The organism is Lacticaseibacillus jixianensis, assembly GCF_003946485.1.
GTDB classification, from domain to species: domain Bacteria; phylum Bacillota; class Bacilli; order Lactobacillales; family Lactobacillaceae; genus Lacticaseibacillus; species Lacticaseibacillus jixianensis.
In genome coordinates, this window is sequence record NZ_RHOJ01000005.1 from 1 (window position 1) to 57,331 (window position 57,331).

Here is a 57,331-nt window from a genome sequence, read left to right on the forward strand (position 1 = left end):
ATTATATCGGCGATGGCGGCTGTTTCATATCATGATTACGAGGGCAAAGCAGAGCGGCGCCCTCAGATAGTTTTTTGTGCGCCAATGAGTCTGTGGTCTATTTTGGCCCGGCGAACAATCAGGGCTCTGTTTCCTAGGTCAAAGAATTCTGTTTGTTCCTTCACAAAGGTTATGTTAAACTGACCTTGTGAACGCTTACACAGAATTCAGGGCGGAGGCAACACCATGCAGAACACGAAACCACGCGTCTCTAAAGCAACCATTAGCCGCATTCCCCTATACTACCGGGCCGTCGTTCAGCTTCAGCAGGAGGGCGTCGCGCGCATCCGTTCGGAGCGACTAAGTGAAATCATTCACATACCTTCTGCAACCATTCGCCGCGATTTTTCTAGCTTCGGTGAGCTGGGCAAAAGCGGCTACGGCTACAGTATCGCCACGCTAGTCGAGGAGTTCGGCCAGCTGTTAGACGTCGATTCGTCTGAGGCCATCATTCTGGTTGGCGTCGGTGGGCTTGGCCGGGCGCTGCTCATGAACAATTTTCGCCGCAATCCTGACCTTAATATCGTCATGGCCTTCGACGCGGATCCGGACAAGGTGAACACGCGCATCGGCGGGATCCCGGTCTACCCGTTTGCGACCCTGGCCGCGCACATGAATCCCAATATTCATACCGCAATCCTGGCGGTGCCCAGCAGCGCCCAGACGGGGGTGATCGGCACGCTGGAGGCATTCGGCATCAATGCCATCATGACGTTTGCGCCGCAGCCGGTCGCGTGCGCCCCGCAGACCACGATCCGCTACATTGATCTCACGTCGGAGTTGCAGACGCTGCTGTACACGGCGCACCAAAAGATGAAAGTGCGTTGACGCTGCCGCGCTGCTCGGCTTATAATAGCGTCAACGCGATGACCAAGAGGGTCGGCGGTCTCCTTTTCAGCGACAAGGCGGTGGGTGTGAGCCTTGAAGGAACAGTCGATTAGTAGCTTGCGAGCGGCCAGCCTGAATTGCAGTAGGGCCGGCCGGGACCACCCGTTACCAGGTTTAAGTGAAGGTCTTCGGGCCTTAATTTAGGTGGTACCGCGAGCCAACTCGTCCTAATTGTTAGGGCGAGTTTTTTTGTTCCCGCCTTGGATCGCAAAACCAACAGGAGGATCCTTATGACTGAAGAATTAGCACCAAAATTCGACCCCAAAGAGGTTGAAGAAGGCCGCTACCAGAAGTGGTTGGACCAAGGCGTGTTCAAGCCAAGCGGCGACCAGAAGGCCAAGCCTTACACGATCGTGATCCCGCCGCCAAACGTCACCGGCAAGCTGCACATGGGCCACGCCTGGGATACGACGCTGCAGGACATGATCATTCGGCAAAAGCGGATGCAGGGGTATGACACCCTGTATCTGCCAGGGATGGACCACGCCGGTATTGCGACACAGGCGAAGGTCGAGGCCAAGCTCCGCGAGCAGGGCATTTCTCGCTACGATTTGGGCCGCGACAAGTTCATCCAGCAGGTGTGGGACTGGAAGGACGAGTATGCCGCCATCATCAAGCAGCAGTGGGCCAAAATGGGCCTGTCGCTGGATTACTCCCGTGAGCGCTTCACGCTTGACGACGGCCTGTCCAAGGCCGTGCGCAAGGTTTTTGTCGACCTGTACAACAAGGGCCTGATTTACCGCGGCGAGTACATCGTGAACTGGGATCCGCAGGCGCGCACGGCGTTGTCTGACATCGAAGTCATCCACGAAGATGATCAGGGCGCGTTCTACCACCTGATCTATCCGTTCGCCGATGGCACCAAGGGCGGGATCGAGATCGCGACCACCCGGCCGGAGACCATGTTCGGCGATACCGCGGTCGCGGTCAACAGCAAGGATCCACGCTACAAGGACATGATCGGCAAGGACGTCATCGTGCCAGGTGTTGGCCGCAAGATCCCGATCATTGCCGACGAGCACGCGGACATGGACTTTGGGACCGGGGCCGTTAAGATCACGCCTGCGCACGACCCGAACGACTTCCAGGTTGGCCTGCGCCACGACCTGCCGCGCATCAACTGCATGAACGACGATGGCACCATGAACGAGAATGCTGGTAAGTACCAGGGGATGGACCGGTTCGAGTGCCGCAAAGCCCTCGTCAAGGACCTGCAAGACGCCGGCGACCTCATCAAGATCGTGCCGATCGTCCACAGTGTTGGCCACTCCGAACGCACGGGCGTCCAGGTGGAGGCGCGCCTGTCGACCCAGTGGTTCGTCAAGATGAAGCCACTGGCCGAGGCCGCGATCAAGAACCAACAAGGCGATGGCAAGATCGACTTTGTGCCGGATCGCTTTGAGCACACCTTCCTGAACTGGATGGAAAACATCCACGACTGGGTCATCTCCCGCCAGCTCTGGTGGGGCCACCGGATCCCGGCGTGGTACAACAAGCAAACCGGTGAGACCTACGTGGGCGAAGAAGACCCGCAGGACCCGGAAAACTGGGAGCAGGACCCGGACGTTCTGGACACCTGGTTCTCTAGTGCCCTGTGGCCGTTCTCGACACTGGGGTGGCCGGACGCAAATGCCGCTGACTACAAGCGCTACTACCCGACCAACACGCTGGTCACCGGCTACGACATCATTCCGTTCTGGGTTGCCCGCATGATTTTCCAAGGCCTGGAATTCACCGGTCAGCGGCCGTTTGAGCACACCCTGATCCACGGCCTGATGCGCGATGAGCAGGGCCGCAAGATGAGCAAGTCGCTGGGCAACGGGATCGACCCGATGGACGTCATCAAGAAGTACGGGGCCGATGCCCTCCGGTGGTTCCTGACGCAGGGCAACAAGCCCGGCCAGGACGCCCGGTTCTCCTACACCCAGATGGATGCGGCGTGGAACTTCATCAACAAGATCTGGAACATGAGCCGGTTCGTCCTGATGAACCTGGGCGACACCAAGGCCGACCAGCAGCCGGATCCCAGCACCTTTGACTTGTCGGACAAGTGGCTGTTCGCCCGCCTGAACGACACCGTCGCTCAGGTCACGACGCTGTTTGATAAGTTCGAGTTCGGGGAAGCGGACCGCGCGCTTTATAACTTCATCTGGAACGAGCTGGCCGACTGGTACATTGAAATGGCCAAGGAAGTGCTGTACGGCGACGACGAAACCGTCAAGGCCGCCAAGCGGGTCAACCTGCGCTACGTCTTGGATCAGACCCTGCGGCTGCTGCAGCCGATCATGCCGTTTGTCACGGAGAAAATCTGGCTGACGATGCCGCACGACGGGGAGTCCTTGGTCACCGCGGCCTACCCGACGACCCATCAGGAGTTCGTTAACCCTGCGGCCGTAGATCAAATGCAGGCCATCATTGAGCTGATCCGCGGCGTCCGCAACATTCGCGCCGAGGTCAACGCGCCGCTTTCCAGCCCGATCGACTTGATCGTGCGGCTCCAGGATCCGCGCCTGGAGGCGGTGTTCACCGCCAACCGCGACTTCATTGATCGCTTCGTGCACCTGAAGGACCTGACCGTCGGCGAAAATATCGAAGCCCCAGCGCTGGCCGCCAGTGCGGTCACCACGGGTGCGACGATTTACGTGCCGCTCAAAGAGCTGATCGATTTGGACGAGGAGATCGCCAAGCTGCAGAAGGACGCAAAGAAGCTTGAGCAAGAAATCACCCGGGCCGACAAGAAGCTGAGCAATCAGGGCTTCTTAGCGAAGGCCCCGGCGGCGGTCGTTGCTGAGCAGAAGAGCAAGCTGGCCGATTTTCAAACCAAGCTGACTGCGACCAACGCCCGCATCAAGGAGTTGGCAGACGCTAAGTAATTTTATTCAGAAGGAAGCCTTGGTGAAGGCTTCTTTTTTTGTATTAACCAATAAATTTAATGGAAAATTTAGCGGTTGGGCGCTACGCCGCTGATGGCAGCGCTTGCCCCAGGCCGCGCCGGTTGTCACTGCTTTTTTGCGCTGTATAATTGGGGTGACGCATCAATGGGCTAACTATTAGTTAGTGTGTTATAATATTAGCGCCAATCAGACGAGGTTTGTTAAGGAGCTCTTATGAAGAAAAGAAATTGGGTGATCGCGGGCGCAGTGGTCGTGCTCGCCGCGCTTGGGATCGGGTACGGGATCCGCAGCTCACATTACCAGGACCGGTTCTTGCCGAAAACGGAAGTCCTCGGCGTGAACGTTGCTGGCAAAACCGTGAAGCAGGCGGATCAGAAGTTGAAGGCCACCTTGGCCGACGTCGACTACCAGCTGAAGGATGGCGGCCAAACAGTGGCGACTGTTTCTGGTAAGACGCTGGGGCTGAAGCGCGACTACCAGGCGCTGCTCGGCAAGCTGTTAGCCAAGCAGAACCCGTGGGGCTTTTCTGCGGTCGTCTTGGCCAACAGCGACAAAAGCGCGCTGGCGTCCAGCGCCGACAGCAAGGAAATCACGACCTACGCGACCAGCGAAGCGGCGAGCCTGAACAAGACGCGCACCGCGCCGGTCGACGCGAAAGTCGTCCTCAAGGGTGACAGCTACAAGGTCGAAAAAGAGCAGGCCGGCAATCAGGTCGACCCCCACAAGCTTGCGGAGGCGCTGGCCAAGGCCATTCAAGACAACAAACACAGTGTTGCCCTGAAGCAGACCTTCTACCAGCCGAAAGCAAAGGCCACGGACAAGGCGCTGATCAACGCCGCGACCAAGCTGGAGAAAATCGGCCGCGTCAAGGCAGTCATCACGATCACCAACCACAAGGAGCAGATCCCGGCCAGCCGGTTGAAGTCGTGGCTCAGCTACAGCAACGGTGCGGTGCAGGTGGATGAAAAAGGCGTCGCGAAGTTCGTGACGGAGCTGGCGAACAAGTACAACACGTACGACAAGGCGCGTCAGTTCAAGTCCACTAAGCGCGGCACCGTGACGGTCCCGGCTGGCATCTACGGGTGGAGCATCATGCAGGATAAGGAAACGGCCGCCTTGATCGACTTGATCAAGAAGGGGCAGGACTTTGACCAGCAGGTCCTGCACCGCGGCACGGGCTACCACGCGGACGGCGCTGACATCGGCTCGACTTACCTTGAGATCGATAAGCAGAATCAGCACGAATGGCTTTACCAGAACGGCAAAGTGGTGCTTGATTCACCAGTGGTCACCGGTAAGCCGGCGACTCCGACCCCAAGTGGCGTCTTTGCGGTGTGGTCCAAGCAGCGCAACGCTACGCTGGTTGGCGAGGATTACCGCACGCCAGTCAGCTACTGGATGCCGATCGACAACACCGGGGTCGGGCTGCACGATGCCTCGTGGCAGCCGACGTTTGGCGGCACCTGGTACCAGAAGCACGGCTCGCACGGCTGCATCAATCAGCCGCCGTCATTCATTCCGAAGCTTTGGGCGGCCATGTCTGTTGGCACGCCGGTCATTGTTTTCTAAATTGCTTTAAACGCGTCCAATCCACCTCGTGGCTTGGGCGCGTTTTGCGGTAGAATGAAAGTCATTATTGGGGGCGGTTAACTTGAAGACATATGATGAAACGGTGGCGGCGATTCACGCGCTGCCCCGGCTGGCCAAAACTGGCGGGCACGAGCGGATCTTGGCGCTGCTGCACGCGCTGGGCGACCCGCAGCATGATCGCTACGTGCACGTCACCGGCACCAACGGAAAGGGCTCCACTGCCTCGGGCATCGCGCACATCCTGGTGGCCAGCGGGCTGAAGGTGGGGCTGTACACCTCGCCGTTTATCATGCGCTTTAATGAGCGCATCATGATCGACCACCAGCCGCTTCCCGATGCCGATCTGGTGGCGGCCAGTGCGGCGGCCGATGCGGCGCTGGCGCGGCTGCGGGCCACGAACCCAGATTTTGCCGTCACCGAATTCGAGTACGTGACGGCACTGGCGCTGTGGTACTTTCACCGCCAGCAGGTCGACATCGCGGTGATCGAAGTCGGGATCGGCGGCGACACGGATTCGACCAACGTGATCACGCCGCTGGTGTCCGTGATCACAAGCGTGGGGCTGGACCACGCCAAGCTGCTCGGCAATACGATCGCCAGCGTCGCCCGGCACAAGGCGGGTATTATTAAGCCTGGCCGGCCGGTGGTGACGGCGGCGCTCCCGCATGATGCGATGGTCGCGGTTCAGCGGCGCGTTGCGGCCACGAAGAGCCAGTGGCTGGTCCTCGGACAGGATTTTGGCACCGCACATGCGACACTTGACGGCTGGGGCCAGCGCTTTGACTATCAAGGCGCTGACGGGGCGCTGACGGGCGTGAGGATCCCGCTGGTCGGCCCGTACCAGGTCGCCAATGCGGCCTTGGCCATTACTGCCAGCCGCATTGCGGCGCAAGCGATGAACTGGCCCCTGCAGCCCAAGGAGATCCGCCAGGGCATGCTGGCCAATACCTGGCCCGCGCGCATGGAAAAGCTGAGCGACGACCCGCTGATCGTGATCGATGGCGCGCACAATCCGCAGGGCATTGCGGCGATGCTGAGCGCCGTGCAGCAGGCCCTGCCGCAGCAGCGGGTGACCCTGATCGTCGGGGTGCTGGGGGATAAGGACATCAAGGCCATGATCGCCGAGCTGGAGCAAAGCGGCGTGCGTCTGTGGCTGGTGCCAGTTCCTGACAACCCGCGGGCCGAAAAGCTGGCCGATTACCCGGACGCAGACCGGCTGCGCACCTTTGCCAGCTGGCAGGAAGCCCTGGCCGCCCACCTGGATGAGTACCCGGACGAGCCGGTGGTGCTGACGGGCTCGTTGTACTTGGCCAGTGCGGTGCGCCAGACGCTGCTCGCCGGCGCATAATGCCGCAAGCGCGTAATCTTTTCTTGCCAAGGAAGGAGGCGCGCGATGCGACCACGGGAGTTGATCCAAGCGCACGGCGCAGGGGCGCTGTCGGATAAGGAACTGCTGGAGGCGGTGATCGGCAGTGGCGGTGGCCACTGGCCGGTCGCGGCGGTGGCCGAACAGGTGCTGCAGGCGTACCCCACGCTTAGCGGGCTCAACATGGCGTCGGCCGGGGAGCTGACGGCGGTGCCAGGGCTGGGACCGAGCAAGGCGGCGCGGCTGGTGGCTAGCTTGGAGTTGGCCCGGCGCGTGCAGCAGCGCCAGACCCTGCGCTTCGGTGAGGTGCTGGATGCCCAGCAGATCGGTGAGGCCATGGTGCAACGGCTTGCGGGGGCGCCAGAAGAGCACCTGCTGGCGTTGATGCTCGACGTGCGCAACGCCATTATCCGGGAGGTCGAGCTGGCCCACGGCGGCGTCGATAAATCGATCGCCGATCCGCGCGTGGTGTTTCGCCTCGCCTTGAGTTTGAACGCGTCGCGCCTGATTTTAGTGCACAATCACCCCAGCGGCGATCACCTGCCGTCTGAAATGGATAGCGAGTTGACCGCGCGGCTGAGCGCGGCCGGCAACCTGATCGGCGTCTTAGTGATCGACCACATCATTGTCGGCGGCGGGCAGTTTTACTCCTTCAGGCAAGCCGGTCACCTCTAAGATTTATTAAATTATCACTCAGCGGCCGGTTTATTAGGCGGGCCCGAGGCGAGAGTCAGCCCGTTTATGCTATAATGCGAGGGACTAGAAAATCGGACTTGTAAGGAGAGAACGTCTTGCTTGGATTAGGCTCAAAAAACATCGGAATCGACCTTGGCACTGCAAACACCCTGGTGTACGTGGATGGTAAGGGGATCGTTACCAACGAACCATCAGTCGTTGCCAAGAACACTCAAAGCGGCGACATCATTGCGGTCGGCGAGGAAGCGCGCGCGATGATCGGCCGCACCCCGGCTGACATCAATGCCATTCGGCCCATGAAGGACGGTGTGATCGCGGATTACGACACCACCGCGGCCATGCTGAAGTATTTCATGAACAAGGCGCTGGGCGGCAAGAGTAACCATCCTGAAGTCATGATCTGTGTGCCAAGCGGCGTGACGGAAGTCGAAAAGCGCGCCGTCATCGACGCGGCGAAGGTCGCCGGCGCCAAAGAGGCGTTTGTGATCGAAGAGCCGTACGCCGCTGCGATCGGGGCCGGCCTGCCAGTCATGGATCCCACCGGCTCGATGGTCGTCGACATCGGCGGGGGGACCACTGACGTGGCCACCATTTCACTCGGCGGGATCGTCTCTAGCCGGTCGATCCGGATGGCCGGCGATAAGATCGATGAGGCCATCGTCACGTACATCCGCCAGAACTTCAACCTCCTGATCGGGGAGCGCACGGCCGAAGACATTAAGATCCAGCTCGGCTGCGCGTCGCTTGAAGACGCCAAGAGCTTAGACGGCATGACCATTCGCGGCCGTGATCTGTTGACCGGGCTGCCGAAGACTCAGGAGATCACCGCCTTGGACATCGCCAAGGCGATCCAGGAGATCGTTCAGGCCATCATCGACGCGATCAAGGACACCCTCGAAGAGACGTCGCCGGAAATCGCGGCGGACGTCATCGACCACGGCATTGTGCTGACCGGCGGCGGCGCGCTGCTGAAGAGCTTGGACTCCGTCATTTCCGATGCGGCCCAAGTGCCGGTCTTCGTTGCCCAGGACCCGCTGGAATGCGTGGCCATCGGCACCGGCGAATCGCTGAAGAACATCGATGTACTGAAGAAGCACTGATTCATGCAGGCAGCTGCAATCACCAGTGGCCGGTCCGCTAGTTTTATTGGGCCGGCTTTTTCATTGATAAGGGCCAAAGGAGCGACTCATGCAAAAGTTCTTTTCTAACAAAAAACTGATCGTCCTGATGGTCGCCTTGCTGGTCAGTTTCGGGTTGATGTTTGCCTCCATGGCGGTGCGCAATAACAAAAGCACCCCGCCGCTTATCCAGCAGATCGGCAACGACATCGTCGGCATCGGCGGCCGCATCGTGGCGGCGCCGGCCAACCTCGTCAAAGGGGGGCTGGACGACGTCAACGACATGCTCAACACCTACCAGGAGAACCGCCTGCTGAAAAGCAAGGTCACGGATCTCGCGCAAACTAAGGTGACCAACCAGACGCTGAAGGCGGAGAACCAGGCGCTGAAGAAGCAGCTCAAGCTCAACGCGACGCTGACCGACTACGATCAGATCCCCGCCACGGTGATGATGCGCAGCCCGAGTGACTGGCGGAACATCATCATCATCAACAAGGGCCAGGGGGCCGGCGTGGAGAAAGATATGCCTGTCATGGCCGGCTCCGGGCTGGTCGGGCGCGTGATCGAAACCGAAAAAACCACCGCCAAGGTCGAGATGATGACCACCGACAACAAGTCGGCGGACCGCTTTGCCGCGCAGATCACCACGAAGAACGGCACGATCATTAACGGCGTGATCACGAACTACAACGCCCGGAAGAACCAATTGGTGCTCGGCCAGATCGACACGGAAGAGCACATCAAAAAGGGCCAGAAGGTCATGACGTCCGGGCTCGGGGGCAGCACGCCGAAGGGGCTGTTTATCGGCACCGTCGTTTCGGTCGCCAAGGACGACTTTGGGTTGGCCAACACGGTGTACGTGAAGCCGGCCGCCAACTTCAACGACCTGTCCGTGGTCACGGTGATCAACCGCACCATCAAGGGTGAGTGAGATGCTGGAAGATAAGAAGTTCACGCGGCACGGCTGGGTCTTGCTGCTGCTGGCCGCGACGCTGCTGCTGGACGGGGTGATCGCGCAAGTCGGCGCGCAGTTCGTGATGGCGCCGACGTTTACCGGGGTGCCTCAGCTCACGTTGATCGCGCTGATCATGACGACGCTGCTGCTGCCGGAAGAGGAATACATTGTGCCCATCGCGGCGCTGTTTGGGCTGATTTTTGACAGCTACTACACGGGGATGCTTGGGGTCAACACGATGCTGTGGCCGCTTTTAGTTTACGTGGTGCGGCAGCTGTCACCGGTCGTGCCCAAGTCAGCTTTTTACATTGGCGCGGTGGTGGTGATCGTGCTCACGCTGTTTACCTTTGCCAACTACGCCGTGAGCCGGTTTTGGGGCTTTGCCCAGGTCGACGCGACGGTACTGATCGCCAGCCACGTTGGGCCCAGCCTGATCGTTAATCTCATTTTATTTGCCGCGGCGTATTTGCCTTTGCGTCGGATATTGATAAACTTAAGAATAGATTAACGTGGGGGTGAGTCTATGGAGGCCGTGACGCTTAAAGGGCGCAAGGATGGCTTTGAACTGAGGCTGGCGGCGGAGGCGTCGCTTGCAGAAATCGCGGCGGCGCTTGCGACGCTGCTGGCGCGGGTGGCCGGCGATACCAAGGGAACAGAGGAAGTGGCCTTTGTTCTCGAGACCGGCGACCGGCTGCTTAGCGAGGAGCAGGCCAAGGCGGTGCAGGAAGTGTTCGCGGCCTATCCTCACTTCAAGATTCAGACGATCCACGCCGACGTGGCCGCCACCGCGCCGCTGCGGGAGAAGTTCCGCGCCAAGGCGACGCACCTGGTGGGCGGCGTGCTGCGCTCCGGCCAGGAGGCAGATTATACGGGCGACGTGCTGTTTCTCGGCAATTTGCACCGCGGTGCGACGCTGCGGACCACCGGCAGCATCTTTGTGATGGGGACCGTCGAAGGGCTTTTGATCGCCGGGGCGATGGGTGATCAGGAGGCCGTGATCGTTGGTGACATCAGCTCGGCGGGGCAGATCCGCATCGCCGATACGCTGGAAATCATCGACAAAAATTCGTACACCGCGCAGACCACCTCCTACATCGATGATCTGCACGCGCTGGTCCACGGCAAGGTGCCTGATCTGGCCAAGCTGCGGCCAAAATTGTTCCGGAAGCTGGAGGAATTATGATGGGGATTTCATTGGTTGTCACCTCAGGCAAGGGCGGCGTCGGCAAGACGACCACCACGGCCAATATTGGCACGGCACTGGCGCTTCAGGGCAAGAAAGTCTGCCTGATGGATCTGGATATTGGGCTGCGCAACCTCGACGTGGTGCTCGGCCTCTCCAACCGTATCATTTACGATATCGTGGATGTGGCCAGCGGGCGCGCCAAGGTGCACCAGGCACTGATCAAGGACAAGCGGTTCGACGATCGCCTTTACGTGCTGCCAGCGGCGCAAAATGCGGAAAAGGATTCGCTGGAGCCGGATCAGGTGAAGGCCATCGTCGACGAGCTGCGGCCGGAGTTCGATTTTCTCATTCTGGATTCGCCGGCGGGCATCGAGCAGGGCTTCCGCAACGCGGCGGCCGGTGCGGATGGGGCGCTCGTCGTGACCACGCCTGAGATCTCGGCGGTGTCGGACGCCGACCGCATTGTCGGCCTGCTTGAACAGCGCGACATGATCTATCCGCCGCGGCTGATCATCAACCGTATCCGCCAGCACATGATGGCGGACGGCCGCTCGATGGACATCGACGAGATCACCCAGCACCTGGGGATCGATCTGCTTGGCATCGTGGTCGATGACGACGGGGTCATCGCCAGTTCTAACCAAGGGGAGACCATCGTGATGGATCCGGACGACCTGGCCAGCCAGGGTTATCGCAACATTGCTCGCCGCCTGTTAGGCGAGTCCGTGCCGCTGATGAACATCGAGCAAAAAAAAGTGGGCTTTTGGCACCGTCTTTTTCACCATTAGGGTTGACAACTATTTCTGAGCGCGTATTATAGCCTTAATTAATCAAAACGTTGAGTGGAAATGGCGGGGGCCAGATCAGCCAAGCGAGTCCGGAACGGTGCAAGCCGGACATGATCACCCTTGCCTCACATCCATGAGTGCCTGATTGAACTCAGTAGGTCAGGCCGGTTGGGCTCGTTATCGCCGTGGTTGAAAAACTACATGAGACTGCTTTGGTAACAAAGTAGTGAGCATGAGGTGGTACCGCGGCATTCAAGTCGCCCTCATTCAGACAGTCGTCTGAATGGGGGCGTTTTGTTTTTCCGCCCACCAGTTTTTCAACCACGTGAGGACCAGTCGGTGACGGCTGATCGAAATGAGGTGGCACCGCGCGGAAGCGTCCTCAAGCAATGCTTGAGGAAGTTTCTGGGCGGTGTTTTTTATTCAACGTTTAAGCAGAAGTGCGAGGGAGGAATAATGATGAGTTACATTAATTCGATTATGCCGGCGCTGCTGGCCGGGGTCAAAATGACGTTGGGGGTCTTCTTTCTGACCCTGATCGGGGCCATTCCGCTGGGGATGCTGGTGTCGGTGGGACTGATCCAGCGCGGGAAAAACCTTTTCGCGCAGGCAGGCAAGGCGCTGCTTGAGGCCTACATCTGGATCTTCCGGGGCACGCCGCTGCTCCTTCAGTTGATCTTCGTCTTCTACGGGCTGCCGCTGATCGGGATCGTGTTCGACCGCTTCTCGGCCGTCATCTTCACCTTCGTGCTGAACTACGCGGCGTACTTCGCCGAGATCTACCGCGGCGGCTTTGGGGCCGTTGAGGAAGGCCAGTTCGAGGCCGCGACCGTGCTGAACATGACCCGCTGGCAAACGCTGCGCTACGTGGTCATTCCGCAGGTCCTGAAGATCGTCCTGCCGTCCATGGGCAATGAAGTGATCAACCTGGTCAAGGATTCAAGTTTGGTGTACGTCATCGGCCTGGGCGATCTGCTGCGCGCCGGGGAGGTCGCCACATCGCGCGATGTCACACTGGTGCCACTCGTCCTGGTCGCGATCTTGTACCTGATCATGACGTTGCTGCTGACGTTGGCCCAGCGCCGCGTCGAAAAAGCATTCAGCTACTACAAATAGGCAGGGGGTAAGCACATGTTAGAACTCAAAAATATTACCAAGCGCTTCGGCGCCCAGACCGTTCTTGATGACCTGGACGTCACGATCGAAGACCAAAAGACGTTAGCCATCGTTGGCCCCAGCGGCGCCGGCAAGACCACGCTGCTGCGGATCATCGCCGGACTGACCCCCGCGGACAGCGGCACGATGGTGTACAACGGGGCGCCGACCACCGCGGCGGCACTGCGCAAGCAAGGCGTTATCGGCGTCGTCTTCCAGGGCTTCGAGCTTTTCCCGAACCTGACCGTGCTGAAAAACATCACGCTTGCCCCGACACTGCAAGGAGTCAGCGCGGCCGCGGCCGAGCGGCACGCCGAGCGCTTGCTGGCCCAATTGGACCTGATCGCGCAGGCGGACGCTTACCCTTACTCCCTGTCCGGCGGCCAAAAGCAGCGCGTGGCGATCGCCCGCGCCCTGGCGCTGGATCCGCAGGTGCTGCTGTACGACGAGCCGACCTCGGCCCTTGACCCCAACCTGCGCCAGTCGGTGGCAGAGCTGATCGACAGCGTCAAGCAGCAGGGGATGACGCAGGTGGTGGTCACCCACGACATGGAGTTCGCTAAGATGGTGGCAGACGCGACCTTGACCGTCGCTAAGCAGGGGAGTGAGTCGAATGAAGCGTAAATGGCTGACAATCTTTATGACGCTGCTTGCCGGCTTCGCGCTGGCCCTTTCCGGCTGTGCCCGGACCGAGCAGAAGAATGCTTGGCCCCGCATCAAACAGACCAAAAAGGTGGTCGTCGGCCTGGACGACAGCTTTGTGCCCATGGGCTTTCGGCAAAAGGACGGCTCCCTGGCGGGGTATGACATCGACTTGGCCCGGGCGCTGTTCAAGCTGTACGGCGTGAAGGTGAGCTTTCAGACCATTGACTGGTCGATGAAGGAAACCGAGCTGCGCAACCAGACGATCGACCTGATCTGGAACGGCTACACGGTCACGCCTGAGCGCGCTAAGCAGGTCGCGTTTTCCCAGGAGTACCTCAAGAATCACCAGGTGCTGGTCACCAAACGCGCGGATAACATCAAGTCGTTCGCGGACATGAAGGGCAAGGTCGTCGGCGCGCAAAGTGAAAGCAGCGGCTCTGCCGACATCGACGCGCAGCCAAAGAAGCTGAAGGACTTCATCAAAAATAAGGCCCCTGTCCTCTATGACACGTTTGATAACGCGTTTCTCGATCTGAATGCCGGGCGCATTCAGGGGATCGTGATCGATCAGGTCTACGCCAACTATTACGTCGCCCACCAGAAGGACCCTAGCGCCTACCGCGTGGTTCAGGGAACGTATCCAGCGGAGGACTTTGCGGTTGGCATGCGAAAGAGTGATAATGAGCTTAAAGATAAAATCAACACCGGCCTGGCAAAGCTCAAGGCAAACGGCACTCTGAAGAAACTGAACGAGAAGTGGTTTGGGGTGGCCTCGGTCGATTAATAGGGAGTCTCATCCATGTGGATCTCGACCATCATTTTGATCATCATCGGTTTGAATGCAGCCACGGCCATCGTCACCGTGTTCCGCCAGCCGCGGGACATTGCGGCGACATGGGCGTGGCTGTTGGTGTTGCTGCTGCTGCCGGTGATCGGCTTCATTTTGTACTGGTTTTTTGGCCGCAAACTGTCGACCCGCAAGCTGAACAGCATGGCCACCCAGCAGCGGCTGGGGATTGATCAGATGGTGGCCAGCCAGCAGGAGGCAGTGGCCGTCAGCCTCGCCAGTGGCGCAGCCTCGCCGTTTGCCGGCGCGCCTGAGCTGGTGCGCACCCTGCTGCAGGCCGACGGGGCGCTGATCACGACCATGAACCAGGTGCGCCTCCTTTTTGATCGCAAGGAGTTCACCAAGGCCCTGTTTGCCGACCTTCGTGGGGCCACGCACCACATTCACATCGAGGCCTACACGATCGAGCCCGACAGTGTGGGGAAGGCCCTGGTCCAGTTGTTGACCAAAAAGGCGGTGCAGGGCGTGCGGGTCCGGGTGATTTACGACACGTTTGGCTCGCACCGGCTGACGCGCACGTTTTGGCGGCCCCTGATCGACGCGGGCGGGCAGGTCGAGCCCTTCATTGCGACCCGCCTGGCGCGGGCTAACCTGCGGATCAACTTTCGCAACCACCGGAAGGTCACGGTGGTCGACGGGCGGGTCGCCTACATGGGCGGGTTTGACATCGGGAGCACTAGCCGCAAGCTGCCCATCTCGCGCGATACCCAGCTCCGCCTGACCGGCCAGGCGGTGGCGTCTTTGCAGGCCCGCTTTTTCATGGACTGGAACACCTCGGCGAAGATCAAGAAGGTGCATTTTCAAAACGCGTACTTTCCGCTCGCGGACGACACCGGGCGCACGACGATGCAGATCGTCTCGGGGGGGCCGGAGCAAAAGCTGGAAGCCATCAAGCTGGGCGATTTGCGGTTGATCGCCCTGGCCAAGCACCGGGTCTGGATCCAGTCGCCGTTCTTTGTGCCGGACGATTCGCTGCTTGACGCCTTGATCCTGGCCGCCCACTCCGGCATCGACGTGCGGATCATGGTGCCGGTCCACACTAACCAGCCGCTGATGGCCAAGGCCACGGAGTTCTACCTCAACCGCCTCGTCGCGGCCGGCGTGCGGGTCTACCGTTACCAGGCCGGTTTTCTGCACAGCAAGGCGATCATTGTCGATTCGCGCTACCTCATGACCGGCTCGCCGAACATGGACGTGCGCTCGTTCAAGCTCAACTTCGAAATTGCGGCCTTCATCTACGACCGGACCCTGGCCGAACTGTGTGAGCGCCAGTTCAAGCTCGACATGACAGACGCCACGGCCTACACCCTGACTGACCTGAAAAAGCGGCCGCGGCTGGCCCTTGTGGGGGCCGACTTGGCGCGGCTGTTTGCCCCGATCCTGTGAGTGTTTCCGTGCTAGCGGGCAGCGCTGGCCGCGGCCGCTTCGTGGGCGCGGCAGTCACAAATTTTTGACATCGGCGACCACCTTGCTATAATGGAGTGGTACAAGTTAAATTGTGCATCAATTAAATAAAGGTAGGACCACGCAAAGGGGAGCCATTGGCTGAGAGTGGGCAATTTTGCCCAGACCCTTCGAACCTGTTCGTTAATACGAGCGTAGGAATTGCGGTGTCGAGTAATCGACCTTCTTTGTGGCGGATCCTAACCCAAAGGAGGAATTTTTATGTCCAATAGTAATTCTCGGGTGCTGATCCTGGTCGAAATTGCGGTGATCGGTGCGTTGGCGATGGCCTTGGAGTATATCCCGCATTCCGTTGGCGTTTCTGGTATCAACCTGTCCTACGGGGTGGTGCCGATCACCGTGCTGGCGCTGCGGCGCGGGACTGGCGCCGGGATGGCTGCTGGCCTGGTGTGGGGACTGCTGGATCTCGTCTTGCGCGGCTTTGCCACTGGCGGTTTTCTCAACCCGCTGCAAGGGTTTATCGAATACGCGGTGGCGTTTGCGTTTGCCGGTTTGGCTGGGCTGCTTTACGCCAGCTTTCAGCGGGCCATCAAGGATGGCCGCAAACAAAAGGCCATCGCCTTGGGCTGGGGCGCAGGGCTGATCGCGGCGTTTGCCAAGTTCTTCTGGCACTTCATTGCCGGCTGGATCTACTGGGGGTCATACGCACCAAAAGGGACCCCGGCGTGGCTGTACTCACTGATCACCAATGGGGGATCGGCCGTGGTCACTGGCCTGTTGACGGTAATCGTGGTGTCCGTTCTGGTGGCGACGGTTCCCAAGCAACTGTTTGAACCGAAACCGACGACTCATCTGCAATCGCAAGCCTAAGGACCTAAGCGGATTGATCCAGGAAAGTCAAAAAGCGGGCCGACAAAATGTCGGCCCGCTTTTCTATCTTTAGAAGACGTTCATCGCGGACAGTGCCACGACTACGGCGCCAAGGATGGTGACGATCAGCATCGCCCAGGTGGCAATGTGGGTAACCCACCAGAATTTTGAGTGTTTCTCTTTCACCTTCATCACCACCTTTGGCCAATCTTGTACAACTTCGTATACTCGTGTAGTTTACCCGTTTTAAACCGCTGCTTCAACAGGAATTTGTCGGGCCGCGAGCGCTAAAATCGGGTATAGTCATACTTGGAGGATCATTTATGGACACGTTTATCGGCATTGTTATTCCCATACTCGGACTGGCGCTGTGGCTTGTCAGTCGCGCCTTACAGTTTCATTCCCGCCTGCTGCCATTCCTGGCCGCGGGGCTGGAACTGTGGGGCATGGCCACTTTAAGCGCGGCCAAAGCCCCCAACATGATCTGGGTGGCGCTGTTCACCGCCACGGCGATGGCGGTGCTGCTAGTCGGCGTCTTCCTGGCTCGCGACTACGATCTGCTTTATGCGAAATACTTCACAACCCTGGGTCGCCTGCTCATTTTGGCGACCACGGTGTGGTGGGTAAGTGCTGTTTTGAGCTCCTTTTAGGGCTTGCTCCCCACCTTGATCCCACCTGTCCCCACCTGCTGTAAACCGCGGCAGATGGGGATTTTTTGTACACTTAGGGAATCGTTGGTTACTTTTTCAAATTGTCAAGTGGATTTTGTGGGAGTTGGTGGTGAGGAGTGGGGGATTGTGGTAGACTGAATTTAACGTTGGAGAGGAGGGGTTGTCCATGCTGATGGGAGAATTTCATCACAGTATCGACGCGAAGGGCCGCTTGATCATTCCGGCCAAGTTCCGCGCCGATCTCGGCAGCGATTTTGTGCTGACCCGCGGCATGGACGGCTGCCTCTTCGGCTACCCAATGAGTCAGTGGCAGAAGCTGCAGACTCAGGTCGAGGCGCTGCCTTTGACCAAAAAGGACGCCCGGACCTTCACCCGGTTCCTCTATTCAGCCGCCACCGAGTGTGAGCTGGACAAGCAGGGCCGGGTGAATATCCCCAAGCCTTTGATCGATCACGCCGGCCTGACCAAGGCCTGTGTGCTGGTCGGGGTGTCCGACCGCATCGAAGTCTGGAGCGAGGCGCGCTGGCAGAAGTTTGCCGACGAAGCCGAGGCGAGCTTCGATGACATTTCCGAAAATCTGACCGATTTGGGGCTGTGAGCGATGACTGAATTCAAGCATGAAACCGTCTTACTCAAAGAGGCCACGGATCAATTGGCCGTTAAACCGGATGGCACCTATGTGGACGCAACGCTCGGCCGCGGCGGGCACACCCGCCGCATCCTCAGCCAGCTCACCTCAGGCCAGCTGTACGCCTTCGATCAAGACCAAGCCGCCATCGACGCGGTGTCGGCCCAGGGCGTACCAGCCAACCTGCACTTGCTTCACCGCAACTTTCGCGACCTGAAGGAAGCGCTCGGCGAGGAGGACGTCTTGACAGTGGACGGCATCCTTTATGATCTGGGCGTTTCCAGTCCTCAGTTCGACGATTCCAAGCGGGGGTTTTCTTACCGCTTCGACGCGCCGCTGGACATGCGCATGGACCAGAGCCAGGCCCTGTCCGCTAGGGTGATCGTCAATGAGTGGTCCTACCAGGACTTGGTCAGGATCTTCGCCCGTTACGGCGAGGAGCATTTCGCCAAGTCCATTGCCCGCAAGATCGAACAGGCCCGCGCCGATCACCCAATTGAGACCACGTTCGAGCTCGTTGAGCTGATCAAAGCCGGGATCCCGGCCAAGGCCCGGCGCACGGGCGGGCATCCGGCCAAGAAGGTGTTTCAGGCCATTCGCATCGCCGTTAACGACGAGCTGGGCGCCCTGGAACAATCCTTGGGTCAGGCCCTCGAGTTGGTCGCCCCGGGCGGGCGGATCAGCGTGATCACGTTCCAGTCCCTGGAAGACCGGCTGGTCAAAACCATGTTCAAGGAACAAACCACGGTCCAGGATCTGCCCCGCGATCTGCCGGTCATTCCGGATTCGGCCAAGCCGCATTTTAAACTCATCAATCGCAAACCGATCCTGCCGAGTGAGGCAGAATTAACCGCCAATCACCGGGCACACAGCGCCAAGCTGCGGGTGATCGAGCGCGTCTACTGAAGGAGTGCCGATTATGGTTGATAACACTGCAAGACAATTAGACCTACTGGAGCCGCGGCGAGAGGAGCCGCACGTCCAGCCGCAGACCGCCCCCAAACCGCAGCCCGAAAGTGCGCCCAAGGTGGCTTTTTCACCCCTTGAGCGGCTGCTTTCGGTGTTTCTTGGCCTGGTCGCGGTCGGCTTTTGCCTGTGTTATCTGACGGCCTCGATGCACCTGGCCAACTTGACCCGCAGCTACCAAAACGTGCAGGCGCAGGTCACTGCCCAAAAACGGATCATTGCCGACGACAAGCAAACCGTCGGGGAACTTTCCAATTCAGACCGACTCAATAGTTATGCGCAAGCACACGGCTTTGCCGTGATCGAGGGCAATATCAAACATGCGGTGAAGTAGACTAATGACAAAGATAGCGAAAAAACGACAAATGCGCGCCCGGCACCCCGAGCGCAACCGGAAGTGGTTTGGGATCATTCTTTTCTGCCTCACCGTGGTTGCGCTGCTGGCGTTCGTTTGTCGTTTTGCGTATGTGGCGATCGTTGGCTCCGTAGATTCCAAGAACCTGGCGGCCTACCGTGATTCACAGTACGCCCGGACAGTCCCGCTGCAGGCCAAGCGCGGCAGCATCATCGACCGCAATGGCCAGGCCATCGCCGAGGATGCGTCCACGTACACGATCTACGCGGTGATCGATAAGCATTACACCAAGGCCGGGAAGAAGCTGTACGTGACAAACAAGGCCAAAACAGCGGCGGTACTCGCCAAATACTTGCCACTGTCCAAAGAGAAGATCCTGGCCTACCTCTCTCCGAAGCAGGCGGCTTTTCAGGTGGAGTTCGGGGCGGCGGGCACCAGACTGTCCTTGGCGACGCGCAAGGAGATCGAAAAAGCGCACCTGCCTGGGATCAATTTCACTGACAGCCCGTCGCGCCTGTATCCCAACGGGGTATTTGCCAGCTACACCGTGGGTCTGACGCAGGCCAATGCCACGGACAAGAATCAGCCGCTGGTCGGCGTCATGGGCCTGGAAAAGGAGTTCAACGCTCAGCTTGCGGGCACCAATGGTTATCAAACCGCCCAGGTGGATAACTACGGCTACCGGCTGCCGCGCGCCAAGGTCAAGACGAAGGCGGCAAGGAACGGCGGGACCGTCAAGACGACGCTGGATTCTTCACTCCAGTCATACCTGGAGACGCTCCTGAGCGGCGTTCAAACCAAGTACAAGCAGCAATCTGTCACCGGCGTTGTCATGAACGCAAAAACAGGGGAGATCTTGGCGGCGGGGCAGCGGCCGACCTTTGATCCCGGGACCATGGAAGGGCTGGGGAAAGGCACTTCTTGGCAGAACATGCTGACGGAAGACACCTACGAACCCGGTTCGGTCATGAAGGTCTTCAACTTAGCAGGGGCGATCCAAAGCGGGACCTTTCAGCCCAACACCTACTACAACTCCAGTATGGTGCGGGTGGCTGGTACCACCATTCGGGATTGGAACCACGTCGGGTTCGGCGAGATCCCCTATTCCCAGGCGCTGCCGCGGTCCAGTAACGTCGGCATGGTGCACATCGTTCAGCAAATGGGCGCAGCCAATCAGGCCAAAACACTCAAGGACTTTGGCTTTGGCCAAAAGACCGGGATCACTTTGCCTAATGAAGCCAGCGGCAGTTACACACTGGCTAATCCCGTGACCCGCGCGGTCATGGCGTACGGCCAAAGTGTCAACGTGACGCAGATGCAGATCCTGCAGGCCGCTTCCGCGATCGCGAACAAGGGGACCATGGTGCAGCCGCGGATCGTGTCGCAGGTGACGGCCCCAAGCGGTAAGGTGACGACATACAAACGTCAGGTCGTGGGCCACCCAGTGTCAGCGGCCACGGCCAAGACGGTCATCGCCGAAATGCGCGACACCATCAACCAGCCATACGGCACCGGCGTCACCTACAAGATCGCTGGCGTGGATCTGGCGGCCAAGACCGGGACCGCCAACGTGCCGAACCCCAAGGGTGGGTATTTGCCAGGCGCGACCAACCAGCTGCACAGTCTGCTGGTGCTGGCGCCGGCAAGCGATCCGGAATTTATTGTTTATTTAACCTTGAAGCAAAATACGGCCATGACCGCGCCGGCGACCACGGCGTTGAATGACATTTTTCATCCCCTCATGACGCGCCTGCTGGCCCTGAACTCAGGAGCCGGTGCCAGTCCGGCTTCCCAAATGGTGACGGTCCCGGCCGTGACCAACGACGGCCTGACCAAGGCCTCCGCCCGGCTGACCGAAAAGATGCTGGCGCAGGCCTTGGTCGGAACGGGCAACCGGATCGTTCAACAGCTGCCGGCCGCGGGCACGCAGGCGCTGCGCGGCGCCCGGGTCATCCTGCTGACGAACGGAGCCATGACCATGCCGGACGTGTCTGGCTGGTCCAAGAGTGATGTGTTAAAATTGGCCCAGTTGACTGGCAGAAAGTTCAAGTTACAAGGGGAAGGATACGCGTCGGCACAGAGTCTTAAGGCTGGCAGTTTACTAGGCGATGACCCTGTCACCGTGACCTTTCAGAAAACCGATTAATTGACGAAGGTAGGAGACTAATGCAATTCACTGAAATGCTGATCCCGATGGTGGCGGCCTTTGCCATCACCGTGATCCTGATGCCATTGTTCATCGGCTACATGCGGATGAAAAAAGAGGGCCAGACCATTCGTGAGGTCGGCCCCAAGTGGCACGAGAAGAAAAACGGGACGCCGACCATGGGCGGCGTCGTCTTCATTTTCGCCATTTTCGTCGCCGCCATTGTCACCGGCTGGTGGCAGCATCAGCTGACGCTCAGCGTGTGGGCCGGACTGTTCATCCTCGTACTGTACGGCGCGTTAGGCTTTTGGGACGATTTTATCAGCGTCTCGTTGCACCGCAACATGGGGCTGCGCGCCTGGCAAAAATTGCTGGGCCAGATCATCGGCGGGGGCGTCTTCCTCGCCGTTTACTTCCACGAGGGGTTTCCCACCGTCCTGCCGCTGTTTGGTTACCAGCTGAACGCGGCGTGGCTGTTTGCGGCGTTTGCCTTGGTCTGGATGGTGGGCTTTTCCAACGCGGTCAACCTCTCAGACGGCCTTGACGGGTTAGTGGCGGGGCTGTCCACGATCGCTTTTGCCGCGTACGCGGTGCTGGCGGCGCACGACGGCCGCACCGATGTGCTGATTTTGTGCCTAGTGACGATCGGCGGGATGATCGGCTTTTTCCTGTTCAATCACAAGCCGGCCAAGATCTTCATGGGGGATGCCGGGAGCCTGGCGCTCGGCGGCTTGATCGCGGTGATCGCCTTGCTGCTGGACCGCCCGTGGTCGCTGCTTTTGATCGGGATCGTGTTTGTTTGTGAAACAGCCAGCGTGATCTTGCAGGTCGGGTCGTTCAAGCTGTTTCACCGGCGGATCTTCAAGATGGCCCCGATCCATCACCACTTCGAGCTGTTGGGGTGGTCCGAGTGGAAGGTCGACGTGGTGTTCTGGTTGGTCGGTTTGATCGGAGCGGCGGTGTACCTGGCCATCGCACTAGTTTAAAGCAAGTGAAAAATTCCCGGCGGCAGTCGGGCAATCTGGGGAGCGTTTGTGTTGCTGAATAATTCAGAGTATTCGAATCAGAAAGTGTTAGTTCTCGGTTTGGCCAAAAGCGGGGTCAGTGCCGCCAAGCTGCTGCACCGGCTCGGCGCGCTGGTGACGGTCAACGACAAAAAGAAGTTTGACGATAACAAGGATGCTCAGGCGCTCTTGGACGAGGGCGTGACGGTCATCACCGGCAGCCATCCAGTGGCGCTGCTTGACGAGGGGTTCACCCTGATGGTCAAAAACCCCGGGATCCCTTACAGCAATCCGATGGTGGTCCGGGCGCAGGAACTCGGGATCCCGGTGATCACGGAGCCGGAGCTGGCCTACTCGGTCTCCGATTCCAGCTGGGTCGGGATCACCGGCAGCAACGGCAAGACCACAACGACCACGCTCATCGGGCTCATGCTCAACGAACGGGAAGGCGCCGGCCGCGCGTTTGACGCCGGCAACATCGGCATTCCGGTTTCTGGCGTCGTGCAAAAGGCGGGGAAAGCCGACACGGTGGTGTGCGAGCTCTCGTCCTTCATGCTGGTTGGCATTAAGACCCTGCACCCGCACATTGCGGTCCTCACCAATATTTACGAGGCCCACTTAGATTGGCACGGCTCCCGCGAGAACTACGTCAAGGCCAAGATGCGGCTTACGATGAACCAGACCCCGGAAGATTACTTCATCATGAACTGGGACCTGCCGGAGATGCACACCCTCGCTAAGCAGAGCAAGGCGACGATTGTGCCGTGCTCGCGCAAGGGCGCGGCCGGTGCCCGCGCCACGCTGACTGACGGCTGGCTGTGCTTTGACGGCGAGCGGATCATGAAGGCCGACGAGATGCAGATCCCCGGCGCGCACAACATCGAAAACGCCCTAGCCGCCATTGCGGCCGCCAAGCTCAGCGGCACGCCAAACGAAGCCATTGTGGACGTCTTGCGTCGTTTCACGGGGGTCAAGCACCGTATTCAGTACGTGACCAGCATTGACGGGCGCAAGGTGTACAACGACAGCAAGGCAACGAACGTTGAAGCCAGCACGGTGGCGCTTTCGGCCTTCAAGAAGCCGATCGTCCTGCTTGCCGGCGGCCTGGACCGCCACCTGTCGATGGCTGATTTGCTGCCGCTGGTCAAACAGCACGTGCGCGCGATGGTGACCTTTGGCGAAACCGCGCCGTTGATGGAGCAGCTGGCCACCCAGGCCGGCATTCCGTTCACCCGCACCGCAAACGTGAAGACGGCGGTGCCGCTGGCGTTTGAAGCCAGCCAGCCCGGCGATGTTATTCTACTTTCACCGGCTGCGGCCAGCTGGGACCAGTACCCGAACTTTGAAGTGCGCGGCGACGAGTTTATCGCTGCCGTCACCTCCTACGCGGAAAAGAAGGAGTAGTTATGCGACTGATGATCTCAGGCGGCGGCACCGGGGGCCACATCTACCCGGCGCTGGCCCTCATCCAGCGCCTTAAAGAGCGCGACATGCTCGACGCGGTGATGTACGTGGGCACGGAAAAGGGGCTGGAAAGCCGCATCGTACCCAACGCGAAGATCCCCTTTGAGACCCTGGCTTTGCAGGGGTTCAAACGCAAGCTCACCGTTGAAAACGTGAAGACGGTCGAGCTGTTTCTGGGCTCCTTGCGCAAGGCCGGCAAGATGGTCAAAGACTTCCGGCCCGACGTGGTCGTCGGGACCGGTGGTTACGTGTCGGCCGGCGTGCTCTTTGCGGCCGCCCAGCACCACGTGCCGACGGTGATCCACGAGCAGAATTCCGTGGCCGGAGTCACCAACAAGTTCCTGGCCCACTTTGTCGATAAGGTGGCGATCACCTTTCCGACCGTGGCGAGCTCGTTTCCGGCCAAGAAGGTCGTGATCACCGGCAATCCCCGCGCCCAGCAGGTTGCAGGACTCAAGCCGAACGATCGGCTTGCCGCCTTTGGGCTTGACCCGCACAAGCGGACACTGCTGATCTTCGGCGGCTCGCGCGGGGCGCCGATGATCAACAAGGCGGCGCTCGCCGCGCTGCCGGCCTTCAGCCAAGCCGGGTTCCAGACGTTGTTCGTCACCGGGACGAGGCACTATGGCACGATCAGCAAACAGCTGCGCCAGGTGCCGGCCGGCGTTAAAGTCGTGCCGTACGTTGACGACATGCCGCAGATCCTGCCGGATGTGGCCCTGGTCGTCGGGCGCAGCGGCGCCACCAGTTTGGCGGAGCTGACCGCACTGGGGCTGCCGAGTGTGCTGATCCCCAGTCCGAACGTCACGCATAATCACCAGTTCGTCAACGCCCAGAGCCTAGCTGATGCAGGGGCCGCGGTGGTCATCACCGAGCCGCAGCTCGCCGGCAGTTTTGCGCAACAGGTCGTCAGCCTAATGGGAGACGATGCGCACTTGCTGCAGATGGCCAAGGCGGCCAAGCAAATGGGCACCCCGGATGCCGCCGATCAGCTGATCGCGGTGCTTGAAGGGGTCCGGCAACACTAGGCGCAGACAGCGAAAGGAGGCCGCCGATGGCTTGGGGAAAGCAGCATCAGTCAAACGATCCACTCACCCCATGGGAGGCCTATCAGGCCAAGCAGAAACGCAAGCGGAAGGCGGCGGCCAAGCTGCGCCTGCCTGGGGTCTTGGCGCTGAGGCGGCACCAGCGGACGCGGCACTTGATTTTGCTGCTGACGCCGTTGATCCTCCTGCTGGGCTTTTTTGGCTACATGGCCTCCCCGTTGGCGAAGGTGCAACAGGTCTCTGTCGTGGGGACGAAAAATGTCCCGATCCAAACGGTGATCGACGCCAGTAAACTTTCCGACCGCGTCTTGATCCTGCACGTGGCGACCCACCGCCGCCAGCTGGCTAACGCGATTCAGCGCCAGGTGCCTCAGATCAAGCACGCCACCGTTGCGATCAGCAAGCTGGATCACGTGACGATCCGCGTGGCGGAGCACCAGCCGATCGGGTACGTCGTCACGCAAAAACGTTACCACATGATCCTGGCCAACGGGACGATCATCAAACAAGGCACAGCGACCCCGCTGGATAACTATCCGGTGTTGACCGGTTTTTCCGCGCGCGAAGCGGGGACGCTGGCGCAAAAGCTGGAGCAGTTCCCAGCCGCAGTGCGGCGCACGACGTCGGAAGTGACCGCCACGCGGGGCGGCGGTAACCCTTATCAGATCACGCTGACCATGACGGACGGCAACACGGTGGTGGCCGATTCACGGACGATCGCCAAGCAGATCAAGTATTACCCGAGTATCATCGCCCAGGTGAAGACGAAGGGAACGGTCGACCTGGAAGTGGGGGCCTTCTTCACGCCTTATCATAAAACCGCTTCAAAGTGATTAAAAAGAGCTCGCTTTCATCCAGATGGCACCACAAATAACAATGCGGTGTGGTAAACTAAATTCAGCGTTATATTTTCTCATCCTACTATAAAAAGGCTGGCAAGGAGGTTCCGGGTACATGGAAAATCAAGACATTTATGTCGGGCTTGATATCGGGACCACCTCAATAAAAGTGATCGTGGCCGAGCGTGTGCAAGGCCAGTTAAACATTATTGGCGTGGGTAACTCACGTGCGCGAGGATTGTCCCGCGGCGTGATCGTGGATATTGACAAGGCGGCCGAGGCGATTCGCCAGGCGGTCCTGCAGGCCTCAGAAAAGGCCAGCGTTGACATCACCGACGTGGTGGCCGGGGTGCCTGCCACCATGCTTCAGATCGAACGGGTCTCCGGCATGATCGCAGTTGGCGATCAAAGCAAGGAGATCACGGACACCGATGTGAAGGCGGTCGCCGCTGCCGCACTGGTGCGCAATCTACCACCGGAGCGAGAAATCTTATCGCTGACGCCGACGGAATTTATCGTGGACGGCTTCGATGACATCAAGGATCCCCGCGGAATGATTGGGGTCCGGCTGGAAATGCACGGTATTTTGTTCACCGTTCCCAAGACCGTGCTGCATAACACGAAAAAAGCAATTGAAAAGGCTGGTTTATCACTCCGTCAGGTTGTCGTGGCCCCTCTTGCTGAGGCCCGGGTGGCGTTAAGCGATGGTGAAGCAGACTTTGGCACGGTCCTCATCGACCTTGGCGGCGGCCAGTCGACGGCGGCCGTGATCCATGACCACAAGCTGAAACTCACGACCCTGGACCAAGAGGGTGGCGACTACATCACCAAGGACATTTCGATGGTGCTCAACACCGGACTGACCGACGCCGAAAAGCTGAAACGCGATTACGGCAATGCGGACAGCCAGGCCGCCCCTGAGGCCAATCAGTTCCCTGTGGCGGTGGTCGGCCAGACCGAGCCGGTCATGATCTCCGAGCATTACTTGGCGGAGATCATCGAGGCGCGGCTGACCCAGATCTTCACCCGGCTGCAAAGCGCGCTGGCCGAGGCCAATGCGCTGGATCTGCCGGGCGGGATCGTGATCACCGGTGGGACCACCGCGCTGCCAGGCATCGTCGAACTAGCCGGCGACATTTTCCAGCGCAACGTTAAACGCTACATCCCCGACCAAATGGGGATGCGGCATCCGGCGTTCACGCTGGCGCTGGGCCTGATCACCTACGCGGCCGAAATGACCGATATTGACATCTTGGTGTCCAGCGTCTTACCGACGCCGACGACCTCACAGATGAAGGCTCCTGCCGCGGCAGTGACCCAGGTCCCAAGCAAGCCGGACCAGAATGCCGAGCCCGAGACTGAGAAGAAGCCTTCCGCACTGAAGCGTTTCTTCGGCAATTTCTTCGAATAAACCTTTTTAGGAGGAACGACAATGGAATTCTCACTGGATACAGATAAAGACACCGGCGCAGTGATCAAGGTCATCGGCGTCGGCGGTGCCGGCGGCAATGCGGTCAACCGCATGATTTCAGAAGAGGTCAAGGGCGTTGAGTTCATCGCTGCAAACACCGATGTTCAGGCCCTGTCTAATTCGGACGCGGAAACCAAGATCCAGCTCGGGCCGAAACTGACTCGCGGCCTGGGTGCTGGCTCGACGCCTGACGTTGGTCAAAAAGCCGCCGAAGAAAGCGAAGAAGCCATCGAAAACGCCTTGAAGGGTGCGGACATGATCTTCGTCACCTGCGGCATGGGCGGCGGCACCGGGACTGGCGCTGCCCCCGTGGTGGCTAAGATCGCCAAAGACCTTGGCGCCCTCACGGTGGGCGTGGTCACCCGGCCGTTCACCTTTGAAGGCCCGAAACGCGCCAAGAACGCCGCGGAAGGGATCGCCCAGCTCAAGGAGCAGGTCGACACCCTGGTGATCATCGCGAATAACCGCCTTCTTGAAATTGTTGATAAGAAGACGCCGATGCTCGAGGCCTTCCACGCCGCTGACAATGTGCTCCGCCAGGGCGTTCAGGGGATCTCTGACCTGATCACCAGCCCGGGTTACGTCAACCTGGACTTTGCCGACGTCAAGACGGTGATGGCTAACCAGGGAACCGCCCTGATGGGGATCGGTTCCGCCACTGGTGAGACGCGGACCGTCGAAGCCACCAAGAAGGCGATTTCCAGCCCGCTGCTTGAAGTGTCGATCGACGGCGCCAAGAACGTGCTGCTGAATATCACCGGCGGTCCGGATCTGTCCTTGTTCGAAGCGCAGGATGCCTCCGACATCGTGGCCCAAGCGGCCAGCTCCGACGTCAACATCATCTTTGGGACGTCCATCAATGAAGAGCTCGGCGATGAGGTCGTCGTGACCGTGATCGCAACGGGCATTGATGATTCCACCATCCAGCAGCAAAACGGCCGCGGCAACCGGCGGCCGGCGGCGCGGCCGGCGCAGACTGACCAGGCCAGCACCAACGCCAAAACTGCAGACGGCACTGATCCGTTCGGTCAGTGGGACCTGCGGCGCGAGCCTAAGCGCGAGGCGCCAAAGGCCGACAGCGACCAGAGTCAGGACTTTGCCAACGTCAAAAAGCAGGAATTCGACATCTTCGAAAGCCAGCCTGAAGCCGACGACGGCAAGCAGGCTGACGACAAAGACGACGATCAGCCGCCATTCTTCAAGCTGCGGCGGCAGTAAGCAGGGCACAGCGAGGGGTGACGCAGCCACTCCTTAACAGCCGCTTCTAGGAGGGATTCTTATGGCATTTGAAAAGCTTGGCAGCAAGTTCAGTGAGTTCTTCTCCATCGATCCGGATGAAGATGAAGGCGCAGAAACGCCAGTTCAAGACGACGTCAAGGAAGAGAGCGTGCCAGCTTCTGGCGCGACCCGGCCGGCGAAGGCGAAGTATCGCGGCAACAAGGTCGTCGCCATGAACGAGCCGGCCGGCAAGACTGCCCGGATCGTGGTGTACGAGCCGCGCATCTATTCTGATGCTAAGGAGATCAGTAATCACCTGCTGAACAACAAAGCCGTGGTGGTTAACTTCGATCAGATCAAAACTGAGGATGCAACGCGGATCGTCGATTTTCTCACGGGGACGGTGTTTGCCATCAACGGCGAAATTCGGCGGATCGGTGAAATGATCTTCCTCGTCACGCCCGCTAACTTCCAGATCGATGGCACGCTGGCGTCGACCTTGGGCACTGATGCTGATCTCAACATGACCAACTAGGAGGACGTATGGCGACAGTTTTGTATTGGCTTTTCACAGTGATCAATTATGGCCTGTATTTCTACATGTTGGCCATGGTGGTCTACGTCTTAATGTCATGGTTCCCCGGAGCCTGGCAGTCGCGCTTCGGCCAGCTGCTGGGGCGGATCGTCGGCCCGTGGCTCAACCTTTTCCGCATCATCCCACCGATCTTAGGGATCGATTTTTCGCCGTTGATCGCCTTTTTCGTTCTTGATCTGATTCGTTCTGGGCTGGGGACAATCTTCGGCGCGCTCCTCATGCGGGTGGCGTGATCATGGACGCGATCTATCAACATTTTCGCAAGGAAGAAGCGCCGCTGATCGATGAACTGGCCGATCAGATCAACACTGCGGCCACCGAGTACCGGCCGGTCCTGACCGACTTTCTCGACCCCAGGCAGATCCACATCGCCCGGGCGCTGACGGGGACAAATGGTGACATTAAGTGCCATGTCTTTGGCGGGTACATCGGGGCTGAGCGGGCGCGGGTCATTTTTGCCCCGGACTACTTCGCGCCTGACCTCATCGATTTCGAAATTGCGCCGCTGCTCATTCATTACCCCGAAAAGTTTGCCGAGCTCCATCACAGCCAGGTGCTTGGCACCGTGGCCAACGCGGGTATTCGGATGACCGCGTTCGGTGACATCATTACAGACGGGTCGGCTTGGCAGCTCTTCACCACCAAGACGATGAGCGAATGGGTCCAGGATAACATCACCAAGCTTGGTCGGATCACAGTGCGGCTTGAGCCCATTGGCCTGGACCAGGTCGTGACCCCGCAAAACGATTGGGAGCCAGCGGAAGTGTCCATGAGCAGTTTGCGCCTGGACAGCCTCGTTGGTCACGCCTTCAACATGTCGCGTGCGCGGGCCAAAGCCCTGATCGATTCAAGTAAGGTGCGGCTGAACTTCGAGCTGACGGATCGGCCGGACGCGGTCGTCGGCTCGGCAGATATTGTCTCGGTGCGCGGCTACGGCCGGATCCGGGTCAACACGGTGTTAGGCGTCAGTAAAAAAGGCAAGACCCGGGTCGCTGTCGACATTATTAAGAAATAGCTGGGAGGTTTCAACATGGCATTAAGTCCACTGGATATTCATAACAAGGAATTTAATCACCGCATGCGCGGGCTCGACGAGGATCAGGTCAACGATTTTCTCGCTCAGATCATCAAGGATTACTCCGCTTCACTGAAGCAGAACGAAGAAATGGAAGGCCAGCTGAAGGAGCTTCAGGACAAGAACAAGTACTTTAACGACCTGAAGGACGCCTTGAACCAGTCGATCCTTGTCGCGCAGGAAGCCGCCGACAAGGTGAAGAAGAACGCCGATGCAGAGGCAGCGCTGATCCAGTCGAAGGCGGAAAAGACCTCTCAGGACATGCTGACATCCGCCACTGAAAAGGCCAACCAAATCGTTAAAGACGCTTCTGACAAGGCCAAGGCCATCACCGTGCAGACGGAGGATCTGAAGCGCCAGACCCGCGTCTTCCGGCAGCGGCTGCAGGTCATGCTGGAGTCGCAGCTTGAAGTCGTCAAGAGCCCGGAATGGAAAGAGCTGCTTGCCAGCACCACCGAGTCCGCCGAGTACCTTGATCCGGCGCAAACGCAGCAAAGTGATGCCCCTGACCTTGACAACCAGCCGGTAGATTCAGTACACTCAGAGGCAGCTGAGGATACTGATGGCGAAACGCGCTACACCGAGATCGTTTTTCCAACCGATGAGCCCGAGTCGTCAGCGGCAGACAATTCGGCAGACGGCAGTAACGCCGGCCAGAATGTCGACGGTTCTCAAGAATAAGACGCGAACACGCGTCGGTCAAAGGCACTTCGAGCAGCGAACCGGGGAGGGTGAAAGCCTGGTGCGAAGTCTTTGAGCGGTATCAGTTTGCGAGGGTCGAAGGTAACTTCGACGGGTGACCACCGTTATTCGGTCAACTAGAGGAAGCAAGTCATTTTGCTTTGAACTTAGGTGGTACCACGAGCACGCTCGTCCTATTGACAGGACGGGTGTTTTTTTATGCAAGGTGCGAAAGCCAGCGCTTTTAGCACGACACTTAGCCTAGCCTCGTGCTTTACTCGCACAGCGAGTGAAGTGCGAGGCGTAGCTAAGTGCTCGGGCGTTGCTGGCTGTAGCCCGATTAGGACCAAGGTGCGAAGGCGGGCGCATTTAGCGGGATGGGTAGCCTAGGGGTGAGCTTTGCCTGCGCAGCAGGTGAAGCTCGCACCGTAGCAGCTACCGCATGTCAGCTTGTACGCGCGATGCGCTACAAGCTGATCAAGCCACTCCCGCGTTGCCCGCCGCAGCCCGATTAGGCCAAGGTGCGAAGGCGGGCGCTTTTAAGGGATGGGGCAGCCCGCCAGCCGGCCAAGCGATAGACGTGAAAATTGATCAAAGCAGAACCAGAAAAGGAGCAGCCATGAAAGTCAAAGACACACTGAACCTCGGTCACACCGATTTTAAGATGCGGGCGGGGCTGCCAACTAAGGAACCAAAGATGCAGGCGGCGTGGGAAGAAAACCACCTGTACGAGATGCGCCAGAAACTGAATGAGGGCAAGCCGGCCTTCATTCTGCATGATGGCCCTCCGTTTGCCAACGGGAACATCCACATGGGTCACGCCCTGAATAAGATCTCCAAGGACATCATCGTGCGCTACAAGTCGATGAACGGCTTCCGTGCGCCTTACGTTCCCGGCTGGGATACTCACGGCCTGCCAATCGAGCAGCAGCTCGCCAAAAAGGGCGTTCACCGCAAAGAAATGGCGATGGACGAGTACCGCGAGCTGTGCCGGCAGTTTGCGATGAAGGAGATCGAAAAGCAGCGCACCGATTTCAAGCGGCTGGGCGTGCTCGGCGATTGGGACCACCCGTACATCACCCTGCAGCCGAAGTTTGAAGAACAGGAGATCCGCGTCTTTGGGGCCATGGCCGAAAAAGGTTACATCTATCATGGGCTGAAGCCGGTTTACTGGTCCTGGTCTTCCGAGTCGACCCTGGCAGAAGCCGAAATCGAATACCATGACGTCAAGTCGCCGTCGATTTACGTCGCTTTCCCGGTCAAGGACGGCAAGGGCATCATCGGCACCGACACCAGCTTCATTATTTGGACCACCACCCCGTGGACCATTCCGGCCAACCAGGGCATCGCGGTCAACCCACGCTTTGAGTACGCCCAGGTCGAAGCTGACGGCAAGAAGTACGTCGTGGCGTCCGAACGCCTGCAGGTGGTCACGGAAGCGCTGGGCTGGTCCACTGTGTCCGTGCTGAAGACCTTCTCCGGCAAAGACATGGAGCGCATGGTGGCCAAGCACCCGCTGTATGACCGCGACAGCCTTGTGATCCTCGGCGACCACGTGACCCTGGACTCAGGGACTGGCTTGGTCCACACCGCTCCTGGCCATGGTGAAGACGACTACAAGGCCGGCATGAACTACAATCTGCCAGTGGTCTCCGTTGTCGACGCGAAGGGCTTCATGACCAAGGACGCACCGGGCTTTGAAGGGGTGTTCTACGACAAGGCCAACCCGATGGTCACCAAGGCCCTGGAGGAAAAAGGCGCGCTGCTGAAGCTGGACTTCTTCACCCACTCGTACCCGCACGATTGGCGGACCAAGAAGCCCGTCATTTTCCGGGCGACGACGCAGTGGTTTGCTTCCGTTGACGCCTTCCGCCAGCAGATCCTTGACGCCATCGATAAGGTTTCCTTCACCCCTGACTGGGGTAAGACCCGCCTGTACAACATGATCCGCGACCGCGGCGATTGGGTCATTTCACGCCAGCGGGCATGGGGCGTGCCGCTGCCGATCTTCTACGCGGAAGATGGCACCCCGATCCTGGAAAAGGAGACCATCGATCACGTGGCCGATCTGTTCGGCCAGTACGGCTCGATCGTCTGGTCCCAGCGCGAAGCGAAGGACCTGCTGCCGGATGGGTACACCAACGTGCACTCGCCAAATGGCAAGTTCACCAAGGAAACCGACATCATGGACGTGTGGTTTGATTCCGGCTCCAGCTGGGCCGGGGTGGCCGAAGCGCGCCCGGACCTTGAGTACCCGACCGACCTCTACCTGGAAGGTTCTGATCAGTACCGGGGCTGGTTTAACTCCAGCTTGATCACCAGCGTGGCGGTCAACGGGGTGGCCCCGTACAAGCAAGTGCTTTCCCAAGGTTTCACGCTTGACGGCGAAGGCCGCAAGATGTCCAAGTCCCTGGGTAACACCATCGCCCCGGACAAGGTCGAGAACCAGTTTGGCGCCGAAATCATCCGGCTCTGGGCGGCAACCGTCGATTCATCATCGGACGTGCGCGTCTCGATGGACAATTTTGCCCAGACCTCTGAGGCCTACCGCAAGATCCGCAACACCCTGCGCTTCATGATCGCCAACACGGGCGACTTCGCTGCGCAAACCGACGCCGTGCCGTATGATCAGCTTGGCAGCGTGGATCAGTACATGATGGTCCGCCTGAATCAGGTGATCAAAACCGCGAAGGCGGCGTATGACAAGTACGACTTTGCGACTGTGGAGAAGACGATCTCCAGCTTCCTGGTCAACGATTTGTCCGCGTTTTACCTTGATTTTGCCAAGGATGTTGTTTACATCGAGGCCGAAAAGAGCCTGGCCCGTCGCCGTATGCAGACGGTGATGTTCGAAGCGCTGCTGGACCTGACGAAGCTGTTGACGCCGATTCTGGCCCACACGGCGGAAGAGATCTGGCCGTACCTGCACCAGCCGGAGCAGTACGCTGCGCTCAGCAACATGCCTGAGGCCCAAGACTTTGCGGGTCAAGATGACCTCATCAAGCAGTGGTCCGCATTCATGAGCTTCCGCGCTGAGGTGCAAAAGAGCCTGGAAATGGCCCGTGACGCCAAGCTGATCGGTAAGTCGATGGAGGCGGCCGTGACGGTGTACCCACAGAATTCTGTGCGGACGCTGCTGGCAGGCCTTGACGCCAACGTGATGCAGCTGCTGATCACTAGCGGCTTCACTGTCGCCGCTGTCGGCGCCGCCGTCCCTGAAGGCGCCGTGCACTTTGACGATGCCGATATTCTCGTTGCGCACGCCGAGGGTGACGTGTGTCAGCGCTGCCGGATGACCACCACTACGGTTGGCGCCGACGACCGCTTCCCAACGCTTTGCGCCCGCTGCGCAAAGATCGTGGCGGAGAATTTCCCGGAGGCCGTCCAGGACGGCTTTGAGGCCTAGCCATGGAAGGACGCGTGAGATTATTTAACGAGAAGCAGGGGTACGGGTTTATCGAACCTGATGACCCGGACCTGCCTAAGGATGTGTACGTGCATTTTTCCGCCATCCTGGGCGGCGGCTTCAAGTCGCTGAAGGCAGGGCAAAAGGTGAAGTTCGTGATCATCGAAGGTGCCAAGGGGCCTCAGGCCGCTAACGTCGAGATTCTTGAGGACTCCACGTACGGAAAGTGAACCACCGCGCCAATCACGTCGCCAAACGGCTGCGTGATTGGTGCTTTTTGGTTCATGGCCCCATCCCCGTTTGCGGCAAGCGGCGATTATTGATCCGCTGGTGACGTATAATGAGTAAATAAGTATGCCTTCGCAAGGAATGCTAAGCGGCGAAAGCTTTGCTGGTAATAACGGCAGTAGCCGGCGCGCTGGATTGGTCAGGTTTTCTGGACGCTTTAAGCAGTAGTCAGCGGACTAGTCAAATAAGGTAGGGGCAGGTGAGGGGACATGACAAATGATTTCTTACCGGTGATCGTTGGGACTGACATTAACGCGTATACGATGGCAATCTCTTTTCACCAAGAATACGGGATCACGCCGCAGCTCATTGGCCAGGCGCCACTTTCCTTTACCGAGTGGAGCAGCATTACCACTCAGATCGAGTATCACCAGGACCTGCGTGCTCCGGGCCGCTTTGTGCCCATTCTGATGGACTTTGCCAAGCGCCACGCCGGCAAACCACTGCTATTGATTGGCACCAATGACGCGTACGTGCGGCTGATCGTTGAACACGCGGCACAACTTGGGCAGGCTTATCGCTTCAATTATCCAACGTTAGCGTTGCTGAATACGTTTCAGCATAAAAGCGACTTTTATCAGCTGTGTGATCAATGCGGGATCCCGCACCCGGTCACCAAAACCGTCACTTGCACGCTTCCTGTCCCTCAGTTTGACGAGACCGGTCTTCGCTATCCGGTGATCGTTAAGCCCAATGATACCGTCAAGTACATGTACATGCAGTTTGCCGGCAAGGAAAAGGTGTTCAAGTGCGCTGACCAGGCCGCACTTGACCAGGTGTTGGGGCTGCTGGCCGAAAATGGCTACCGCGAATCGGTGCTGGTTCAGGAGTACATTCCGGGCGGCGATGATGCGCTTTGGGACAGCGTGGTTTACGTGGATCGCAACCACCGGGCCGAAATGGTCACACTCGCGCAGGTGGTGCTTCAAGAGCATGACCGCACCGCTATCGGCAATTACACCGCGCTGATCGCTCGCTTTGAGGCCGAACTGATGAACCAGCTGGCGGACTTTCTGGAAGCGGTCGGCTATACCGGTTACGCCAACTTCGACATGAAGCGTGATCCGCGCGACGGGCAGATCAAGATTTTTGAAGCTAACACACGCCAAGGCCGGGCCAGTTACTATATCACCGGGTTGGGACAGAATTTGGCACGTAACTTGGTCGATGATTGTATCAAAGGCGAGTGCAAACCGCGGGTCTTGGCCAAGGGCGACTTTCTTTACAGCATTGTGCCTAAGTATGTGCTGCATCATTTCGTGAAGTCGCCGGGGCTCCACCGGGAGATCGATCAGCTGATTGGCGCCAAACACTGGGTCAACCCGCTGTTTTACCCCGCTGATCTCAACGGCAAGCGCCGGCGTTTCCTGTTATTGCGCCAGCTGAATTATGTTCGCAAGTATTACCGGAATCGCATTTTGACTAGCAGCCAAGGCAAATAACGCCAACCAGACAGTTTTGATTTCCTGTCTGGTTGGCGCTTTGTCTTTTCCGTTGGTGGCCGCAATCAAGTTGACAGGGGCGCTGCCCCTGGATCCCGAGGGCTTGATTCTGGGTCAGATGCTTCTTCGTTCCTCTGCGCTTGGCTCAGGCTTTGGGCGCGAGTTTGGCCTCTTTGTGCTGGGCGTAGAAGTTCAGTGCCAGTGAAATCAGCATTAACGCTAAGGCCAGCAGCATGATGTTGTGCAGGCCACGATATAAGATTTGACGCATCATCGGCAGCAGGTGCTGGGGCAGGCTGGCGGCACTATTGGAATCACTCAGTTTGTTCATCATACTCATGGTGATGCCGGGGTGAGTGGCCACGCCTTTTGCCAGCTGCTGGTTCATTAGCAGGCCGAAGATGGCCACGGTGAAGGTCTGGCTGAGCATGCGGATCAGGAAACTGAATGACGTGGCAACCGAAACGTCCTGCTTTTCGGCGTCGACTTGGACCTTGACCTGCAGCTCGTTGAAGCAGGCGCCGTTGCCCCAGCCTTCAAACGCACCGGCGACGAGCAGCAGCCAAAACGGTGCGCGGACGTTCAGGACTGCCATCAGCACGAAACTGATGGTCAGCATCAAAATGTTAAACGTTAGCACCTGGTGCGGCGTGTAGCGGCGGCGCATCATTGGGACCGACTCCGAACCGGCGACATTGGTGAACGCCGCTGGGATCTGGGTGGCGCCGCCAAGCAGTGCCGTGGTGCCGAGCAGCCCCTGCGCCCACATCGGCGCGTAAGTCAGAAACGAGACAAAGGCGCCCCAGATCAGTGTGAACAGCAGAAAATCCATCACTAGGGGGAAATTGCGAAACAGCCGCAAGGGGATGACTGGGTCTTCAGCGTGCTTTTCAGCGTGCAGCAGCACCGCCATGGCCAAGACCGCCAGCACCACCAGGGCGAGGATGACCGGCAACTTGACCATGCCGATCAGCTCAATGGCGCCCAGCAGGCTGACCAGGAGCACGACCAAGGCGAGGCTGCCGTGCACGTCCAGCGGTGCGTCGACGGCGGCAGCACGGGGCACCTTGTAGTAAATTTGCACCAGCAGGATCGACAACAGGCCGATTGGCACGTTAATGTAGAAGATCCAGTGCCACGACAGCGTGTCGACCAGAAACCCGCCGACCAGCGGGCCGATGATGGTGGCAAAGCTGTAAAAGCCGGAGACCAGGCCCAGGGTCTTCATGCGGTCGCGGACGTTGGGGTACAGGTCCGCAAACATGATGTAAGGCAGCGAGATCATCCCGCCGTTGCCGATGCCGGCGATCCCGCGCGTGATGATCAGCACCCAGATATTGGGTGACAGGCCTTGCAGCAGTGAGCCGATCACAAAGGTCAAGGCGGCAAGCTGGTAAGCAAACTTGTAGGCGGTCCGCTGGCCGAGCTTGCTCCACAGCAGGGTGGATACGGCGGTGCCAAGCAGGAATACGGCGACGATCCAGGCCATCAGCTGCAGCCCGTGCAGGTCCGCGATGATGGCAGGCAGCGCGGTGTTGACAATGGTGCTGTCGATCCCTGACATCACGTTGGACAGCAGAAGCGCGATGGTGACGAGTCTGATGTTACTTTTCGACATAAACGACATTCTCTCAATTAAAGTCATGAAAAATACATGCACAGATAATCTTATGCTTTTCACGCCCCGGCGTCCATGCTGCTCGCATGAAAAAAGCACTGGCCGCAAGGGTCAGTGCTTAGTGAGTCAGTTACTTGTCTTCAATGGTGCCGTCGTGGGTGCGAGCCACTTTCATGTCAACCACGGGGATGTACCCCATTTTCTTGACCAACGTGTTCTGAACGGCTTTGCTTTGGATGTAGTTGATGAACTTAGCGGTGGCCGCGTTTGGTGAGCCCTTGGTGTACATGTGCTCGTATGCCCATACTGGCCATGCGTTGGTGGTCACGTTGGCGTCCGTCGGCTTTACGTTGTTCAAGGAGACGGCGGTGACGCCTTCCTTGATCGCGGAAAAGGCGAGGTAAGAGATGGCGCCTGGGGTGCTTGAGACCATCTTCTGGACGGTGCCGCTGGAATCTTGTTCTTGCGCGGTTTTAACCTTGGCGTTCTTCAGTGCAAACTGCTCGAAGGTCGCACGAGTCCCGGAACCCTGCGCGCGGTTGATCAAGACAATGGCTTTGTCAGCGCCGCCGACCTGTTTCCAGTTGGTGACTTTGCCGCTGAAGATGTCGACCAGCTGTTTAGAGCTGAGATTCGTGACTTTGGTATCCGGGTTGACGACTGGTGCCATGCCGACGACAGCGACTTGATGATCGACCAGCTTATTTGCCTCGATGCCTTTTTGCTGCTGGGCAAAGATGTCGGAGTTGCCGATCGTGACCGCGCCGGATTGAACCTGCGACAGACCTGCTCCCGAGCCGCCGCCTTGAACGGTGATGTTCGCGCTTGGCGTCTTCTCCTGATACTGCGCAGCGGCCTGTTCGACCAGCGGCTGCAGGGCCGTGGAGCCGACGGCCATGATTTTGGTTGAATCCGCCGCCTTGGCGGTAGACGGCTTCGCCGCGCTGCCGCTTTGCTTGGCCCCGCAGGCGGCGAGCAGAAGCACGGCCCCGACAGTGACCAGTAGTGAGCCTTTTTTCAAAATTGAACCTTTTTTCATGATTATTTCCTCCCCTAATGGAATGACTCAAGCATACGCGGTGAGTGTAAAAGCCTTTCGCACTAGGTGTAATTGTTAGGTATCCGGTGTAAAGACACTGAACCGGTTACGTAAATATCGTCAGTAATGACGTTTGTCTTTCAGAAATTAACACCATATAATAAAAGGGACAAATTCGGGCAATGGAGGCCGTCATGAAAAATTACGTCGACGATCCGTACGTTCAAAAAAATCGCTGGTGGATCATGACCGCCGTTGGCATGTTCACCATCATGTCCACGCTGGACGCCTCCATCGTGAACATTGCACTGCCGGTCATCTCTAAGGACATGAACCTGCCGATGAACCAGGCGGAGTGGACTGTGTCCATTTACCTGATCGTGATTTGCGCGCTGCTCCTCTTGATGGGCAAGCTCGGCGACATCTTCGGTAAAATCCGCATCTTCCGCATGGGTGAGGTACTGTTCACCATCGGCTCGCTGTTTGCCGGGTTCAACCACTCGTTTGTGATGCTGCTGGCGGCGCGCGTCGTGCAGGCCCTTGGGGCATCGATGACCATGGCCAACAGCAACGGCATTGTGACTGAGGTGTTTCCGTTTCAAGAGCGCGGGCGGGCTTTGGGCATGATCGGCTCGTTTGTGGCCGTGGGGTCAATTGCCGGCCCCGGGCTCGGCGGCCTGATCCTCGGCGTGCTGCCGTGGGGCTACATCTTCTGGATCAATGTGCCGCTGGGGATCTTGGCGATGATTGTCGGCCAGGTGGTGTTCCCCAAGGATATCGAACACAGCCAGGCCAAAATTGACTGGCCCGGCTTTGCGGCGTTCGCGCTGTTTATCGTGCCGCTATTTGCGGGCATTTTCATCGGCCAGGAAATTGGCTTCACGCGGCCGGTGATCCTGGCGATGTTTGCGGTGGCGATCATCGCGTTTGCAGCGTTTATCTGCATCGAGCAGCACAGCGCAGAACCCATGCTGGCGCTGTCGCTCTTTGCCAACAAAGAGTTCACCATCTCACTGTTCGCCGGTTTTCTGATTTTCGTCACCAATTTCTTCTTTAACGTGATTTCCCCGTTTTACCTGGAAAATGCCCGGGGGCTGGCGGCGACGACGGCCGGGTACATGCTGATGCTGTTCCCCATCGTGCAGGTGATCGTCGCGCCGCTCGCGGGGTCGTTGTCCGATAAAATCGGGCCGTATGTCATCACGCTGGTGGGGCTGCTGGTCATTCTGGTCGTCCAGATCGGGTACGTTACGCTGAGTCTGACGACGCCGTGGCTGCTGGTTTGCGTGATCATCGCCGTGATGGGTTTTGGCAACGGTGCGTTCCAGTCGCCTAACAACACACTGGTGATGTCGGCGGTCGCGCCCAAGGACCTCGGCATCGCCGGAGGCCTGAACGCGCTGGCGCGCAACATGGGCATGGTTGTGGGCATTTCCGCCTCGACAACGGTGTTGTACGCGGCGATGAGCCGGGAGGCCGGGCGCAAGGTGACGACGTTTGTGGCCAGCCGGCCGCAACTATTCATTAACGGCATGCACGTTGCCTTCAGCGTGGCGGTGGGGATGTGTGCCATCACTGTCGCACTTACGGCTTATCGGATGCTCACGATGCGTAAATAACATCAAAACGGCGCCGGAACTGATTCAGTTCCGGCGCCGTTTGCGTTCGGGTGATTATTTGGCTAGTTCGCGGCTCGTTTTGACCGCGGCCATCAGCGTTTCCAGGGGCGTGCCGACATCCAGCTGGTAGGACAACCAGTGCTCTTTATTCATGTGATACGCGGGCAGCGCCTGGCCATTTTTGAGCTGGGCCTGAATCGTCTGGGGATTTGCGCGCAGTACCAGCAGATCGATTAGGTCAGCGCCGGTTAGCCCCACCTTGTCCGGGGTTACCTTGACCATCAGCGCGTACCACTTGCGGTTGTCCTGGCGGCGAATAATTGCGTTGTTGGGGAACTGCTTCCACAGGTATTCAGGCTGTTCAGCGAACGTCTCGTCGATGGCCGCGGTGATTTTTTTTATCTGCCCGGCGTCGAACATGGTCGGCACGAAGCAGTCCTTTGAGATCGCCGTCAAGGCGGCGATGTAGGCGCCGCGGATCTGGCCGATGAACATCCCCGAGTTGGCCGGGTCCAGGTGGAGGGTGTATAAGTCGCCGGACTCTTGGTCGGTCACCGGACTCGTGATCGTCTCCCCGTTGATATTGACGGTAAGGCTGAATCCCGGGACCAGCGCAGTTTGGTAGTGCCAGGTGGTACCGGTTTGTTTGAACCCATAGGCGGCCAGCTTTTTGGTGTCAGGTTGGCGATTGTGAAAAATAGTGTCTTGAATTGAGTCTTGTAAGGTGGTCATAGTCGTCCTTCTTTCGGGGAGCCATTACGGTGGCGAGTTAATCAAAGCGGTTGACAATTTGAGGTAAAATGGCTTGACTGTCACGCGGCGTCACAGTTTACCCTAAGGTTGTCGGTGGCAATCGCACGGCAAAGCGCCGGCCTGAATCACTGTGCTACACTAGTTATAAACCATACCGTTACGTGACAGTCAACCCAAAGGACAGTGCCATGCTCAAAATTAGTGAAATGGCCAAGTTGGCCAATACCACCAGACGAACCCTGATTTTTTACGATGAGCAGGGGCTTTTCAAGCCGGCCAAGGTGAGCGACACCGGGTACCGCTACTACGAGTACCAGCAGCTGTACGACCTGATGACGATCCTCGGTCTGCGCCACATTGGGCTGTCACTTGATCAGATCAAGGCCATCAGGTCCGCCGACAATCGGCAGGCCATCCCGCAGCTGCAGGAGGCCCAGGCCAAGATCACCAGTCAAATCGAGGATCTGCAGCGCGTGCAGGCGGTGATCCAGCAGCGGCTGACGCGGCCTGGCAAGCCGCCGACCGGCAAGGTGTATGCGCCGGTGGTGGCGACGCTGAAGCCCGCCACGTTCTGGTGCTCGCGCAAGGCAGTGGACTGCACTGAAGAAGAGGTGGCACAGCTGTTTTCCGAGTTTTATCAGGAGCTGGATGCGCTGGCGCTGATGGATCCGGCCACGTCGGGTTTTTTAACCGATTTGCCGGTGAATGATCCGGGCGGGTACATGGCCGCCTCATTCCGGATCCTTAAAGAAACACAGGGCAAGCCTGATGAAACCTTGCTGCCGCTGATTAAAAAGCCGGCGGGTCGGTATGTTCGCGTGCGCGTCGCCAACTCTCTGGACGGGATCACCCGCGGGCTTAAGGAACTTAACCAGTTTTGCCAGACTGCAGGGCTGCAGCCGAGTACGCAGCTTTGGCAGATCAATGACCACGGCGCACTGGTGGCGCAAGGCGCAACGCCGTACGGCTGGCTCGAGTACGCGCTGGACTAATAGTTTGAACCAGAAAGACTGTCCGATCAGACAACCAAGGAGGAATGAATATGCAAGCGATTCAATTAACTGGCCCTTGTGAGGCCAGTGCGCTGACACCCGTTGAGGTGCCGAAGCCTGAGGTCAAGGCCGGGTTTGACGTGGTGCAGGTCAAGGCCTTTGGCGTGAATGAGTCCGAAGTCACCAGCCGTAAGGGTGAATCCGACGGTGATTTCCAGTATCCCCGGATCTTGGGGATTGAAGGCACAGGGGCGATTGCCACGCCGGCGGCCGACTCACCGTATTCGCGTGGCCAGAAAGTGGCGATGATGATGGGCGGCCTCGGCAGGGCGATTGACGGCTCTTACGCTGAGTATTGCCTGGTGCCGCATGCGGCGATGATTCCGCTGGAGACCGATCTTGACTGGGACCTTGTTGGCGCTTTGCCGGAAATGCTGCAGACGAGTTACGGCTCGCTGAACGAGGGGTTGAACCTGACGGGCGGCGACGCGGTACTGATCCGCGGTGGTTCGTCAACCGTCGGGCTCATGAGCATCGGCCTGGCCAAAATGCTGGGTGCGACGGTGCTCGCCACGACCCGCAGCCAGGCGAAGGTGGCCAAGCTGACCCAAATGGGTGCAGACCATGTGCTCATCGATGACGGCCACATTGCCGCCCAGGTGCACGACCTGCTTCCAGATGGCGTGGATAAGGCGCTCGAGCTGGTCGGCACGACGACGCTGGCAGACACCTTTGCCGCGCTCAAGCCTGCCGGTAAGCTCTGCTTCACTGGCGGGCTTGGTGGCGGCTGGGAAATCGAGCACTTCTCACCGTTCATGATCCCCAGCGGTAAGTTTCTGACCAGCTATGCCGGTGAAGCCAAAGACCTGCCGGCCAAGGTCTTCAATCAGGTACTTACCGCGGTGCAGGCGGGCAAGCTGACCGTCCCGATTGCTAAGGTCTACCACGGGCTTTCAGCGGTCGGTTCAGCTCAGGCCAACCTGGAATCCGGCCACTTTGTCGGCAAGCACGTGGTGGTCTTAGACTAGTTACCCCTTCATTTGACCGTACTGCCTGATTTTGGCAGTGCGGTTTTTTGCGTCAGTCGCCAAAAAAACCAGCCGCGTGTGCGACTGGTCGGTTTGATTGCGTTAGGCCTGCGGGCCCTTGCTCATGTTGCCGTGGGTGTAATCGAGCAGGTGGTTCTTGAGGTCTTCTTCCATCTTGCCCAGCTCAAGCTCGGCCGCTTGCCGCTTGGCCCGGCCTTCTTGCTGGATCTGCAACGTCTGCTGCAGCGTGTCGACCAGATCGCTCTGGGTTTGGGTCAAGGTCTCGATGTCCACCACGCCGCGCTCATTTTCCTTGGCGGTTTCAACGGCGGAGATCTTAAGCATCGACGAGTTCTTCTTCAGCAGGTCGTTGGTCGTTTCCGAGACCTGGCGCTGGGCGGTGACAGCATCCTTTTGCCGCAGCAGGGTCAACGCAATGGCGACTTGGTTCTTCCACAGCGGGATCGCCGTGTTGACGCTGGCCTGGATCTTTTCGGCCAGCGCCTGGTTGGTGTTTTGAATCAGGCGGATCTGCGGGGCCTGCTGCAGGGTGATCTCCCGCGCCAGCTGCAGGTCGTAGGCGCGCTTTTCTAGGCGGCTTTCGAACTGTTTGAGGTCGTTGACTTCCTGCACCTTCATTTGGTCGCCGGACGCCTGCGCCTCGGCGAGCGCGGCAGGGATCGTTTTGTTCAGCAGTTCCTCTTGCTTGATCTTGGCCGCGGCGATGTAGATGTTCAACGCATCAAAATACGCCTTGTTCTGCCCGTACAACTCGTCAAGCATCTTGTTGTCATTGAGCAGGCCCTGCTGCTCCTTGGTCAGGCGCGCCGCGATCGTATCGATCTGCGCCCCGATCTTCTGGTACTTGGCCGTGATCTCAAAAATCGAGCGGCGGACCTTGCCAAATAGTTTCTTGAAGACGTTATTGTTTTCGGCGCGGAGCTCGTCTGGGTTGGCTTCGTTCAGCCGGGCCATCAGGCTGGTCAGGGCGTCACCGACCGCACCCGTATCTTGGCTTTGCACCTTGTCGAGCATCGTTTGGGAGAACTGACCAAGCTGCTGCTGGGCTTGTGCGCCGTAGCTCATCACACCGTCACTATTTTTGACGTCGATCTGGGCGGCGAGGTCGTGGGCCTGTTTCTCCTGTTCGGGAGACAAGTTGGCCTGCGCTTTCGCCGCGGCCGTGGTGGCCTGGGCTGGGGCGCTGGCCGCCGCGCTGCTTGGGGTTTGGGCGGCGAAGGGTTGGCTCAGCAGGTCTGCGACCAGGTTCGGGTCTGCCTGGGTCGTTGATTGTTCGTTCGGGCGTGGGGTGGTTGGTTGTTCATCACTCATGTTGTTTCCTCGTTTCTTCAGATTTAAGCGGTGCGGCCTTTATAGGATCTAGGTGCACGCTGCGGTCGACGGTTTCGGTCGATGCTTCCAGCCGCGGTTTGATCTGCTTTTGCGCCAGGTCCAGGTCGGCTTCCAGTTCATCGATGTCACTTTCTACGAACTCTTGGTAGCCGCCGCGGATAGTGTCGGCTAGCCCCTGGAGGGTGTTACCCGCGGTGGTCAGGACATCATACGTGTCCTGGGTCTTAACTTCGTGATGGGTGATCGCCTCGTACTTCTGAGCGATGCTCAACAGGTTGGGCAGCTGTTCGTAGATAAAATGTCCCGCGGCACCAAGCTTTTTGGGCGTCTGGACGATGGCCTTGAAGTAGGCGTGCATAATGTCGAAGAGGTCGGCATTCGTTGCGATGGCCTTGATCTTTGCGACGCGGTCGGCGATGGCTTCGAACTCGTGGATCTGATCGGCGGCCTGATCCATCGTTTCGCGGAACAAGTTGATCTCACTTGCGGTCAGGCCGGAGTCCGCGTAATGGGCTGCCATGTCCGGTGTGATCGGCGGCGTTGCCGGCTTGGGCACCGGTCGGCTCAGCTCACCGATGAGGCGGGCGCCTCCGAAGACCGTCATCGCAAACACGCCGACCCACCAGTGCATGGTGAGCATGCCGAGGACCAGCCCCGCGGCGGCCCAAATTCCGACCCGGAGCCAGCGGATACGTTTTTCTGGTTTATTCAACGATTTTCACTTCCTGAATATGCTTTCGTGCCTACAGTTTACCATAGAATCATTGCCCTCATATCAGCCCAGAGATGGACTTTCATGAAGGATTTCTTAAGGCGGTGGTATTCTGCTACCCCATTGGTATCATATTAATGAACACCGCCAAGCAGGCGGCAAGAAGGAAGGTCCACCATGGAAAAAATTGAAAAACGCAAGCAACTCTACGCGGGGCCCATCCTCACGCTGAGCGAGCTGACGGTGCGGCTCGAAGACGGCACGCAGGCGCCGCGGATCTTGGTGCACACCACCGGGGCGGCAGGGGTGCTGGCTCTGCAGGACGGCAAGGCACTGTTTGTCAGGCAGTGGCGCACCCCGCTTGGGCAAGAGACACTGGAGCTGCCAGCCGGCAAAATCGACCCGGGCGAAACACCGCTTCAGGCCGCCAAGCGCGAGCTGAACGAAGAGGCAAAGCTCGCGGCGGACGAGTGGGCCCCCTTGACCCACTTTTATCAAAGTGCCGGCTTTTCCGACGCCCAAACGCACCTGTTCACCGCCAGAAGGCTGCACCAGCCGGCCGTCCAGCGGGCCCAAGACGTTGGCGAGTTTGTGGCCGGTGAATGGCTGACCTTGGCTGCGGCCAAGGCGGCTCAGGCGCAGGGACTGATTTGCGACGCCAAGACCACGCTTGGGCTCGCCCTGTGGGAGCTGGAGGTGCAACATGGCTGAGCTGACGCGCAAGGAGTACCGAGAGCAGCAAAAGCAGGCCGAACAGGCGGCAGAGGCGCGCGACGCCAAGCGCGTGGCCACCGAGCGTGAGTTTGCCAAGTCCGGCCGCAAGGAGGCCACTGCACCAAAGGCCCCGCACCGGGGGCCCTTCGACGAGCCGACGTTCAAGAAGGTCAACAGTCTGAAAAAGAAGCTGAACTGGGCGATCGGGATCGTGATATTCCTGTTGATCGTCGTGGCCGTGGTGCTATTCAAGCTGTAATTTTGCCGCAATGAGCGTACAATTAGTAAGCTGCTTGAAGCGAAAGGATGAGTGTAGTCGTCAACTACCACCGAATAAATTTGGTGGCTTGTAGCTCGCGTGTCATCGACACAGTGGTCAAACACCTTTCAGGCTCCCACTCATTGCGTCCACATCGTCGGGCAGTTGACAATGCCCGTCAGTTATCGGGTTTACCCGACAACCTCTTTAGTAAAGCGTGGATGGTGACTGCCGGACAGGTACTGCTGACCCAAAGTCACGAGGTTCATGGCCGCTATTCGGTCATCATTACTTTGGTAGCCACAAGCTGCACAGCGATAGGCGTGGTGCTTGTGATCACGCTGGGTTTTCTCAATAAGGCCGCACTTAGGGCACCGCTGACTGGTGTATTGCGCAGAGACCGCAATGACTATGTGGCCGGCTAGGATTGCTTTGTAGCGCAAATCTTGTTCCAGCTCAAAGAAAGACCAGGAATGGCGCTCTCGTCTAGTCTGCGCTTGACGGCGGGACTGTTGGCGAATGCCAGTCAGGTCTTCAACCACGAACAATGTCTTAGGGGTCGCTTGCGAAACGAGTGTCTTCGACAAGCGATGATTGACATCACTCATCCAGCGGTTCTCTCGGCCCGACAGGCGTTGTAAGCATCGTTTGGCAGATTTTGTGTTCTTCTGCTGCAGTTCCTGGCGAGTGCGATGGTACTTGGCCCGCTTGGTCGCGATTGCTCTGCCAGAAGCAAAGTTAGTTTGCCCAGCACCGTTGTGGCTGACCAGCACAAAGCGCAAGCCACGATCGATGCCGATAATATCCTTAACCTGCGTGCGATTAACAGTTGCGACTTCTTTGGTCGCCGCGATGTGCAAAAAATAATGGCCACCTGTACGCACTACAGTCGCCGTCCCAAGTTGCCAATCAGAAGTCAGGTATTGTTCAAAGCCGTTTAAATAAGGCGTGACTCGGAGTCGTTTTGCCAAAGTATTGAGTGACAGCTGACCATCTTGAAGCCACGACCAATCGCGGTTACGGACCAATGTGAGTTGCGGCTTACGGTATTGCAGCGGTCGCCTTAACCAAGTCAGGTCACGGTGACACCGTGTCCATTGTCCTGTATAGCAATCTTTAAAGGCATATGGTTCTGACTTCATTTGGGTCTGCACAGTCTTATAATTGCCTATGACGTGGCGAATGGCGGACTGTGCCATTTGTGCTTTCAGCCCAATGTCTGTTCGCAGTCTGTGATATAGTGCCTCATGCAATGCATATTGATCGAGGACAAATCCGTGGTCAAAAAGATACTGTGAAACTAACTGACAACCCACCGCAAATTGACGCATTGTTTCTTGTAATAACTGCGCTTCCTCTGCGGCAAGTAGGATACGCAACTTCAGGGTGACGGCTTGTTTCATGGCTATCCCTCCAGTTGAATTATAGCAAACACATGTTCGACAGTAAAGACATCATTTTAGTAAAGGAGAAGCAGGTACAGGACGGCATTCCTCCCCTGATTGAAATCAGGGGTTTCCTGCTAAACACTACTCATGAAGATAGGCGTTATCTGCGCAATGGAAGAGGAGATTCGGACGCTGCTGCCACAGCTGCAAGGCCGCGAGGAGCGCGTGGTGGCCAGCCAGCACTACTACCATGGCACGATTGAAGGCATCGAGGTCACCCTAGTGGAATCCGGGATCGGGAAGGTGCAAGCGGGGATGACGGCGACGGTCCTGCTCAGCCAGTACGCACCCGACGTGTTGATCAACACGGGCTCCGCAGGCGGGATCGGCCAGGGCCTGAGCATCGGTGACGTTGTGATCTCCAGTGCCGTGGCGTACCACGACGTCGACGCGACGGCGTTTGGGTACAAGCCGGGCCAACTGCCTCAGCAGCCGCTCTACTTTGAGGCGGACAAGGACGTGGCGGCGGCGATCGCGGCGGCCGCACACACGACGGGCCAGCAGACCCGCGAAGGGCTGATCGTCTCCGGTGATCAGTTCATCGCCAGCCCCGAAGCCATCCAGCGCATCCTGAAGCGGTTTCCAGAGGCGCTGGCCAGCGAGATGGAAGGGGCGGCCATTGGGCAGGTCGCCCATGAATTCCACACCCCGTTTGTCGTGATCCGGGCGATGAGCGACAACGGGGACGCAAGCGCTTCGGTCAACTTTGACGATTTCATCATTGACGCCGGTAAACGCTCGGCGGCGATGCTGCTCGCGTATATTCACAACTTGAAGTAAGGAGCGACAGTTTTGAATCACATTTATCTCGACAACGCCGCCACGACGCCGATGGCCAAGCCGGTCATTGAGACCATGACGACGCAGATGCAAGAGAACTTCGGCAACGCCAGCTCGACGCACTGGTTCGGGCGCAAGGCGCACGAAGTCATGGACGCCAGTCGCGCGGTGCTGGCCCGCAGCATCAACGCGCACCCGAGCGACATCGTGATCACCAGCGGCGCGACTGAGGCCAATAACACGGCGATCATGCAGACGGCGCACGCCCGGGCCAATCTGGGCAAGCACATCATCACCACGGCCATTGAACACCCCAGTGTGATGAAGCCGCTGGCCCAGCTGGAAAAAGAGGGCTTTCGGGTGACCTATTTGCCGGTCAACGAGGAGGGCGAGATCGCCCTTGCGGATTTCGATGCCGCGCTGGACGATGACACGATCCTGGTCTCCATCATGATGGGGAACAATGAGGTCGGGTCGCGCATGCCGATCAAGCAGATCGGCGAGCGGCTGGTTGACCATCAGGCGTGGTTCCACACGGATGCAACGCAGGCGTACGGGCTGCTTGACATCGATGTGGCGGCCTTGCACGTGGACATGCTTAGCGTGTCTGCACACAAGATCAACGGGCCCAAGGGCATCGGTTTCCTGTACCGCAGGGAGGGCGTGAACTTCCCGCCGTTTGTGCGCGGCGGCGAGCAGGAGATGAAGCGCCGCGCCGGGACCGAGAACCCGCCTGCAGTGGCCGGGTTTGCCACGGCAGTGAAGCTGATCACGCCGCAGGAAAAAGCCGACCGCCAGGCGAAGTACTACGGGTTTAAACAGCAGATCATGGATGCCCTCAAGGCCGCAGACGTCGCCTTTGAGGTCAACGGCCCGCTAAAGGCGGACGCGTTGAATCACGTGTTCAACCTGTGGCTGCCGGGGGTCTCGACCTACGCGCTGCAAACCAACCTGGATTTGGCGGGGTTCGCGATTTCCGGCGGTTCCGCCTGCACCGCGGGGTCGCTTGAGCCCTCGCACGTTTTGATCGCCATGTACGGCCAGGACTCACCGCGCATCGCTGAGTCCATCCGCATTTCGTTTGGCGCGTTCACCACCGCCATGGACATCGTCGCATTCAGCGATGCGCTGGTGAAAATCGTCAACCGACTGCGGAGTAAAGCCAACGCGTGAGCACTGCCAACAACACCGAACTCGCAGAATCGTTGCGGGTTCGGTGTTTTGGCGTCTAATTGAAACGAAAAGGTAAAAATCTATTCCTGCCTTTCAGTAGCCGCGGGCAAAAGCGTAGTGTGGAAGTAGTGATTGAGGCATTGTTCGAGGGAGGGATCAGTTTGACGCAGAACCAAAGCAACTTCTCTGGGTTAACGGCGGCAGCGGCGCAGGCCCGCTTAGCCAAAGACGGGCCCAACGAGGTCGCAGAAAAGCCGTTCAGCATGCCGAGGGCGGTGGCCCAGCGCCTGTGGGAGCCGTCTGCGTGGATTCTGGAAGGGGCGCTGCTGCTGGAAGTCATTTTGGGCAAAGGCATCCAGGCTGGCTTCATCATTGTGATGTTGCTATTTGCGGCCATCAACGGCGCGGTTCAAAAGCGTAAGGCGACGACCATTTTGGCCGGCTTGACCGACCAGTTGACGCTCACGGCCACCGTGATGCGCGATGGCCAGTGGCACCGGGTGCCGGCGCGCGAGCTGGTGGTCGGCGACCTCGTCAGCCTGACCAGCGGCGATTTGGTGCCGGCCGACGTGAAGCTACTCCAAGGCAGCGCCGACATCAACGAAAGCTCGATCACCGGCGAGGCCAAAGGGGTGTCGCGGCAGGTGGGGGACGCCGCGTTTGCCGGCACCGAGCTCACTGCAGGCCATGCGCTTGGGCGGGTGACGGCCACCGGTAAGGCCAGCCGCTCAGGCAAGACCATCAGCCTGATCAACAAGAACTCAGCCCCCGGCCACCTGCAGCAGCTCTTGGGCAAGGTCATCGGTTACCTGGCGGCGGTGGACGCGGTCCTGGCACTCATCCTGGTGGCCACCAGCCTGATCCGGCAGCAGAATTTGCTTACGCTTCTGCCTTTTTTGGCAATGCTGGTCATTGCCACGATCCCCATTGCGATGCCGTCGAGCTTCGCCGTGGCCAACTCGGTGGAGGCCAAGGTGCTCAGCGGCCAGCAGATCCTGGTCAGTGACCTGACCGGCATTCAGGAAGCGGCCAACATGAACCTGCTGCTCGTCGATAAAACCGGGACCATCACTGCGAACAAACCCAGCGTCGTCGGTTACTACAACCTGTCCGCACGGCCGGATGGCGAGGTGCTCCAGCTGGCCCTGACGGCGACGGATCGACGCAAACCCAGCGTCATTGATCTGGCCGTGCAGAATTATGCGGCGCAGAAACAGATCAAAGCCTTGAAGCAAGGCAACTACAAACCGTTTGATTCCAGTACCGGCTACTCACAAGTCGCGGTGGCTACCGCGGCGGGGACGCAAATTGTCCGGCTGGGTTCGCTGAAACAACTGACCAAAGTGACGGCGGCCTATACGCTGCCGGCCGCGATCGATTTTGCGGCAGGCAGGACCACCGCAGTGGCAGTCGGCAACCAGCTGGTCGGCCTGTTCATCATGCAAGACCAACCGCGGCCTGACAGCGCTGCGGCCATCGCGGCCATTCGCGCCCGCGGGGTCAAGGTGCTCATGCTGACTGGTGATAACCAGAAAACGGCAGCCGCCGTTGCCCGGCAGGTCGCGCTGCCGGGCGAGGTGATCTCCTATGCGGCGCTTCGGCCAGACCGGCCGCTGAGTGCGCTGGCGGGGATCGCAGACGTGATCCCTGAAGACAAGCTGGCGATCGTGACCCATTTTCAAAAGGCGGGCTATATTGTGGGGATGACCGGGGACGGGGTGAATGATGCACCGGCCCTCAAACGCGCTGACCTCGGCATTGCGGTGGCCACGGCGGTCGACTTGGCCAAGCGCTCCGCCCGGATGGTGCTGTTGAAGCCGGGTCTCGGCTCGCTGACCGACGTGCTCGAGAGCGGCCACCGCGTCTACAAGCGCATGATGACCTGGACCATCACGAAGCTGTCGCGGGCCGCTCAGCTGAGTATCCTGCTGACGTTCGGTTACCTGCTGTTTGGGTTCTTGCCGCTGAGCCTAAATGCGATGATCATGGTCGCGCTGCTTAACGACCTTGTTACGCTAGTGTTGGGGACGGATCACGCGCAGATCAGCCGCCATCCCGAGTCCTGGGACATGACCAAGCTGGGCAAAACGGCCGGCCTGTACGCTGGCACTTGGACGCTCGCGGGGTTTGGGTGGCTGCTTTGGCTGCTGCGGAGGGGCCAAACTACCGCCCAGATCAGCACGGCACTCTTTTGCTTTCTGATGTTCAGCGCGATGCTCACGATCCTCATGACGCGGACTAAGAAACCGTTTTGGGCCAGCGCGGCCAGCAAGCCGGTCAACCTGGCGATTGGGCTCAACACTGTCGCGACCGTTGGCATTGCCGCTTTTGGTCTCGGGGTCGCCGCCATCGGGCTTCCGATCATCGGGTACGCGCTCGGCCTGACCCTGCTGGTCGGGGTGCTGCTCACCGGTTTGGGCTCGCTGGTGCATCCGGCAGGCAATTGACCGGGCGGAAGCGGCCGTGGCTTTTGGCCCCGCCTTACCGATTATGGTAAGATAAAAGCGAATACAAGCGCCAGTGTGCGCACAGGGAGTGGGTTATATGCCATTACAGTCAACCGGTGCCGTCTTGGGCGACCCGAAGAAGTATCAAATCTCGCCAAATATCAAGCGTTACACGCTGATGGATCTGGGCTTTGTGAAAACAAAGAACGGCAATTTTCAGCTGGAGCGCTCGCTGGACCCAAATTCGCCGTTCACCCAGGCCAACAAGCTGAAGGTGACGTTCAAGGCGGACCTGTCCGGGTTTCAAATGGGTGTGACCACGGCCAACGGGCTGAAGGCCATCAACATTTTCAAAACCGACAAGACGGCCGACAACGTCGAGCAGTATCATTTCATTATTGATAACATGATCGAGCGCCAGGTGCTTGAAGAGGTCTGAGCGCAATACAAGGCCGCTGCGAAAGAAAATCGCAGCGGCCTTTTTGCGTTCAATGCGCGTTAGTTGATCTTGCGCTTCGGATTGAGCAGGTTCATCGGGTCCAAAAGCGCCTTGATCTGGTGCTGGAGCATGTCCACGGCTTCGCCAAGCTCCGCGTAGTTCCACTGATTTTTCAGCATGCCCACCGCGTGTTCGCCGGAAATCGTCCCGCCCAGCTCAAGGGTCTTCTTGAACATTAATGACAGTGCCTCGCTGACTTTGGCGGGCACGCCTTGTTCTTCAAGCGGCCAGACGATGGATGGGTGGACGTTGCCGTCGCCGGCGTGGCCTGCCGTGTAGATCTTCATGTTGAGCGTTTCACCGACTTGCTTAATGTAGTCCATCATCGGCGCGAGCTGGGACAGCGGCATCGCCATGTCTTCCATGATGTGGTTTTGCCCGGTAAAAATGGCTGGCAGCATGTCGCGGCGCACCTTTTCCAGCTGGGCCTGCTCCTCGGGCTTTTCTGTGATGGTGATGTCGCGTGCCCCGTGTTTGGTCAGCAGCGCGTCCAGTACGTCCATGGCCTGCTTGGTGCCGTTGTCGATCTTGAAGATCAACATGGCGCCGGATTCCTTGCTATAGTCGGTGCCGTCGTACTGGTCGATGGCCTGGATCGTCGGGTGGTCCATTGCCTCGAGCATCGTTGGGTAGACGCCGGAGATCCGGATCTCGGCGACTGCCTCGGCCAGCGCCGTCATGTTCTCAAAGAAGGCCATGCCCATCACCGGCGTGCCAAGCGGAATCGGCATCAGCTTGACCGTGACCTCGGTGATGATGCCCAAGGTGCCTTCCGAGCCCACAAACAGCTGGGTGAGGTCGTAGCCGAATGCCTGCTTCAGCGTCCGCCCGCCGAGTTTGAGCTCGCGGCCGTCCGCCAGCACCACTTTGAGGCCGAGCACGTTGTCCTTGGTCGCGCCGTACTTGACGGTGCTCATGCCGCCGGCGTTCGTCGCGACGTTCCCGCCGATGCCGGAGATCGGCTTGGAGCCGGGGTCAGGGGCGTAGAACATGCCTTGCTTGCGCGCCTCCTGGTCCAAGTCGCCGTTGATGACGCCGGGTTCGACCACGGCCAGCGAGTCCGCCTTGCTGATTTCCTTGATCTGGTTCATGCCGGCGGTGGACAGGATGAAGCTGCCGGCGATACCGTCCGCCCCAATTACGGTGCTAGTGAAGTGATCCTGCGTCACGATTGGGACGTGATACTTCCGCGCGGTTTTGAGCACCCCTTGGACGTCGGCGGTGCTGTGGGCTTCAATGAATGCCAGCGCCAGCCCAGAATCGTCATCAGTCAGGTTAGGGGAGAAGGACTGCTTCTTCAACGTGGCAGGGTCGGTAATGACGCTGCCGGCGCTCACGTTAGCCTTAAGGTCGGCGAGGATCTCTTCGTTCGAAAATGCCGCAAAAACTGTCATAGGATGGCTTCCTTTCTAAAATCGCTTACATGACTACCCTACCACCGCCGCGAGAAAGTAGGGGTAAAAAGGCATTCCTGCCATTGTTGACGGCGGCTTATGGGCGATTGTGAAGCGGTTGGACGAGTGTCATAATGAGACTCAACATAATCATGAGAGGGATGTGCGCATGCTATTAGAAGAGTTTGATGAAGACCCGGCCTTGATCAACCCAGCCGATGTGGTGAAGCAGCAACCGATCGCGGCGGTCGGCATGCCTAAAACGGTGCTTTGTCCGTTTTCTGGCGCTTTAGTTGCCAGTCTACTGGGGGCGGGGCAGCTGAAACAAATTGGTGCACTGTCGTCGATCAACGGGCCGGAGCCGGTTTATCAGTATGAAACCGGCGGCAGCCGTTTTGCGCTGTTCATGCCGCGGATCGGCGCCGCCAATGCGGTCGGCCTACTTGAGGAACTATATGGGGCGGGGGCGCGGCAGTTTGTCGTGTTCGGCTCATGCGGCGTCCTCGATCCGCACCTGGCCGCCGATACCCTCATCATCCCGACTGCGGCGATCCGAGATGAAGGGACGAGCTATCATTACGCGCCGGCCAGCCCGACGATTGCGGCGGACCCCGCGGCGGTCGCAACGATGCAGGCGGTTTTTGACCGCAGCCACTTTTCACACCAGCAAGCGGTGACTTGGACCACAGATGCCTTTTACCGCGAGACGGCGGCCCGCAAGCGGCGAATGATCGATTTAGGGGCGCAGGTCGTTGAGATGGAGGCTGCTGCCTTGTTTGCCTGGAGCCAGTTTCGTCAGCTGGGGCTTTACCAGTTCTTCTACACCGCCGACCACGTTGCCGAAACCGGTTGGGACGAGCGCATAAGCCAGCGCACGCATGCTGTTGCTGATTTCTTTGCAGCAGCCGTTGCAGTGGCCCAGGCTGTCAGGCGCTAACGCACAGTTTTGTCAGGTCTGAACGCGGCGCCAGAAAAGTGTTAGCCTATGACCCAAGCAGTCACATGACCGCAACTAAAGCAAAACAGGCCGACCGCAGGGGTCGGCCGGAGGAGAAAGACATGGCTTTTGCAATGGGGAAGGACTTAGCCGCCGCGCGCATGGCGGTTGGTCAGTCGCAGGAAGGCACGGCGCAGGCACTGTCGATCACGCCGCAAACGTTGAGACACTGGGAGAGCGAGGCCGCAGTCCCATCGCTCAGACAGCTGGGTCAACTCAGCAAGGTACTCGGCGCCCCACCGGAAATGCTCGTCGGGATGAAGCCCAAGCGCAAACGGCTGCCTTTGATCGGCCAGCGCGACCAGGCCAAAAGTGTCAGCTGGGGGGCGACCTCTGACGAATTGCGCCGCTTGATCTTGGCCAAAATGATCAGCCTGAGTGCCAGCCTGACTGCTGATCAGGCGGCCGTGTTACAGCCGGTGTTGGAGCAGCACTACCAGCTGTTGATCCAAGGGGTCACGGCGGTGGCGTATGTGGTCCAAACCATGTCGCTGGCGGTCAGCAAGGTCATGCGGCAAGCCGGCATGCTTTTTTCGCCGGCGCAAGAGGCCGATTACATGGCGATCGTCCGGGCGGATTATCTACGCAGGTGAAAACCGGGGACGCCCAGCGCTTACTTTCGGATAGCGTTGTGTTTCCCGCGCTCACTGGTATAATGAAGTTTACTGGAATTGACGACCTTCAAATCGGATAACTCCAGAATCTGATTGAAATGATGGTGATCATTTTGGACAACAGCAACACCCGCGTTGTGGTGGGGATGTCTGGCGGCGTGGATTCGTCCGTGTCGGCGCTTCTCCTCAAGCAGCAAGGGTATGACGTCGTCGGGGTGTTCATGAAGAATTGGGACGATACAGACGAGAACGGGGTCTGTACCGCCACGACCGACTATGAGGACGTCGCAAAGGTGGCCGATGAAATCGGCATTCCTTACTACGGCATCAACTTCGAAAAGGAGTACTGGGACCGCGTGTTCCAGTACTTCCTGGCCGAGTACAAGGCCGGTCGGACGCCCAACCCCGACGTGATGTGCAACAAAGAGATCAAGTTCAAGGCGTTTCTCGACTACGCCGACCAGCTCGACGCCGACTACATTGCCATGGGCCACTACGCGCAGCTCACGACCGACGAGAATGGCACCGTGCACATGCTGCGCGGCGCTGATGACAACAAGGACCAGACCTACTTTCTCAGCCAGCTGTCGCAGGCCCAGCTGAAGAAGTCGCTGTTCCCAATTGGTGGCATGCAAAAGTCTGAGGTCCGCGCCATTGCCGAGAAGGCAGGTTTGGCGACGGCTCACAAGAAGGATAGCACCGGCATCTGCTTTATCGGCGAGCGCAACTTCAAGCAGTTCCTCAGTACCTACCTGCCAGCCCAGCCTGGCAAGATGATGACCTACGATGGCGAGGAGAAGGGTACGCACGATGGTCTGATGTATTACACCATCGGTCAGCGCTCCGGGCTTGGCATCGGCGGCAATTCGGAGAATTCTGAGCCGTGGTTTGTGGTGGGCAAGGATATTCAAAAGAACATCCTGTACGTCGGCCAGGGCTACGAGAATCCGCACCTGATGGCCACTAGCCTTGCCGCCTCCGGCATGAATTTTTTCACCGGTGCCGCACCAGCTACCGACTTTCACTGCACGGCGAAGTTCCGCTACCGCCAGCAGGACGTCGGGGTGACTGTGCACCTCGATGGTGATCAAGCCCGCATCGAGTTTGATCACCCGGTCCGGGCCATCACGCCAGGGCAGGCCGTCGTGCTTTACGATGGCGCCGAGTGCTTCGGCGGCGGGACCATCGACGTGGCGTACAGCGACGCGAAGGTGCTGCAGTACGTCTAATGATCAGTCAGTAAGATTGCACCAGACTCAGCTGTCAGCAGCCGGGGCTGGTGTTTTTGTTTAATTTTACCTGCTCATGTGCGCTCAAATGGCGAAGCGGACTGGGTGCGTATCGCCTACTCCTTGATGGTGAAAAAAACGGTTTTGGGCCTGAAATTACCTGATTGGCTGCTTTTTCGTCCTTGCGTACACGCTTCCGGGATCGTCTGGGAGCGGGGCTGGTTTCGCAAAGATGAATTAATTGGTGTGAGCCAACGTATTGCACGCTTAAACATGATAAGATTTAATTATCTAATAAATAATCAGTGGGTGAGGGGCTTGTATTACTTCGTGAATATGTTTGCACCGCCGCGCGTGGTCACCGGTGTGGAAACAGCTGAATATAGTCGGTATCACGTTTTCAAGCAGTCCGGTGTGCCAGTCCGTCTGGTCAGCTTTCAGTTCAGTCAGTATATTCTCAACGGCTGCTCTCGGTTTGGGCTTTCGCCTGCCGACGTGGTCAACCTCTACGATTATTTCTGTGGGATCGATTATCAGACCCCGGTGCGCGCGCCCGCCGTGGCGCCTCGATTGTTCACGGCTGAGACTCAAGAGGGGCTGCTCACCCGCTACTTCCGCCAGGACCGGCTGCTTCGAAAGGTGCGCCGGGATCGGCAAGGCCGCATCGTTTCTGTATATGACTATGATGATCAGCGGCGGTCGCGCAGTGTGAGCTTTTACCGGCCGACAGGATCGCTGGCTAACACCCTGTGGTTTAGCGTGGAGAACGGGCGGCTGATCCACACGCACACGACCTATCAGGACCAACTTGGCCGCGGCTGTTTAACGGCTTGGTACCGAAATGGGGACGATCATCCTAGTTCATTACTGCTCACTGATTGGAAAAGGCAACAGACGCGTAGTTTTACTTCCGAGGCGGCGCTGGCT

The 57,331-nt window shown here is 58.7% G+C and carries 53 protein-coding genes, 2 pseudogenes, 1 riboswitch and 1 other annotated feature (1 of these 57 cut by a window edge); of the genes and pseudogenes, 47 read left to right on the forward strand and 8 right to left on the reverse strand.

Features of this window, described 5'->3' with window-relative positions:
- Positions 1-225 precede the first annotated feature (225 nt).
- From EKM85_RS03380 to thiT, 15 genes are all read left to right on the forward strand, one after another.
- Positions 226-867 (forward strand): redox-sensing transcriptional repressor Rex, encoded by a 642-nt coding sequence (locus tag EKM85_RS03380; RefSeq protein WP_125584858.1) that lies wholly within the window; start codon positions 226-228, stop codon positions 865-867.
- A 29-nt stretch (positions 868-896) separates the two neighbouring features.
- Positions 897-1,100 (forward strand) — a binding site (T-box leader).
- Between the two features lie 57 nt (positions 1,101-1,157).
- A complete protein-coding gene (locus EKM85_RS03385; protein WP_125584859.1) occupies positions 1,158-3,800 on the forward strand; it encodes a valine--tRNA ligase in 2,643 nt (880 codons plus the stop codon).
- 234 nt (positions 3,801-4,034) lie between these two features.
- On the forward strand, positions 4,035-5,390 hold the full coding sequence (locus EKM85_RS03390) for a L,D-transpeptidase family protein (RefSeq protein ID WP_125584860.1): 1,356 nt from the start codon (positions 4,035-4,037) through the stop codon (positions 5,388-5,390).
- A gap of 82 nt (positions 5,391-5,472) precedes the next feature.
- Positions 5,473-6,759 carry a bifunctional folylpolyglutamate synthase/dihydrofolate synthase gene (locus tag EKM85_RS03395; RefSeq protein ID WP_125584861.1) on the forward strand — a complete coding sequence of 429 codons (1,287 nt, stop codon included), beginning with the start codon at positions 5,473-5,475 and terminating at the stop codon, positions 6,757-6,759.
- A gap of 45 nt (positions 6,760-6,804) precedes the next feature.
- Entirely contained in the window at positions 6,805-7,452 is a 648-nt protein-coding gene (gene radC / locus EKM85_RS03400; RefSeq protein ID WP_125584862.1) for a RadC family protein, read from the forward strand.
- Positions 7,453-7,568: 116 nt separating this feature from the next.
- Complete coding sequence (locus tag EKM85_RS03405; RefSeq protein ID WP_125584863.1) at positions 7,569-8,573, forward strand: rod shape-determining protein; 1,005 nt, start codon at positions 7,569-7,571, stop codon at positions 8,571-8,573.
- Between the two features lie 88 nt (positions 8,574-8,661).
- On the forward strand, positions 8,662-9,522 hold the full coding sequence (mreC, locus tag EKM85_RS03410) for a rod shape-determining protein MreC (RefSeq protein ID WP_125584864.1): 861 nt from the start codon (positions 8,662-8,664) through the stop codon (positions 9,520-9,522).
- A gap of 1 nt (position 9,523) precedes the next feature.
- Positions 9,524-10,054, forward strand: coding sequence for a rod shape-determining protein MreD (gene mreD / locus EKM85_RS03415; RefSeq protein ID WP_125584865.1), 531 nt, complete (start codon positions 9,524-9,526; stop codon positions 10,052-10,054).
- A 15-nt stretch (positions 10,055-10,069) separates the two neighbouring features.
- Positions 10,070-10,729 (forward strand): septum site-determining protein MinC, encoded by a 660-nt coding sequence (locus tag EKM85_RS03420; RefSeq protein WP_125584866.1) that lies wholly within the window; start codon positions 10,070-10,072, stop codon positions 10,727-10,729.
- Positions 10,729-11,520: a septum site-determining protein MinD gene (minD, locus tag EKM85_RS03425; protein WP_125584867.1), complete on the forward strand. Its 792-nt coding sequence runs from the start codon at positions 10,729-10,731 to the stop codon at positions 11,518-11,520. Before EKM85_RS03420 ends, minD begins: the two co-directional genes overlap by 1 nt.
- A 459-nt stretch (positions 11,521-11,979) precedes the next feature.
- Positions 11,980-12,636, forward strand: coding sequence for an amino acid ABC transporter permease (locus tag EKM85_RS03430; RefSeq protein ID WP_125584868.1), 657 nt, complete (start codon positions 11,980-11,982; stop codon positions 12,634-12,636).
- A 15-nt stretch (positions 12,637-12,651) separates the two neighbouring features.
- Positions 12,652-13,299: an amino acid ABC transporter ATP-binding protein gene (locus EKM85_RS03435; RefSeq protein ID WP_125584869.1), complete on the forward strand. Its 648-nt coding sequence runs from the start codon at positions 12,652-12,654 to the stop codon at positions 13,297-13,299.
- Positions 13,289-14,104, forward strand: a complete 816-nt coding sequence (locus EKM85_RS03440; protein ID WP_125584870.1) for an amino acid ABC transporter substrate-binding protein — start codon at positions 13,289-13,291, stop codon at positions 14,102-14,104. Before EKM85_RS03435 ends, EKM85_RS03440 begins: the two co-directional genes overlap by 11 nt.
- Before the next feature lie 15 nt (positions 14,105-14,119).
- On the forward strand, positions 14,120-15,553 hold the full coding sequence (cls, locus tag EKM85_RS03445) for a cardiolipin synthase (protein ID WP_125584871.1): 1,434 nt from the start codon (positions 14,120-14,122) through the stop codon (positions 15,551-15,553).
- Between the two features lie 135 nt (positions 15,554-15,688).
- A riboswitch (TPP riboswitch) is annotated at positions 15,689-15,789 on the forward strand.
- 43 nt (positions 15,790-15,832) lie between these two features.
- The gene (gene thiT, locus EKM85_RS03450) at positions 15,833-16,441 is read left to right on the forward strand and encodes an energy-coupled thiamine transporter ThiT (protein ID WP_125584872.1); all 609 of its coding nucleotides are present in this window, start codon (positions 15,833-15,835) and stop codon (positions 16,439-16,441) included.
- Between the two features lie 69 nt (positions 16,442-16,510).
- On the opposite strand, the gene EKM85_RS11705 is transcribed toward thiT, so the two are convergent.
- The gene (locus EKM85_RS11705) at positions 16,511-16,627 is read right to left on the reverse strand and encodes a DUF4044 domain-containing protein (protein WP_379882269.1); all 117 of its coding nucleotides are present in this window, start codon (positions 16,625-16,627) and stop codon (positions 16,511-16,513) included.
- A 137-nt stretch (positions 16,628-16,764) separates the two neighbouring features.
- On the opposite strand from EKM85_RS11705, the gene EKM85_RS03455 reads away from it, so the two are divergent.
- The 19 genes and pseudogenes from EKM85_RS03455 (at position 16,765) to EKM85_RS03540 (ending at position 35,736) form a co-directional block, all read left to right on the forward strand.
- Complete coding sequence (locus EKM85_RS03455) at positions 16,765-17,091, forward strand: hypothetical protein (RefSeq protein WP_125584873.1); 327 nt, start codon at positions 16,765-16,767, stop codon at positions 17,089-17,091.
- A 187-nt stretch (positions 17,092-17,278) separates the two neighbouring features.
- Entirely contained in the window at positions 17,279-17,710 is a 432-nt protein-coding gene (mraZ, locus tag EKM85_RS03460) for a division/cell wall cluster transcriptional repressor MraZ (RefSeq protein WP_125584874.1), read from the forward strand.
- Between the two features lie 3 nt (positions 17,711-17,713).
- Positions 17,714-18,646 (forward strand): 16S rRNA (cytosine(1402)-N(4))-methyltransferase RsmH, encoded by a 933-nt coding sequence (gene rsmH, locus EKM85_RS03465; protein ID WP_125584875.1) that lies wholly within the window; start codon positions 17,714-17,716, stop codon positions 18,644-18,646.
- A 13-nt stretch (positions 18,647-18,659) separates the two neighbouring features.
- Entirely contained in the window at positions 18,660-19,040 is a 381-nt protein-coding gene (locus EKM85_RS03470; RefSeq protein ID WP_125584876.1) for an FtsB/FtsL family cell division protein, read from the forward strand.
- A 4-nt stretch (positions 19,041-19,044) separates the two neighbouring features.
- Positions 19,045-21,207 carry a penicillin-binding protein gene (locus EKM85_RS03475; protein ID WP_125584877.1) on the forward strand — a complete coding sequence of 721 codons (2,163 nt, stop codon included), beginning with the start codon at positions 19,045-19,047 and terminating at the stop codon, positions 21,205-21,207.
- 20 nt (positions 21,208-21,227) lie between these two features.
- Entirely contained in the window at positions 21,228-22,193 is a 966-nt protein-coding gene (mraY, locus tag EKM85_RS03480; protein ID WP_125584878.1) for a phospho-N-acetylmuramoyl-pentapeptide-transferase, read from the forward strand.
- 51 nt (positions 22,194-22,244) lie between these two features.
- On the forward strand, positions 22,245-23,615 hold the full coding sequence (murD, locus tag EKM85_RS03485) for a UDP-N-acetylmuramoyl-L-alanine--D-glutamate ligase (RefSeq protein ID WP_125584879.1): 1,371 nt from the start codon (positions 22,245-22,247) through the stop codon (positions 23,613-23,615).
- A gap of 2 nt (positions 23,616-23,617) precedes the next feature.
- Positions 23,618-24,703 (forward strand): undecaprenyldiphospho-muramoylpentapeptide beta-N-acetylglucosaminyltransferase, encoded by a 1,086-nt coding sequence (gene murG / locus EKM85_RS03490; RefSeq protein WP_125584880.1) that lies wholly within the window; start codon positions 23,618-23,620, stop codon positions 24,701-24,703.
- A 26-nt stretch (positions 24,704-24,729) separates the two neighbouring features.
- The gene (locus EKM85_RS03495; RefSeq protein ID WP_125584881.1) at positions 24,730-25,554 is read left to right on the forward strand and encodes a cell division protein FtsQ/DivIB; all 825 of its coding nucleotides are present in this window, start codon (positions 24,730-24,732) and stop codon (positions 25,552-25,554) included.
- 121 nt (positions 25,555-25,675) lie between these two features.
- Complete coding sequence (gene ftsA / locus EKM85_RS03500; protein WP_125584882.1) at positions 25,676-26,971, forward strand: cell division protein FtsA; 1,296 nt, start codon at positions 25,676-25,678, stop codon at positions 26,969-26,971.
- 21 nt (positions 26,972-26,992) lie between these two features.
- A pseudogene (ftsZ, locus tag EKM85_RS03505) lies at positions 26,993-27,944 on the forward strand (cell division protein FtsZ); the annotation flags it as partial.
- Between the two features lie 98 nt (positions 27,945-28,042).
- Positions 28,043-28,249, forward strand: a pseudogene (locus EKM85_RS11710) (cell division protein FtsZ); the annotation flags it as partial.
- A 61-nt stretch (positions 28,250-28,310) separates the two neighbouring features.
- Positions 28,311-28,784, forward strand: a complete 474-nt coding sequence (locus EKM85_RS03510; protein WP_125584884.1) for a cell division protein SepF — start codon at positions 28,311-28,313, stop codon at positions 28,782-28,784.
- 8 nt (positions 28,785-28,792) lie between these two features.
- Positions 28,793-29,077, forward strand: coding sequence for a YggT family protein (locus EKM85_RS03515; RefSeq protein ID WP_125584885.1), 285 nt, complete (start codon positions 28,793-28,795; stop codon positions 29,075-29,077).
- Positions 29,078-29,079: 2 nt separating this feature from the next.
- Positions 29,080-29,859 (forward strand): YlmH family RNA-binding protein, encoded by a 780-nt coding sequence (locus EKM85_RS03520; protein ID WP_125584886.1) that lies wholly within the window; start codon positions 29,080-29,082, stop codon positions 29,857-29,859.
- A 15-nt stretch (positions 29,860-29,874) separates the two neighbouring features.
- Positions 29,875-30,600 carry a DivIVA domain-containing protein gene (locus tag EKM85_RS03525; RefSeq protein WP_125584887.1) on the forward strand — a complete coding sequence of 242 codons (726 nt, stop codon included), beginning with the start codon at positions 29,875-29,877 and terminating at the stop codon, positions 30,598-30,600.
- 619 nt (positions 30,601-31,219) lie between these two features.
- Positions 31,220-34,006 carry an isoleucine--tRNA ligase gene (gene ileS / locus EKM85_RS03530; RefSeq protein ID WP_125584888.1) on the forward strand — a complete coding sequence of 929 codons (2,787 nt, stop codon included), beginning with the start codon at positions 31,220-31,222 and terminating at the stop codon, positions 34,004-34,006.
- A gap of 2 nt (positions 34,007-34,008) precedes the next feature.
- Positions 34,009-34,236, forward strand: coding sequence for a cold shock domain-containing protein (locus EKM85_RS03535; protein ID WP_125584889.1), 228 nt, complete (start codon positions 34,009-34,011; stop codon positions 34,234-34,236).
- A 267-nt stretch (positions 34,237-34,503) separates the two neighbouring features.
- A complete protein-coding gene (locus EKM85_RS03540) occupies positions 34,504-35,736 on the forward strand; it encodes a carboxylate--amine ligase (RefSeq protein ID WP_125584890.1) in 1,233 nt (410 codons plus the stop codon).
- Positions 35,737-35,881: 145 nt separating this feature from the next.
- On the opposite strand, the gene EKM85_RS03545 is transcribed toward EKM85_RS03540, so the two are convergent.
- A complete protein-coding gene (locus EKM85_RS03545) occupies positions 35,882-37,354 on the reverse strand; it encodes an MFS transporter (RefSeq protein WP_125584891.1) in 1,473 nt (490 codons plus the stop codon).
- A 130-nt stretch (positions 37,355-37,484) separates the two neighbouring features.
- Positions 37,485-38,393 (reverse strand): phosphate ABC transporter substrate-binding protein PstS family protein, encoded by a 909-nt coding sequence (locus tag EKM85_RS03550; RefSeq protein ID WP_125584892.1) that lies wholly within the window; start codon positions 38,391-38,393, stop codon positions 37,485-37,487.
- Between the two features lie 194 nt (positions 38,394-38,587).
- On the opposite strand from EKM85_RS03550, the gene EKM85_RS03555 reads away from it, so the two are divergent.
- Positions 38,588-40,012: an MFS transporter gene (locus EKM85_RS03555; RefSeq protein WP_125584893.1), complete on the forward strand. Its 1,425-nt coding sequence runs from the start codon at positions 38,588-38,590 to the stop codon at positions 40,010-40,012.
- Between the two features lie 54 nt (positions 40,013-40,066).
- Here the strand turns inward: EKM85_RS03555 and EKM85_RS03560 are convergent, their stop codons facing one another.
- A complete protein-coding gene (locus EKM85_RS03560) occupies positions 40,067-40,744 on the reverse strand; it encodes an MmcQ/YjbR family DNA-binding protein (RefSeq protein WP_125584894.1) in 678 nt (225 codons plus the stop codon).
- A 209-nt stretch (positions 40,745-40,953) separates the two neighbouring features.
- Here EKM85_RS03560 and EKM85_RS03565 point away from each other — a divergent pair, with 209 nt between their 5' ends.
- Together EKM85_RS03565 and EKM85_RS03570 are read left to right on the forward strand one after the other, a co-directional pair.
- Positions 40,954-41,757 carry a MerR family transcriptional regulator gene (locus EKM85_RS03565; RefSeq protein ID WP_125584895.1) on the forward strand — a complete coding sequence of 268 codons (804 nt, stop codon included), beginning with the start codon at positions 40,954-40,956 and terminating at the stop codon, positions 41,755-41,757.
- A gap of 50 nt (positions 41,758-41,807) precedes the next feature.
- Positions 41,808-42,785, forward strand: coding sequence for a zinc-binding dehydrogenase (locus tag EKM85_RS03570; protein WP_125584896.1), 978 nt, complete (start codon positions 41,808-41,810; stop codon positions 42,783-42,785).
- 102 nt (positions 42,786-42,887) lie between these two features.
- Here EKM85_RS03570 and EKM85_RS03575 read toward each other — a convergent pair whose 3' ends face one another.
- Together EKM85_RS03575 and EKM85_RS03580 are read right to left on the reverse strand one after the other, a co-directional pair.
- Positions 42,888-44,117 carry a toxic anion resistance protein gene (locus tag EKM85_RS03575; protein ID WP_125584897.1) on the reverse strand — a complete coding sequence of 410 codons (1,230 nt, stop codon included), beginning with the start codon at positions 44,115-44,117 and terminating at the stop codon, positions 42,888-42,890.
- Complete coding sequence (locus tag EKM85_RS03580) at positions 44,110-44,850, reverse strand: 5-bromo-4-chloroindolyl phosphate hydrolysis family protein (RefSeq protein WP_225418926.1); 741 nt, start codon at positions 44,848-44,850, stop codon at positions 44,110-44,112. Before EKM85_RS03580 ends, EKM85_RS03575 begins: the two co-directional genes overlap by 8 nt.
- Positions 44,851-45,027: 177 nt before the next feature.
- On the opposite strand from EKM85_RS03580, the gene EKM85_RS03585 reads away from it, so the two are divergent.
- On the forward strand, positions 45,028-45,561 hold the full coding sequence (locus tag EKM85_RS03585) for an NUDIX hydrolase (RefSeq protein ID WP_125584898.1): 534 nt from the start codon (positions 45,028-45,030) through the stop codon (positions 45,559-45,561).
- Positions 45,554-45,823 carry a hypothetical protein gene (locus EKM85_RS03590; RefSeq protein WP_125584899.1) on the forward strand — a complete coding sequence of 90 codons (270 nt, stop codon included), beginning with the start codon at positions 45,554-45,556 and terminating at the stop codon, positions 45,821-45,823. Before EKM85_RS03585 ends, EKM85_RS03590 begins: the two co-directional genes overlap by 8 nt.
- A gap of 191 nt (positions 45,824-46,014) precedes the next feature.
- Here EKM85_RS03590 and EKM85_RS03595 read toward each other — a convergent pair whose 3' ends face one another.
- Positions 46,015-47,226, reverse strand: coding sequence for an RNA-guided endonuclease TnpB family protein (locus EKM85_RS03595; RefSeq protein WP_125584900.1), 1,212 nt, complete (start codon positions 47,224-47,226; stop codon positions 46,015-46,017).
- Between the two features lie 132 nt (positions 47,227-47,358).
- Here EKM85_RS03595 and EKM85_RS03600 point away from each other — a divergent pair, with 132 nt between their 5' ends.
- From EKM85_RS03600 to EKM85_RS03615, 4 genes are all read left to right on the forward strand, one after another.
- Positions 47,359-48,051 carry a 5'-methylthioadenosine/adenosylhomocysteine nucleosidase gene (locus EKM85_RS03600; RefSeq protein WP_125584901.1) on the forward strand — a complete coding sequence of 231 codons (693 nt, stop codon included), beginning with the start codon at positions 47,359-47,361 and terminating at the stop codon, positions 48,049-48,051.
- A 12-nt stretch (positions 48,052-48,063) separates the two neighbouring features.
- Positions 48,064-49,224, forward strand: coding sequence for a cysteine desulfurase family protein (locus EKM85_RS03605; RefSeq protein ID WP_125584902.1), 1,161 nt, complete (start codon positions 48,064-48,066; stop codon positions 49,222-49,224).
- 161 nt (positions 49,225-49,385) lie between these two features.
- Entirely contained in the window at positions 49,386-51,671 is a 2,286-nt protein-coding gene (locus EKM85_RS03610) for an HAD-IC family P-type ATPase (RefSeq protein WP_379882258.1), read from the forward strand.
- Positions 51,672-51,768: 97 nt separating this feature from the next.
- Complete coding sequence (locus EKM85_RS03615) at positions 51,769-52,110, forward strand: DUF1831 domain-containing protein (protein WP_125584904.1); 342 nt, start codon at positions 51,769-51,771, stop codon at positions 52,108-52,110.
- A gap of 59 nt (positions 52,111-52,169) precedes the next feature.
- Here the strand turns inward: EKM85_RS03615 and EKM85_RS03620 are convergent, their stop codons facing one another.
- Positions 52,170-53,564: an FAD-binding oxidoreductase gene (locus tag EKM85_RS03620; protein WP_125584905.1), complete on the reverse strand. Its 1,395-nt coding sequence runs from the start codon at positions 53,562-53,564 to the stop codon at positions 52,170-52,172.
- 169 nt (positions 53,565-53,733) lie between these two features.
- Between EKM85_RS03620 and EKM85_RS03625 the strand changes: the two genes are divergently transcribed.
- The 4 genes from EKM85_RS03625 to EKM85_RS03640 all read left to right on the forward strand — a co-directional run.
- Positions 53,734-54,501 (forward strand): nucleoside phosphorylase, encoded by a 768-nt coding sequence (locus EKM85_RS03625; RefSeq protein ID WP_125584906.1) that lies wholly within the window; start codon positions 53,734-53,736, stop codon positions 54,499-54,501.
- Positions 54,502-54,623: 122 nt separating this feature from the next.
- The gene (locus EKM85_RS03630) at positions 54,624-55,154 is read left to right on the forward strand and encodes a helix-turn-helix transcriptional regulator (protein WP_164510645.1); all 531 of its coding nucleotides are present in this window, start codon (positions 54,624-54,626) and stop codon (positions 55,152-55,154) included.
- A gap of 131 nt (positions 55,155-55,285) precedes the next feature.
- Positions 55,286-56,404 carry a tRNA 2-thiouridine(34) synthase MnmA gene (gene mnmA / locus EKM85_RS03635; protein WP_318530831.1) on the forward strand — a complete coding sequence of 373 codons (1,119 nt, stop codon included), beginning with the start codon at positions 55,286-55,288 and terminating at the stop codon, positions 56,402-56,404.
- Positions 56,405-56,509: 105 nt separating this feature from the next.
- Positions 56,510-57,331, forward strand: partial view of a glycosyltransferase gene (locus tag EKM85_RS03640; protein ID WP_125584909.1) — the 5' portion only. Its footprint extends 897 nt past the window's final position; 822 of the gene's 1,719 nt are visible here — the first part of the coding sequence; its start codon is at positions 56,510-56,512; its stop codon lies beyond the right edge, outside the window.

Excerpts from the sequence above, each read along its gene's own strand:
- mreD (WP_125584865.1), top strand. The coding sequence starts at position 9,524 with ATGCTGGAAGATAAGAAGTTCACGCGGCACGGCTGGGTCTTGCTGCTG.
- EKM85_RS03595 (WP_125584900.1), bottom strand. The coding sequence starts at position 47,226 with ATGAAACAAGCCGTCACCCTGAAGTTGCGTATCCTACTTGCCGCAGAG.
- EKM85_RS03385 (WP_125584859.1), top strand. The coding sequence starts at position 1,158 with ATGACTGAAGAATTAGCACCAAAATTCGACCCCAAAGAGGTTGAAGAA.
- EKM85_RS03575 (WP_125584897.1), bottom strand. The coding sequence starts at position 44,117 with ATGAGTGATGAACAACCAACCACCCCACGCCCGAACGAACAATCAACG.
- EKM85_RS03435 (WP_125584869.1), top strand. The coding sequence starts at position 12,652 with ATGTTAGAACTCAAAAATATTACCAAGCGCTTCGGCGCCCAGACCGTT.
- EKM85_RS03495 (WP_125584881.1), top strand. The coding sequence starts at position 24,730 with ATGGCTTGGGGAAAGCAGCATCAGTCAAACGATCCACTCACCCCATGG.
- EKM85_RS03520 (WP_125584886.1), top strand. The coding sequence starts at position 29,080 with ATGGACGCGATCTATCAACATTTTCGCAAGGAAGAAGCGCCGCTGATC.
- EKM85_RS03545 (WP_125584891.1), bottom strand. The coding sequence starts at position 37,354 with ATGTCGAAAAGTAACATCAGACTCGTCACCATCGCGCTTCTGCTGTCC.
- EKM85_RS03380 (WP_125584858.1), top strand. The coding sequence starts at position 226 with ATGCAGAACACGAAACCACGCGTCTCTAAAGCAACCATTAGCCGCATT.
- EKM85_RS03510 (WP_125584884.1), top strand. The coding sequence starts at position 28,311 with ATGGCATTTGAAAAGCTTGGCAGCAAGTTCAGTGAGTTCTTCTCCATC.
- EKM85_RS03470 (WP_125584876.1), top strand. The coding sequence starts at position 18,660 with ATGGTTGATAACACTGCAAGACAATTAGACCTACTGGAGCCGCGGCGA.
- EKM85_RS03540 (WP_125584890.1), top strand. The coding sequence starts at position 34,504 with ATGACAAATGATTTCTTACCGGTGATCGTTGGGACTGACATTAACGCG.
- EKM85_RS03390 (WP_125584860.1), top strand. The coding sequence starts at position 4,035 with ATGAAGAAAAGAAATTGGGTGATCGCGGGCGCAGTGGTCGTGCTCGCC.
- rsmH (WP_125584875.1), top strand. The coding sequence starts at position 17,714 with ATGACTGAATTCAAGCATGAAACCGTCTTACTCAAAGAGGCCACGGAT.
- EKM85_RS03585 (WP_125584898.1), top strand. The coding sequence starts at position 45,028 with ATGGAAAAAATTGAAAAACGCAAGCAACTCTACGCGGGGCCCATCCTC.
- EKM85_RS03525 (WP_125584887.1), top strand. The coding sequence starts at position 29,875 with ATGGCATTAAGTCCACTGGATATTCATAACAAGGAATTTAATCACCGC.
- EKM85_RS03615 (WP_125584904.1), top strand. The coding sequence starts at position 51,769 with ATGCCATTACAGTCAACCGGTGCCGTCTTGGGCGACCCGAAGAAGTAT.
- EKM85_RS03555 (WP_125584893.1), top strand. The coding sequence starts at position 38,588 with ATGAAAAATTACGTCGACGATCCGTACGTTCAAAAAAATCGCTGGTGG.
- EKM85_RS03565 (WP_125584895.1), top strand. The coding sequence starts at position 40,954 with ATGCTCAAAATTAGTGAAATGGCCAAGTTGGCCAATACCACCAGACGA.
- radC (WP_125584862.1), top strand. The coding sequence starts at position 6,805 with ATGCGACCACGGGAGTTGATCCAAGCGCACGGCGCAGGGGCGCTGTCG.
- murG (WP_125584880.1), top strand. The coding sequence starts at position 23,618 with ATGCGACTGATGATCTCAGGCGGCGGCACCGGGGGCCACATCTACCCG.
- EKM85_RS03420 (WP_125584866.1), top strand. The coding sequence starts at position 10,070 with ATGGAGGCCGTGACGCTTAAAGGGCGCAAGGATGGCTTTGAACTGAGG.
- EKM85_RS03630 (WP_164510645.1), top strand. The coding sequence starts at position 54,624 with ATGGCTTTTGCAATGGGGAAGGACTTAGCCGCCGCGCGCATGGCGGTT.
- EKM85_RS03620 (WP_125584905.1), bottom strand. The coding sequence starts at position 53,564 with ATGACAGTTTTTGCGGCATTTTCGAACGAAGAGATCCTCGCCGACCTT.
- EKM85_RS03550 (WP_125584892.1), bottom strand. The coding sequence starts at position 38,393 with ATGAAAAAAGGTTCAATTTTGAAAAAAGGCTCACTACTGGTCACTGTC.
- EKM85_RS03560 (WP_125584894.1), bottom strand. The coding sequence starts at position 40,744 with ATGACCACCTTACAAGACTCAATTCAAGACACTATTTTTCACAATCGC.
- EKM85_RS03625 (WP_125584906.1), top strand. The coding sequence starts at position 53,734 with ATGCTATTAGAAGAGTTTGATGAAGACCCGGCCTTGATCAACCCAGCC.
- ileS (WP_125584888.1), top strand. The coding sequence starts at position 31,220 with ATGAAAGTCAAAGACACACTGAACCTCGGTCACACCGATTTTAAGATG.
- EKM85_RS03515 (WP_125584885.1), top strand. The coding sequence starts at position 28,793 with ATGGCGACAGTTTTGTATTGGCTTTTCACAGTGATCAATTATGGCCTG.
- mraY (WP_125584878.1), top strand. The coding sequence starts at position 21,228 with ATGCAATTCACTGAAATGCTGATCCCGATGGTGGCGGCCTTTGCCATC.
- EKM85_RS03475 (WP_125584877.1), top strand. The coding sequence starts at position 19,045 with ATGACAAAGATAGCGAAAAAACGACAAATGCGCGCCCGGCACCCCGAG.
- mreC (WP_125584864.1), top strand. The coding sequence starts at position 8,662 with ATGCAAAAGTTCTTTTCTAACAAAAAACTGATCGTCCTGATGGTCGCC.
- EKM85_RS03430 (WP_125584868.1), top strand. The coding sequence starts at position 11,980 with ATGAGTTACATTAATTCGATTATGCCGGCGCTGCTGGCCGGGGTCAAA.
- EKM85_RS03590 (WP_125584899.1), top strand. The coding sequence starts at position 45,554 with ATGGCTGAGCTGACGCGCAAGGAGTACCGAGAGCAGCAAAAGCAGGCC.
- cls (WP_125584871.1), top strand. The coding sequence starts at position 14,120 with ATGTGGATCTCGACCATCATTTTGATCATCATCGGTTTGAATGCAGCC.
- mraZ (WP_125584874.1), top strand. The coding sequence starts at position 17,279 with ATGCTGATGGGAGAATTTCATCACAGTATCGACGCGAAGGGCCGCTTG.
- EKM85_RS03570 (WP_125584896.1), top strand. The coding sequence starts at position 41,808 with ATGCAAGCGATTCAATTAACTGGCCCTTGTGAGGCCAGTGCGCTGACA.
- EKM85_RS03535 (WP_125584889.1), top strand. The coding sequence starts at position 34,009 with ATGGAAGGACGCGTGAGATTATTTAACGAGAAGCAGGGGTACGGGTTT.
- EKM85_RS03440 (WP_125584870.1), top strand. The coding sequence starts at position 13,289 with ATGAAGCGTAAATGGCTGACAATCTTTATGACGCTGCTTGCCGGCTTC.
- EKM85_RS03455 (WP_125584873.1), top strand. The coding sequence starts at position 16,765 with ATGGACACGTTTATCGGCATTGTTATTCCCATACTCGGACTGGCGCTG.
- EKM85_RS03600 (WP_125584901.1), top strand. The coding sequence starts at position 47,359 with ATGAAGATAGGCGTTATCTGCGCAATGGAAGAGGAGATTCGGACGCTG.
- minD (WP_125584867.1), top strand. The coding sequence starts at position 10,729 with ATGGGGATTTCATTGGTTGTCACCTCAGGCAAGGGCGGCGTCGGCAAG.
- ftsA (WP_125584882.1), top strand. The coding sequence starts at position 25,676 with ATGGAAAATCAAGACATTTATGTCGGGCTTGATATCGGGACCACCTCA.
- thiT (WP_125584872.1), top strand. The coding sequence starts at position 15,833 with ATGTCCAATAGTAATTCTCGGGTGCTGATCCTGGTCGAAATTGCGGTG.